General features: G+C 41.6%; 39 protein-coding genes (1 of these 39 running past the window's edge). 15 read left to right on the forward strand and 24 right to left on the reverse strand.

Annotated features, from left to right (window positions below; all coding sequences use genetic code 11):
* The 6 genes from metI to E0E36_RS26530 form a co-directional block, all read right to left on the reverse strand.
* The coding region (gene metI / locus E0E36_RS26505; RefSeq protein WP_130858441.1) for a methionine ABC transporter permease MetI at positions 1 to 502 on the reverse strand (502 nt) is incomplete at its 3' end.
* A complete protein-coding gene (locus E0E36_RS26510) occupies positions 495 to 1,529 on the reverse strand; it encodes a methionine ABC transporter ATP-binding protein (protein ID WP_130858442.1) in 1,035 nt (344 codons plus the stop codon). The genes E0E36_RS26510 and metI, both read right to left, overlap by 8 nt.
* A gap of 137 nt (positions 1,530 to 1,666) precedes the next feature.
* Positions 1,667 to 4,105, reverse strand: a complete 2,439-nt coding sequence (locus E0E36_RS26515) for a serine hydrolase (RefSeq protein ID WP_130858443.1) — start codon at positions 4,103 to 4,105, stop codon at positions 1,667 to 1,669.
* Positions 4,102 to 6,207, reverse strand: a complete 2,106-nt coding sequence (locus E0E36_RS26520; RefSeq protein WP_130858444.1) for a S9 family peptidase — start codon at positions 6,205 to 6,207, stop codon at positions 4,102 to 4,104. Before E0E36_RS26520 ends, E0E36_RS26515 begins: the two co-directional genes overlap by 4 nt.
* Before the next feature lie 31 nt (positions 6,208 to 6,238).
* Positions 6,239 to 7,651: a SusD/RagB family nutrient-binding outer membrane lipoprotein gene (locus E0E36_RS26525; protein ID WP_130858445.1), complete on the reverse strand. Its 1,413-nt coding sequence runs from the start codon at positions 7,649 to 7,651 to the stop codon at positions 6,239 to 6,241.
* A 10-nt stretch (positions 7,652 to 7,661) separates the two neighbouring features.
* The gene (locus E0E36_RS26530; protein ID WP_130858446.1) at positions 7,662 to 10,814 is read right to left on the reverse strand and encodes a SusC/RagA family TonB-linked outer membrane protein; all 3,153 of its coding nucleotides are present in this window, start codon (positions 10,812 to 10,814) and stop codon (positions 7,662 to 7,664) included.
* A 281-nt stretch (positions 10,815 to 11,095) separates the two neighbouring features.
* On the opposite strand from E0E36_RS26530, the gene E0E36_RS26535 reads away from it, so the two are divergent.
* Complete coding sequence (locus E0E36_RS26535; RefSeq protein ID WP_130858447.1) at positions 11,096 to 12,721, forward strand: dihydroxyacetone kinase subunit DhaK; 1,626 nt, start codon at positions 11,096 to 11,098, stop codon at positions 12,719 to 12,721.
* A 70-nt stretch (positions 12,722 to 12,791) separates the two neighbouring features.
* Complete coding sequence (locus E0E36_RS26540; RefSeq protein ID WP_130858448.1) at positions 12,792 to 13,034, forward strand: hypothetical protein; 243 nt, start codon at positions 12,792 to 12,794, stop codon at positions 13,032 to 13,034.
* Between the two features lie 32 nt (positions 13,035 to 13,066).
* Here the strand turns inward: E0E36_RS26540 and E0E36_RS26545 are convergent, their stop codons facing one another.
* On the reverse strand, positions 13,067 to 13,768 hold the full coding sequence (locus tag E0E36_RS26545; protein ID WP_130858449.1) for a hypothetical protein: 702 nt from the start codon (positions 13,766 to 13,768) through the stop codon (positions 13,067 to 13,069).
* A gap of 367 nt (positions 13,769 to 14,135) precedes the next feature.
* Between E0E36_RS26545 and E0E36_RS26550 the strand changes: the two genes are divergently transcribed.
* The 3 genes from E0E36_RS26550 (at position 14,136) to E0E36_RS26560 (ending at position 17,945) form a co-directional block, all read left to right on the forward strand.
* Positions 14,136 to 15,413: an NAD(P)/FAD-dependent oxidoreductase gene (locus E0E36_RS26550; protein WP_130858450.1), complete on the forward strand. Its 1,278-nt coding sequence runs from the start codon at positions 14,136 to 14,138 to the stop codon at positions 15,411 to 15,413.
* A gap of 124 nt (positions 15,414 to 15,537) precedes the next feature.
* Complete coding sequence (locus tag E0E36_RS26555; RefSeq protein WP_130858451.1) at positions 15,538 to 17,508, forward strand: M1 family metallopeptidase; 1,971 nt, start codon at positions 15,538 to 15,540, stop codon at positions 17,506 to 17,508.
* Between the two features lie 11 nt (positions 17,509 to 17,519).
* Positions 17,520 to 17,945, forward strand: a complete 426-nt coding sequence (locus tag E0E36_RS26560) for an acyl-CoA thioesterase (RefSeq protein WP_130858452.1) — start codon at positions 17,520 to 17,522, stop codon at positions 17,943 to 17,945.
* Between the two features lie 74 nt (positions 17,946 to 18,019).
* Here E0E36_RS26560 and E0E36_RS26565 read toward each other — a convergent pair whose 3' ends face one another.
* Positions 18,020 to 18,889 carry an SDR family oxidoreductase gene (locus E0E36_RS26565; RefSeq protein ID WP_130858453.1) on the reverse strand — a complete coding sequence of 290 codons (870 nt, stop codon included), beginning with the start codon at positions 18,887 to 18,889 and terminating at the stop codon, positions 18,020 to 18,022.
* Positions 18,890 to 19,208: 319 nt separating this feature from the next.
* Here E0E36_RS26565 and E0E36_RS26570 point away from each other — a divergent pair, with 319 nt between their 5' ends.
* On the forward strand, positions 19,209 to 20,462 hold the full coding sequence (locus E0E36_RS26570) for a BamA/TamA family outer membrane protein (protein ID WP_130858454.1): 1,254 nt from the start codon (positions 19,209 to 19,211) through the stop codon (positions 20,460 to 20,462).
* An 80-nt stretch (positions 20,463 to 20,542) separates the two neighbouring features.
* Here the strand turns inward: E0E36_RS26570 and E0E36_RS26575 are convergent, their stop codons facing one another.
* From E0E36_RS26575 to E0E36_RS26585, 3 genes are all read right to left on the reverse strand, one after another.
* The gene (locus E0E36_RS26575) at positions 20,543 to 20,758 is read right to left on the reverse strand and encodes a DUF2905 domain-containing protein (RefSeq protein ID WP_013667779.1); all 216 of its coding nucleotides are present in this window, start codon (positions 20,756 to 20,758) and stop codon (positions 20,543 to 20,545) included.
* Positions 20,759 to 20,774: 16 nt separating this feature from the next.
* Positions 20,775 to 22,028 carry an MFS transporter gene (locus E0E36_RS26580; protein WP_130858455.1) on the reverse strand — a complete coding sequence of 418 codons (1,254 nt, stop codon included), beginning with the start codon at positions 22,026 to 22,028 and terminating at the stop codon, positions 20,775 to 20,777.
* Between the two features lie 239 nt (positions 22,029 to 22,267).
* On the reverse strand, positions 22,268 to 23,761 hold the full coding sequence (locus E0E36_RS26585; RefSeq protein WP_130858456.1) for a gluconokinase: 1,494 nt from the start codon (positions 23,759 to 23,761) through the stop codon (positions 22,268 to 22,270).
* Between the two features lie 469 nt (positions 23,762 to 24,230).
* Here E0E36_RS26585 and E0E36_RS26590 point away from each other — a divergent pair, with 469 nt between their 5' ends.
* Both E0E36_RS26590 and E0E36_RS26595 read left to right on the forward strand, forming a co-directional pair.
* Entirely contained in the window at positions 24,231 to 24,425 is a 195-nt protein-coding gene (locus E0E36_RS26590; protein ID WP_013667783.1) for a hypothetical protein, read from the forward strand.
* A gap of 155 nt (positions 24,426 to 24,580) precedes the next feature.
* Positions 24,581 to 25,051 carry an LIC11966 family surface protein gene (locus E0E36_RS26595; RefSeq protein ID WP_130858457.1) on the forward strand — a complete coding sequence of 157 codons (471 nt, stop codon included), beginning with the start codon at positions 24,581 to 24,583 and terminating at the stop codon, positions 25,049 to 25,051.
* A 119-nt stretch (positions 25,052 to 25,170) separates the two neighbouring features.
* Here the strand turns inward: E0E36_RS26595 and E0E36_RS26600 are convergent, their stop codons facing one another.
* Positions 25,171 to 26,535, reverse strand: a complete 1,365-nt coding sequence (locus E0E36_RS26600; RefSeq protein WP_130858458.1) for a sulfatase-like hydrolase/transferase — start codon at positions 26,533 to 26,535, stop codon at positions 25,171 to 25,173.
* 200 nt (positions 26,536 to 26,735) lie between these two features.
* Between E0E36_RS26600 and E0E36_RS26605 the strand changes: the two genes are divergently transcribed.
* The 3 genes from E0E36_RS26605 (at position 26,736) to E0E36_RS26615 (ending at position 31,311) form a co-directional block, all read left to right on the forward strand.
* Positions 26,736 to 27,770 (forward strand): LLM class flavin-dependent oxidoreductase, encoded by a 1,035-nt coding sequence (locus E0E36_RS26605; protein WP_130858459.1) that lies wholly within the window; start codon positions 26,736 to 26,738, stop codon positions 27,768 to 27,770.
* Positions 27,771 to 28,024: 254 nt separating this feature from the next.
* Positions 28,025 to 28,957 carry an endonuclease/exonuclease/phosphatase family protein gene (locus E0E36_RS26610; RefSeq protein WP_130858460.1) on the forward strand — a complete coding sequence of 311 codons (933 nt, stop codon included), beginning with the start codon at positions 28,025 to 28,027 and terminating at the stop codon, positions 28,955 to 28,957.
* A gap of 41 nt (positions 28,958 to 28,998) precedes the next feature.
* Positions 28,999 to 31,311, forward strand: a complete 2,313-nt coding sequence (locus E0E36_RS26615) for a GH92 family glycosyl hydrolase (protein WP_130858461.1) — start codon at positions 28,999 to 29,001, stop codon at positions 31,309 to 31,311.
* Positions 31,312 to 31,361: 50 nt separating this feature from the next.
* On the opposite strand, the gene E0E36_RS26620 is transcribed toward E0E36_RS26615, so the two are convergent.
* From E0E36_RS26620 to E0E36_RS26630, 3 genes are read right to left on the reverse strand one after another with little or no spacing between them, the layout of a single operon-like run.
* Positions 31,362 to 31,721: a hypothetical protein gene (locus E0E36_RS26620; RefSeq protein WP_013667789.1), complete on the reverse strand. Its 360-nt coding sequence runs from the start codon at positions 31,719 to 31,721 to the stop codon at positions 31,362 to 31,364.
* A 46-nt stretch (positions 31,722 to 31,767) separates the two neighbouring features.
* A complete protein-coding gene (locus E0E36_RS26625; RefSeq protein ID WP_130858462.1) occupies positions 31,768 to 32,196 on the reverse strand; it encodes a nuclear transport factor 2 family protein in 429 nt (142 codons plus the stop codon).
* Between the two features lie 5 nt (positions 32,197 to 32,201).
* Positions 32,202 to 32,603, reverse strand: a complete 402-nt coding sequence (locus E0E36_RS26630; protein ID WP_130858463.1) for a hypothetical protein — start codon at positions 32,601 to 32,603, stop codon at positions 32,202 to 32,204.
* Positions 32,604 to 32,677: 74 nt separating this feature from the next.
* On the opposite strand from E0E36_RS26630, the gene E0E36_RS26635 reads away from it, so the two are divergent.
* Positions 32,678 to 33,652 carry an AraC family transcriptional regulator gene (locus E0E36_RS26635; protein ID WP_130858464.1) on the forward strand — a complete coding sequence of 325 codons (975 nt, stop codon included), beginning with the start codon at positions 32,678 to 32,680 and terminating at the stop codon, positions 33,650 to 33,652.
* A 121-nt stretch (positions 33,653 to 33,773) separates the two neighbouring features.
* Positions 33,774 to 36,053 carry a GH92 family glycosyl hydrolase gene (locus E0E36_RS26640; RefSeq protein WP_130858465.1) on the forward strand — a complete coding sequence of 760 codons (2,280 nt, stop codon included), beginning with the start codon at positions 33,774 to 33,776 and terminating at the stop codon, positions 36,051 to 36,053.
* Positions 36,054 to 36,171: 118 nt separating this feature from the next.
* Here E0E36_RS26640 and galB read toward each other — a convergent pair whose 3' ends face one another.
* From galB to E0E36_RS26660, 4 genes are read right to left on the reverse strand one after another with little or no spacing between them, the layout of a single operon-like run.
* A complete protein-coding gene (gene galB, locus E0E36_RS26645; RefSeq protein WP_130858466.1) occupies positions 36,172 to 38,607 on the reverse strand; it encodes a beta-galactosidase GalB in 2,436 nt (811 codons plus the stop codon).
* Between the two features lie 11 nt (positions 38,608 to 38,618).
* Positions 38,619 to 41,159, reverse strand: coding sequence for a glycoside hydrolase 5 family protein (locus tag E0E36_RS26650; RefSeq protein WP_130858467.1), 2,541 nt, complete (start codon positions 41,157 to 41,159; stop codon positions 38,619 to 38,621).
* A gap of 1 nt (position 41,160) precedes the next feature.
* The gene (locus E0E36_RS26655; protein ID WP_130858468.1) at positions 41,161 to 42,660 is read right to left on the reverse strand and encodes a RagB/SusD family nutrient uptake outer membrane protein; all 1,500 of its coding nucleotides are present in this window, start codon (positions 42,658 to 42,660) and stop codon (positions 41,161 to 41,163) included.
* 18 nt (positions 42,661 to 42,678) lie between these two features.
* Positions 42,679 to 45,780: a SusC/RagA family TonB-linked outer membrane protein gene (locus E0E36_RS26660; RefSeq protein WP_207303819.1), complete on the reverse strand. Its 3,102-nt coding sequence runs from the start codon at positions 45,778 to 45,780 to the stop codon at positions 42,679 to 42,681.
* Positions 45,781 to 46,038: 258 nt separating this feature from the next.
* On the opposite strand from E0E36_RS26660, the gene E0E36_RS26665 reads away from it, so the two are divergent.
* Complete coding sequence (locus tag E0E36_RS26665; protein WP_130858469.1) at positions 46,039 to 50,172, forward strand: hybrid sensor histidine kinase/response regulator transcription factor; 4,134 nt, start codon at positions 46,039 to 46,041, stop codon at positions 50,170 to 50,172.
* Between the two features lie 88 nt (positions 50,173 to 50,260).
* Here the strand turns inward: E0E36_RS26665 and E0E36_RS26670 are convergent, their stop codons facing one another.
* Positions 50,261 to 50,704 carry a YybH family protein gene (locus tag E0E36_RS26670; protein WP_013667795.1) on the reverse strand — a complete coding sequence of 148 codons (444 nt, stop codon included), beginning with the start codon at positions 50,702 to 50,704 and terminating at the stop codon, positions 50,261 to 50,263.
* Between the two features lie 419 nt (positions 50,705 to 51,123).
* On the opposite strand from E0E36_RS26670, the gene E0E36_RS26675 reads away from it, so the two are divergent.
* On the forward strand, positions 51,124 to 52,362 hold the full coding sequence (locus E0E36_RS26675; protein WP_207303820.1) for a YaiO family outer membrane beta-barrel protein: 1,239 nt from the start codon (positions 51,124 to 51,126) through the stop codon (positions 52,360 to 52,362).
* On the opposite strand, the gene E0E36_RS26680 is transcribed toward E0E36_RS26675, so the two are convergent.
* From E0E36_RS26680 to E0E36_RS26695, 4 genes are all read right to left on the reverse strand, one after another.
* Positions 52,359 to 55,703 carry a sulfatase-like hydrolase/transferase gene (locus E0E36_RS26680; RefSeq protein ID WP_207303821.1) on the reverse strand — a complete coding sequence of 1,115 codons (3,345 nt, stop codon included), beginning with the start codon at positions 55,701 to 55,703 and terminating at the stop codon, positions 52,359 to 52,361. The genes E0E36_RS26675 and E0E36_RS26680 overlap by 4 nt on opposite strands.
* Before the next feature lie 119 nt (positions 55,704 to 55,822).
* Positions 55,823 to 56,899 carry a hypothetical protein gene (locus tag E0E36_RS26685; protein ID WP_130858472.1) on the reverse strand — a complete coding sequence of 359 codons (1,077 nt, stop codon included), beginning with the start codon at positions 56,897 to 56,899 and terminating at the stop codon, positions 55,823 to 55,825.
* A gap of 19 nt (positions 56,900 to 56,918) precedes the next feature.
* Positions 56,919 to 57,281 carry a response regulator transcription factor gene (locus E0E36_RS26690; protein ID WP_130858473.1) on the reverse strand — a complete coding sequence of 121 codons (363 nt, stop codon included), beginning with the start codon at positions 57,279 to 57,281 and terminating at the stop codon, positions 56,919 to 56,921.
* Positions 57,282 to 57,288: 7 nt separating this feature from the next.
* Positions 57,289 to 57,671, reverse strand: partial view of a PAS domain S-box protein gene (locus tag E0E36_RS26695; RefSeq protein WP_130858474.1) — the end only. The gene runs 3,523 nt beyond the window's last position; 383 of the gene's 3,906 nt are visible here — the last part of the coding sequence; its start codon lies off the right edge, out of view — the gene reads right to left on this strand; it ends in the stop codon at positions 57,289 to 57,291.

The following is a 57,671-nucleotide window of genomic DNA, read 5'->3' on the forward strand; positions in this document are numbered from 1 at the left end:
CCACAGCCCCACCCATAGCTGAATAACCAACTAAGGTAATAAGCGTCATGCTTGCACTGTTTATAATGGCGGGAAGGGGTTCGGGGAATAATACTTTACGAACAACCTGAATAGGCTTAGCTCCCATGGCTCTTGCTGCTTCAACCAGTCCGTGCGGCACTTCCAACAAGCAGTTCTCAATCATTCTGGCAATAAAGGGCGCAGCACCGATACTTAAGGGCACTAGGGCGGCCCCAACTCCGATGGATGTACCTACTACCAAACGGGTGAAAGGAATCATCCAAACGATAAGAATAATAAAGGGAATCGAACGAAAGACGTTTACAACTACCGCGATAACTCTATTTAACTTTCTGTTAGCCAACATCTGTTCTTCGCGTGTCATAAACAATAAAACACCCGTCGGCAAACCCAAACAGAAACCAAAAAAACCCGATACAAAGGTCATAACGATTGTTTCCCAGGTTCCTTTTAATAGCATCAGCAGCATTGCGTCAGACATAACCTATGACCTCCACCTCTAATTTTTTGTCTTTAAAATAATTAATCACATTTGTTATCGCATCGATACTACCACTGATTTTCAATAACATAACACCGACTTGCATATCTCCTAGCGTATCCATTTTCGCATTCAATACTTCATAATCAATGCCAAATAACTTGACAATGGAAGAAAGCAAAGGCTGATCAGTGCTAGCTCCATTAAAACGCACTTTTAACAATAAATCCTTGCCGTTATCTTCAGAAACCTGTACTAAACGATTCAGATACTCGTGTGCGATATCTACGTGAAGGGAAGAATTTATAAATTGCTGCGTTAAATCAGTCTTTGCATTTGAAAATATTTCTCGTACACTGCCCCGCTCTATTACTCTCCCTTCCGATAAAACAGCAACATCATCACAAATTGCCTTCACTACATCCATTTCATGGGTGATTAGGACAATCGTTATATTTAATCGTTTATTGATATCTTTTAACAAGTTTAAAATGGATCGAGTTGTCGCCGGATCGAGCGCACTGGTTGCTTCATCGCAAAGCAAAACAGCAGGATCGCTCGCTAATGCTCTGGCTATGGCTACACGCTGTTTTTGCCCACCCGATAAGCTAGCGGGATATTCGTCACTTTTACTCTCCAAACCAACTAAATCCAACAGTTCTTTAACTTTTAATTGAATATGTTCTTTTGATGTGCCAATTAACTCAAGGGGAAAAGCGATATTTTCGAAAACTGTTCGCGAGGACAATAAATTAAAATGCTGAAATATCATACCGATCTTTCGTCTGACATCGATGAGTTTACCTGGTGACAATGTCATAAGATCCACATCATTAATCAGCACTTGACCTTGGGTAGGTCTTTCAAGTAAATTAATACATCTTATGAGCGTGCTTTTCCCAGCACCCGATGAACCAATAATTCCATATATACGACCTTCCGGAATTTTCAAGTTGACCTCGGTAAGCGCCTTAATATCGATGTTTTTCTTCCGAAAAACTTTGCTTATATCCTTTAGTTCAATCATATATTTACCGTCCGTAAAGCCGACGATGTCCTGATGTATTATTGATATATCAAAACCAAATTACAGCCTCAACAAGAATAGAGAGGCAAAGGTAGAATAAAAGTTAAAAATCTACAACTCTAATAGACTATTAAGGTTTATTCGGTTGTATCCTTATTACATACATAATGATAAAAAACACCTGATATCTCAGCCAGGTATTGTTGCGCCAACTTTTCATCGACTCCCATAGAAAGTAATATGAGTACATATTTCCTTCCGTCCGGTAAAAAAACGATACCTGAATCATGGCACACCTTGTTGATTGAGCCGGTTTTATTAGCCACTTTGACGTCCGCTGGCAACTCTGCAGGGATTATGCCTCGAAAATGCTGCTTCATCAGTATATCGAGCATTTGTTCGCTCGATCTGCTGTTAATCATTTCGCCTCTTGCCAGTTGTACGAACAAGAGTGATAGATCATAGGCGCTTACCATATTGTTCATTCCATGTGCAAAGGCTTTACTATCTTCCACACCTCGAAGAATTTTCATTTCCTTCGCTCCTAAACGTTCCATTGTCTTCATCACATTCTTTGCCCCCACTAGATCTATTACAATGTTAGTCGCAAGGTTACTACTCTGTGTTATCATTCGCAAAAGCAAATCGGCAAGCGCCGCCTTCTTTCCTATTAATGAATAAAGTCCTTGTTCACTGTCGTCCCGTGCGTCAATTGCATAACTACTACCATCATAAATGCTTTTGAATTCGTTATAAACTTCAACAGAGTCCGACAGCGCTAACTTACCGCGTTCTATTTGCCTAAATGTCTCCGCCAATACAGGTGTCTTCATTGTACTGGCAGCATGAAACAATTGGTGTTCATTATAGAAAAAGGTATCGTTATCCGATAAATCTTTAAATGCTATCGCGAAAGTTCCGGGATTTCCTTTTTGAAGAACTTTCTCTATTTTTCTCTTTAACATTAAGGTATCATTTATGGCGTTTTTATCAGGTTTGAGAATTACCGACTCCCAGTCGTTATCTGCATCAGTAAAGGTCGATATGAAGTTCGCCTCACGGATTGATTTGTCGGGATTCAAAGAAAAGGATAACATGGGCGCTGAACTTCGATCCCGGTTGTCAAAAGCTAGATTAAAGATATCTCCATGAAAGTGCCATAACGATGCATTTAATTGCGGTGAATTTAAGAATCGTATTTTTAACGAATCATGTTCGGCTTTAATACGAACCTTTCCCAATAACTTATTGGTATATACACCGGTATAGGCTTCTAAAGGTAAACTTAACTTTAACGTGGAGTCGGGACGCAGCTGTTTCTCTATAGAATCTTGTTTAATGCTCGCGTTATCTGCTTCTTTTTTATAGCCGGCGATCCAATCAAAGGACTGTGTTTGTAAATAATAATCTAGCAAGTGATTAATGATGGACCAATAGGCTCCCGACGATAATTGATTAGTCAATACAACAATGCCCAAACGTTTCTGTGGTACCATTGCGATTTGTGAAACAAAACCCGTCAAAAGTCCACCATGCCCGATTACCTCATACCCTCTATAGTCGTATTTTCTGAAACCTAAAGCGTATCCATAGAAATTTTTCTGTGCAGGCTGAAGCCAAGCAGGCTCCTTCGATATCGGCATAGGTCTTACGATCTTCCAAAGCTCCTGCGTCGCGTTCGATGCAAACAAGCGTCCTCCGTTTAATGTTAATCCCGAGTCCAATTGCGCGGCTACCCATTTCGTCATATCAACGGCACAGGATGCTATCCCTCCCGCTGGGTTTCCTGCATCGCCAATATTCTGATCAAAAAAACTGGCAACTACCTTCAATTGGCCTTTTCGTTTCACATGTGCATAAGCAACGTTTTTTTGCTGTTTAAGCATGGAAAACCGGCTTATGCTGTGTTGCATACCTACAACATCGAAAATTCTCTTTTTAATAAAATCTTCCCAAGTTATACCCGACACCTTTTCAATCACTTCACCAGCTGCTATATAGAGAATATTATCATAGGCATATACAGACCGAAAGTCATGTTGAAGGGGTACGTCCGCCAACTTCCGTAATAATTCTTGTCGACTAAAGGTAGAGGGTGGAAACAACAACAAATCATTGGCATATGCGGGTAATCCGCTGTGGTGCACCAATAGATCACGTATCGTTAAATGACTTGTAACATAAGCATCATTCAGTTGAAACCAGGGCAAGTACTTGATTACTCGATCTTCCCATTTTAACTTTCCCTCCTCTACCAATAAGGCTAGAGCCGTTGCCGTAAAGGCTTTACTATTGGAAGCAATACTAAAAAGTGTTTCTTCTGTCACAGGTGCGGCTTCGCCTAACCTCCTCACACCGTAGCCTTTAGTCAGTATGATTTTTCCATCTTTTACAATACCGACGCTTAGCCCCGGCACATCAAAAGTCTTCAGCACCTGATGCACATAGTTGTCAAAGCCTTGGGGTAGAGATAAATCCTGCGCAAGTACCAAGCTGGCCGGAAGCAAGAAACAAAGGAAACTATAAATGAATACCTGTAATCTCAGATACTGAATCTTAAAAATAAAAATTTTCACTTCTCTGTTTTTATTAACGTTTTTTCAAAAAAATCAGCGACTGCGCGGTCAACCTTTAATTGGTTATGATAGCGCATCCAATGATGTGTCTCGTCAGGAATCATAATCGTTTCCAAGTGAATCGATTTCCTCTTTAAACGCTCAATTAAATCAATACTTTGGTGAAAGTCGACATTGCCATCGTCATCACCGTGTATAATTAATGTAGGCGATTTCCAATGATCAACCCACGAAACGGGTGATGACTCCTTAGTTAACTGCATAGCTAGATCCAAGTCAGGCGCCGGTTCAGTCGCACGGAGGTTAATCCGTTCCATGTAATTATGTACACCATGAATATCGACACCTGCCGCAAAAAGGTCTGCATTTTTGCCGAGGGCCAAGGCAGTAAGGTATCCACCATAAGAACCTCCATAGACGCCTATGCGTTGTGCATCTACATCTTTGCGCTTTGCAAGCCATTCACCGGCCGATTGGATGTCTTGATATTCCGATGCGCCAAATCGTCCTGCATTAGCCGGTTTGTGAAACTCGAAACCATAACCGATACCCAGACGGTAATTAACTGCCAATACAACGAAACCCTTGCTCACCAAGTATTGATTCAAGGCATAAGTGTTGGCATAATAATCACCATAGTGCCATCCTGCTAGCATTTGTCGTTGCGGACCGCCGTGAATGAACAGGATGGCCGGATGCCGTTTAACTTTATTCTTAGGCTCAAACAGTTGCCCGTATACGGTTTTTCCATCTATCGATTTCCAACTTACCGACTTTGGCTTTATTAAGGAAGCATCACGAAGTGATTGGGGGATTAACTTTTCTCCAATGAGCTTTACGGAGGCATTGACTTGAAATGGCATCACTGCCGGTGTCGGAGCTAGTTGTTCGGTTGATTTAACAAATACTACGTGCCCGCCATCTCCCGTAAGCTGTGGAAAAGCCTCAATCCCTGTTCCTTTTGTTAACGCTTCCATTTGACTGTGACTAACGGACACTCGATACAGGTGACGTCGGTCGATATCATCGTTATTTTCACCTGTATTAGCACTGAATAGCAGCCACTTTCTATCAGCACTTAAATGTACGTGCTCCACCATAAAGTTCCCTGGTGTAAGCAATGAGGCTTCGCCACCTGCTGATGAAATGCTATATAAATGTGGCCAGCCGTCATGATAAGATAAAAACACAATACGTTCTTTATCCGCCCAATGCAAATTAAAACCTCCATCTGTAGTTGGAACTGAACCACTTAGGCTATGGGGAGAAGACCATATTTTCGTACTGCGACCATCATCCAAATCGCAGCGCCAAATCGTCCAAGGCCTCGCTTTTTGTACCGTTAACGAGTCTGAGGCACCACCAATGGCTGCTGTCCTTACGAAAACAACCGCAGTGCCATCAGGCGCCCATCGAGGGGATAAATCCCGACTAAAATCCGGTGCTAACCATTGAATGGGTGTTTTTATATCATGAAATACGCCAATGAGTGAATGATCATCCCGATCGGAGACAAAAACAACTTTAGAACCATCCGGCGAAAATTGGGCCCCGCCATTTTTACCACGAGCAAAGAATAAAGGCTTCGCTTCTTGCCCACCATTAATGGGAACCGTCCAAAGCTGTCCATCTTGCTCAAATAAAACCTCCTTGCTATCCGGTGCAATGATGGGATAATCTCCTTCTCCTAAACATATTGGATCTCCGCCTTCAAAGGGTATGCTCCAAACTTCTACTTTTGGCTTAATAGGGAGAGATGAAGGATTTCTTGGCTCACTCTCGTCAAAGGCACCATGATCACCGCCTTTTACATAAACTACCCATCTCCCATCGTTCGAAATTTTAAGACCACTCAGTTCTTGCCCATCGTCTGCTAAGAAGTTGGTTAACCGACGCAATTCAAAAGTTGGTCCTTCAGCAACCCATATGTTTCGCTTCCCTTGCTCATTGATTGCCAATCCTATTTTACTTCCCGTACCACCCGTTACTAAGGAAGAAGGAAAGGGATAGGATGTAAGTGTTTCTAAACTCAATTCCTGCGACTTACAAAAGAAGCAACCAATAACAAAAAGACAACCAAGAATATTCTTTTTAAGGTGCATATTTTATTGTTCTAAAACTAAGCGATAGCTATTAAGGTTGATCCCACCAAAGTGGGGTATCTAAGGGCTCATCTGCCGGCACATTACTACTATTTCGGCCACGTTCATCAGCGGGATAAGCAACTCGTCTAATAAAATTATTTAGATAAGCGTTCAATGGCAACCTAAAATCTTTATATTGATAGTCATTTCTTCGCATATCATTCCAAGCTTCGGGATTCAAATAGGTAACAACGTATTTTTCTTTGAAGATCAGTTCCAAACTTAGGTTAGCTGCTCCAACTGCTACCGTTCTATTTTGCAGGTACGCATCCCTATCAGAAACAGCCACGCCCAGTTTGTCCATATGGGCTTGGATGCCTGCTAAATAAGCCTCGTAAGCACGATTATTGTTTCCAACACGTAATGCAGCCTCTGCTTCAACAAATTTAAGTTCTGCGTAAGTCATAATAACCAACGGAGCTGCTTCTGCGGTAAGAGGTGAATTGGTACTGATATAACATTCATCGTGGACTGTATTCGGACCTCCAACATTGCCCTGACCATTGCGAGTTCCAACGTAGTTGCCATTAATAGTCTTATCAGTAATTTTAGCGATGCGCGGATCTTCGAAACCATAGGTAGCCCCATTCAGATGATTAACAAAATTATCTGATAACCAACCACCTAATAGATTATTAGCATTATTTCTAGCAATCTGCGCCCATGGATTTATACCTAGAAAAGTATTCATGCTAGACTCGTCATCCGTTGATTGATAAGAGCTATCCAATGCGGCGAGAACAGCCGTTGGATCATAGCTCGACTTTTTGGACAGCTTATTCAGCAAGCGTGCTCTCAATCCGTAGGCAGTTTTAATCCATGCGCTTACATCTCCGTGGTGCATTAAATCCGAGGTTTCATCCAATTCGCTTGTAACGCCGGTTTTTCGTAGGTCTGCTATTCCTCGGTCAATCAGTTGAAGGGACTCGCTGTACAGTGCATCCTCACTGTCATAAGCCGGCGTTAATATATCATTAGCATAAAAGGCTTGTGAGAAAGGGGCTCTTCCCCAAACATCGGCTACCAAACCTAGCTGATAAGCCATCAATATTCTACCTGCTCCTGCATGGTGAAACGCATCTGTTGAATCGGCCTTTTGGATCATATCATATAGATCGGCCATTGCGTAATAAACGTCATTCCATTCTTCTGAATCATCCGTTACTTGATAGGTGTCAGCTGCCCCACTAGCTGAGGGATTTGCCAGATATTGCGTATAATAGCTTGTAATCAGACCAAACTGTTGCATATTCAACGCTGCTTTTTGCGTCGCTGTTGTCAACATGGCATTGATTGGTGGATCTTGCACCAAATTGGGATTTTCGTTCAGATCAAAATAATCCTTGCAACTTGAACATAAAATAATTCCCAGTAGCGCTATATATATAAATTTTGCCTTCATAATCGTATGTTTAAAAACCAACATTTAAAGTAAACAAAAAGCTTCTAACGGATGGATAAGTCATTCCCGCAAAAGCATCCACATTAGAACCGCTATTTGTTGTTGTGCTCTCCGGGTCGAAACCCGAGTAATCTGTCCATAAAGCCAAGTTGTTTCCGGTGACCGACAACTGAACGCTTTTTACAAAACTATTTTGCAACCACTTTTGTGGAAATCGATATCCTAACGAAACCGAACGAAGGCGTACCCATGAAGCGTCTTCTACAAAGTTCTCGGATACACCGCGGTGGATGATTCTATAATAGCCATCGCCATAATTAAGTCCCGTGGCAGGGTCAACACCCTGACCGAGCCATACCTCCTTTGTATTTGGTGTGCCGTCTGCCAATACACCCTCAAAAACCATATGGTCATTTCTATTTTCCGTGTACTTGGCCATGCCAAAGGCTGAGTAAAAATTCGCTAATTGATTATATCGCTCCTGACCCACTCGGGCGTCAATAAGAAAGGATAAAGACAGATCTTTATAATTAAAGGTATTGCTCCATCCTCCTAACCAATCCGGCTGCACATTTCCTAACTTCTTCTTATTAGCAACCGCATCCAGTATTGGAAAACCGTTATCCCCTATTAAAAGTGGTCTGTTCGGATCAATTTCATCCGATTGATCCAAACCTTGCGCTATTTCGTCCGGTGTATAATAACGTCTTAATACCCGACCATATAAGTCGCCATAGGCTTCTCCGGGGATCAGCCACATGTATACGTTGGAACTCAAATAACCAAATTCATTTCCCGCCTCTATTTGCGTTAAATCTTCCCGAAGCGATAAAACTTTATTTCTGTTCATTGAAAAATTCAAGCGCGTATCCCAACTGAAATCATCGAACTGAACAGGTCTTGCATTAACAGAGAGCTCTATCCCCTGATTGCGCATACTGCCCGCATTAACCGCGGCGTTCACATAACCGATACTTGAAGATACCGGAATCTTAATAATTTGATCTTTGCTTACAGAATGATAATAATTAAAATCGAAACTTAATCTGTTTTGTAAGAAAGCCATGCTTAAACCGGTTTCCCAGGTGTCTGTAAATTCCGGCTTCAACAGTGGGTCACCTAATAAGTTTGGTCGCGTAAACCCACTATACCCTGTGGGGAGACCGCGGTAGATTGCTAAGCCACGACTGGTTGAATATGGGTCAGCGTCCTTACCGATCCTAGCATAGGAGAAACGGAACTTGGCATTATCAATGCCGTCAGGCAATTTCAGATGATCAGAGAACACATAACTAAGTGTGGCAGATGGATAAAAGAAGGAGTTCCGTGGATTTACCAAGGAGGAAGTGATATCATTTCTACCGGTTAGTGTTAAATATAGATAGTTTTTATAGTTAAAGGAAAGTTCACCAAAAATACCCATGAGCCTGTATTTCTCTTCATAAGTGTCAGCCTGAATTGTTTTGGCGTTTGGTAATGAAAACCAATCATATACACTTAAATTAGATCCCTCTGTATTTTCCCGCCTGATATAACGATCGTATAAATCGTGTCCCAACCGTAAAGTCGCACCGAAATCATCTGAAAACTGGTGATCAGCGCTTGCAATGAAAGTGCTATTGATGGAACGGAAGTTTTGATTATAAACCCGCATGAAACCTAGCCCGGGATTCGCATCGGTTCCGTTTTCTTCCACCAATCGCTCACCTACCAAATCTCTAAACCCTAGGGCCGTGCCCAAACGATTATCACGATAAGTATCTATTCCGGCCCGATAAGAAAGGTTTAACCACTCAATTGGTTTATAGGAGAAGTTGACATTTCCTATAAATCGTAAAACGTCATCTTTAAAACGATTGGTTTCGGCTACGTATCGAGGGTTGGTCGTTGTTCCGTAAGAACGCATCGTGCCATTGTCTTCTAAATAGTCATTCACGTCATGACGGGGCGACCAATAAATTAATTGCTCAATGTACCTACCGGCATTACCCCGATAACCACCCGAATTATTAACACTCATGTTGACACCGCCATTGAACTTTTCGCTTAATTTAAAGGTCGTATTCAATCGGGCCTGGTAATTCTTGAAATCTGTCGCCGGTAATACCCCTTCTTGATTTAGCTGGGACAAGGAAGATAGGAAAGTAATCTTTTCTGAGCCACCCGACAATGTCAACGTATTTTTAAACTGAGAACCTGTCCTAAACGCATCTTTAACATGGTCATATAACTGGGCAGGATGCGTTGGATCAATAGCGCGTGCGTCGGCTACCGTTGGTCCCCAAGACGGCCAGAAAGACGCTGGATCATACTCTCCTTGCCACCCCTGCGTATAGGTGTTTTGCAACTCGGGGAAACGCGCAACGTTTTCAAAACCGGCTGTTCCTTGATAGTCAATTTTCAAACTACCGGACTTACCTGACTTCGTGGTAATAACGACCACGCCATTGGCACCCCGTAAACCATATAAAGCGGTAGCGGCGCCTCCTCGTAAGATATTAATGGTTTCTATATCATCGGGATTGACGTCAACCGCTCTATTGCTCAATCCTCTACCTTCTGCTCCTTCGCCTTGAACGGATGTACTGTTATCCATTAATACGCCATCGATCACAAATAAGGGCTGATTATCCCGTGCAGGATCCAATGAGTTGATACCCCGTATCTGGATCCTTGCTCCCTGCCCGGGTGCTCCACCGGTACTACTGATGGTAACTCCCGCAACCTTACCTTGTAAAGCATTTACCATATTAGGTTGCTTATTATAGTTGAGCTCTTCAGCTGTCACTTTTTGCGCAGTATATCCTAACGAACGCTCATCTCTTCGAATACCTAAAGCAGTCACCACCACTTCGTCTAATCCGGAGGCGATGGGTTTTAAACGGGCATCAACACGTGTTTCAGCGCCGACAGTAAGTTCTAATGGTTCCATGCCTATGTAAGAAAACACAAGGATACTTCCGCGGGTGGCAACTAGCTCATAAATACCTTGTGCGTTGGTTTGTGTTCGCCGTTCGGTGCCCTTGATGGTTACCGTTACACCGGATAAACTTTCTCCCGTGTTTATATCAATAACCCTACCCTGAATGGTCTTTTCTTGTGCATAGGCATAGCTTGAACTCAGCACAAAAAGAAACAACAGAAATTGTCTTAATTTTTTCATATCATTTTGTTTAGTTAATTAGGTGGCAAACAACTTAAATAAACATGAAGTTCAAACTCTTCATACATCGAAAAGCGAACAGCTATAAAAAACTAATCCCTTGATTTAATACGTTTATAATGGTAAGGCCAATTTAAAAAGAAATCTTTGGATTATGCGTTTTTTGTAGTATTTTTTTTCGAAAACGAAAAATAACGCATAAAACTTCTTCAGTTTTACAATCTTACCAATAAATGAACATCTAAGAGAAATTCTTCATTAACTTGCCAAAAAAATCGATCATGAAATTCTTTATCAATAAAGTGGATCAAATCGTAAATGAAGCGATAGACGGACTCTTAACTAATCCTAATTTGGTTAAATTGGATAGTTTCCCAGAAGTACGTGTTGTACTACGCAAAGATTGGGACAAGTCAAAAGTTGCAGTCATCTCCGGTGGCGGATCCGGGCATGAACCTGCCCACGCCGGCTTTGTAGGAAAAGGGATGCTAACAGCCGCCGTTTGCGGAGACATATTTGCCTCTCCATCCGTTGATGCCGTTTTATCAGCCATCTTAGCTACGGCTGGTTCTAAAGGGTGTCTACTTATTATAAAGAATTATACAGGCGATCGGCTCAATTTCGGCCTAGCTGCGGAACAAGCACGAGCACTTGGTCTTCAGGTCGAGATTGTAACCGTTGATGATGATATTGCACTTGGCACCGATGTAAAAAGAAGAGGTCTGGCGGGGACATTATTCGTTCATAAAATAGCAGGGTATCTAGCCGAGGAAGGCAAGTCGCTGCAGGAAATTGTAGAGGCAGCACACCATGTGATTGATAACACGATATCCATCGGGCTATCACTTACCGAATGTCAACATTTAGGGCAAGAACCTACCATGCGATTAAATGACAATGAAGTTGAACTAGGCTTGGGTATACATGGAGAACCCGGAATAGAAGTTATTCCTTACGCACAAGCTGATAAGCTCATGGAGCTGGTGGTCGACAAATTAGCACAGCACTTACCTGAAGAGAACGGAAAATACGCCATGATTTTCAACAACATGGGAAGTGTAAGTCCAATAGAAATGAACTTATTGCTCAATAGTTTTCGTAAAACACATTTGGCCGATAAGGTTGAATATGTTGTTGGCCCGGCGGCACTGATGTCGTCTATTAACATGAGCGGCTTCTCCGTTTCGCTGCTCGCGTTAAATAACGACCTTGAAAGGGCGTTAATAGCACCTGTTAATCTCGCTACTTGGCAAATACAGACGTTTTCGAAACCGAACGTTGTACCACACCCGATGCTTCCTAAAACCATTCCGTACGAAGCATCAAGCAATAGTCGTGTACAACAATTTATAGAATGCATTGCTGAACTTTTGATTTTGTCGGAAGCGGAAATCAATAAATTGGATATACAAGTTGGCGATGGGGATGCGGGCTCTACTTTTGCAATTGCCGGACGGCGCTTGTTATCGTCCATTCATGCACTACCTTTAAATGAGCCTGAAAAATTATTGTCAAGTATAGGTCGTATCTTATCAAGGGAAACCGGTGGTTCCAGTGGTGTTCTTTTATCCATCCTGTTTACCGCCGCCGGAAATGAATTTTCAACCTTACAAGACATGGGGCAAGCGCTTCTGCAAGGATTAAAGAAAATGAACACATACGGCGGGGCTCAAGTAGGTGATCGCACCATGGTGGATGCACTGCAACCCGCTTTTGAAGCATTGGCTCAACAAAAGGATCTTCAGGAAGTAGCGAAGCAAGCTCGAAAAGGTGCCGATGGAACAAAGAATATAACCAAGACCAAATTCGGCCGCTCCGCATATCTGTCCGAAGCTGTATTAAAAAGTGTACCGGACCCGGGCGCAGAAATTGTCGCGCGTATATTTGAACGTATTGCTTCTTTATAAAACAGCGAAGCGCTATCAAAGGGTTTATATCGGCGAGGCAATTGTATTTTAATTTAAGTATGTTTGCAGCATGGAGCAAGCATTAACACACGAGTTACTGAATAAATTAAAGGAGGACGGCTTCACCGTTCTTTTCGCGCCCGGACAGCATCATCAGCAATCTTATGTATTTATACCCATCGGAGTGGATGTTGATGAATTCCAACGTTTAACAGCGCTTCCCGATTATCAGCAAGATGCTTTTTTTACGCTGGAAGAAGCATTACTTATGGAGGAAAGCGAGTTATTTAAGCATAAAGTAATTACTAGTTAGCGGCACTTTTCTTATTGTTAAATACAGTAACTTTAATCAGCATCAACAAAGGCATCTCCCCCAATAAATAACATATTCATAGAAGGCCTTGCCGGACTACCTGAAGCACCTACTGCAAACGAGCGACGTACTTCCCGACCGTCATTATAACGAAGAGTCAACGTATGTTTATCAATAGTATAAGTGCCGGCATTTTTACTTTTTTTCCAGGCAGCGGAGCTCGGTGTACTGATGCCTGAATTAGTTCCTTCTTCGAAGTACTGATTATCTAGAAAGCTAATCTTATTAATGATCAGTGCATGGGTACCGTTGCCATAGTCTCCGCCGCTCGTCCGCTTATATACGTTTTTTAATGGTAGGCTCTTATGATATGCATAAGCTGGGAACCAATTTCCTGAGCCTAATTTGTAGTCAACAGTTTTTCCTTTATAATTAGTGAGGTAATAGACACCGTTCTTTAATTGCCACTTGCCCCAAGCTTTCGGCTTTTGCTGTTTGGAAGTACCAATCTCCACTTCATCGAGCGGCTCTTCACCTACCTCAAAATAATCGCCGTTTTTAAATAGCACAAGGGGTTCAAAGGTAATGGACACCGGATAGCCGCTAATCGCTCTAAAAAACCAACCTTCAATTGCCAACGGTCCTTGCCTTATATCTTTTTCTTTTTGTTGGCTGTTAGTAATTGGGATGACGCCAATCGTAAAAAAAACAAAAATCAACAATCTCTTTTTCATAAGATATTTCTTTTCAATAGTTCTCACTAACTCCAAGACTGGTTCAAATATAATGAGCTGCCTGAAAAGAAAACATCCTAAAAAACCATGATATTGTTATAGCTATTCTTAGCCACTTATAAAGACACCGTGCGATAAAGCTTGTAGTTTCATGTTTATCCGTAAAAATGTATTCCTTCCTGTTACCTAAATTAGTCATTACAACTTAATAATTACGAATAAGAGCCGAAGACGATTCTTTTCTATGCCAAACAATATGTACTTTGTACCAGTTAAATAGGTGACCTGCACGTGCTGGATCAGAAATTCAAAAAATTAACCTAGGATTCAGGACCTGGTATTGTTAAAACAAAAAACAATAACATATATGAAAATAGTAGTTGTTGGCGGTGGATTTGCCGGCATTAATTTCATAAAATCCATCGAATCGGATAAAAGATTCGAAATCACTTTGGTGGATAAAAATAATTATCACTTTTTCCCTCCGCTCCTCTATCAAGTCGCTTCCGCATTTATTGAACCGTCCAATATTAGCTACCCCTTTCGCCGAATGTTTCAGAAAAAAGATAATTTGCGTTTTCACATGGGTAGTTTAATTCAAGTGAATGTATCGGAAAACACAATCGATACAGATACAGGAACTTTATCATATGATTACCTTGTTCTCGCATTAGGTACAGAGACAAACTATTTCGGCATGGAGTCGGTAAAAAACGACTCGCTACCCATGAAAACAATAGACGAAGCCCTTCATTTACGCAACCATATTCTCTTAAATATGGAGAAAGTAGTCAGAATGCAGGACACCGCTCGGCGAGATGGCTTACTTAATATTGTTGTGGCGGGAGGTGGGCCTACCGGTGTTGAGTTTGCGGGAATGTTGGCTGAATTAGGCGGTTATATAGCGGCAAAAGAATATCCTGAGATCAAAGATTTTAGATCGCATATTTACCTTGTCAATTCCGGGCCTGTATTACTGGGCCCTATGAGTAAAACTGCCCAACAAGAAGCGGAGAAAGTTTTAACCAAGTTAGGTGTTAATGTGATTTTAAATGCGGCAGTAAAGGATTACCTCAATGGGCGTGTCATCTTGTCGAATGGAAGGACAATTGAGACGGAAGCGCTTATCTGGGCTACGGGAGTTATAGCACGAGAAGTTCCCGGATTACCATCGCAGGTTATAACCCGGGGACGGCGGATTATAGTCGACGCTTTTAATAAAGTAGTAGATACTGCCAATATTTTTGCCATTGGCGATATATGCTATCAAACAACGGACCCCCATTTTCCTGAGGGCCACCCACAGCTTGCTCAAGTGGCTATACAACAGGGAAAATTACTGGCAAAGAATTTATCCCGGGCAGTTAGCGGTCAAGAACAAAAATCTTTTCACTATAAAGATAAGGGAAGCATGGCCATCATTTCCAAATACAAAGCAGTAGCTGATCTTCCAAAGTTTTCTTTTAAAGGATTTTTTGCCTGGGTGCTTTGGTTATTTATCCATATAATCCCCTTAATAGGGTTTAGAAATAAGATGAAGCTGATATTCAGCTGGATGTGGTCTTTTATTACCAATGATCCTACCCTACGTTTAATATTTCGGCCAGGCTCGCATCAAAAGAAGAGAGATAAAGACGATTTTTAATTGGTTTCAGAACGAAACAGCATTTATCTTAAATAAACGTCCGCCAGATTAGCTATTTTTACACTGGCAAATCCCGGACAACAGCAATTTAATAGAATTTTCCATCCTTTACATTCGTTCTTCAATGAAAACCACAAAAATCTTAACGCTTTTTTTCTCATTATTTATAGCGATGGAGTTTAGCGTGATAGACGCCTTTGCTCAATTTTATCCCGAAAAAATCTTTGCACCGGACTTCTATACCTATAAAGGAGACGAATACAGAAGTGCCAGTGGCAAACCTGGCCCTAAATATTGGCAAAATCAGGCAGATTACCGTATACAGGCATCTTTTGACACACTTAACTATAATTTGGAGGGAATAGTGGAAATCCGCTATCAGAATAACAGCCCAGATAAACTAGACCAACTTTGGCTTCAGCTGGACCAAAACAATACCTTGGCTAGTACACGAGGGAATCGAATACAAGCACCGATCGCAGCTGTAGATGCGCGTAAAGGCTATCTAATCAGCTCGGTTAAAATAGAAAGGAACGGGGAATGGGTAGATGCAAGTTATCTAATTGAAGACACCCGCATGCAGATCCGACTGGCAGCTCACCCACTAAAGTCGGGTGAACAACTCAAGCTTTCCATCAAATATGCTTATACTTTACAGAAACAGGGCGGTGGAGGGCGTTCCGGCTATCTAGATACTAAAAACGGTAAGATTTTTGAATTTTCTTATTGGTATCCGCGCTTATGTGTCTATGATGATTATTATGGCTGGAATACGCTACCTTTTATGGGTAGCGGAGAAATGTATCTCGATTATGGAAATATTGATTTTTCGATAACCGCACCCGCCGGTGCCTTGGTCGTTGCTACAGGCGATCTAATCAATAAAGAAGAAGTTTTAACAGAGAAAACATTAGCCCGGCTTGCCAAAGCTCAAGAATCGGACGCAACGGTCATGATACGCTCAGCATCAGAATTAAAAGAAGGCTTAACAAAAAACAAACGTGGCACGGTAACCTGGCATTTTAATATGAAAAATACGCGCGACGTAGCCTGGGCGTTATCCTCTGCTTTTATTTGGGACGCAGCGCGCATTAATCTACCGGATGGTAAAACAGCCTTGGCACAGTCGGTATATCCTATTGAATCTACAACCGACTCGATTGCTTGGCCAAGGTCAACGGAAATGATCAAAGCTTCAGTGGAACACTATTCAAAAAAATGGTTTGCATTTCCATATCCGGTAGCTACCAGCGTCGCTGGGCCTGTTGGCGGCATGGAGTTTCCCGGCATGGCTTTTAATGGTTATCAAGCGAAACCCTATATCATGTATCTTTTGGCATCACACGAAATAGGACATACTTGGTTTCCAATGATCGTAGGATCTAATGAGCGTCGTTATCCTTTTATGGATGAAGGATTCAATACTTTTCTTAATATTTTGGCGCAGGAAGAATTTAATGATGGGGAATTTGCTCCCAAAAGAGACGGTGAGTATGCACCGGGAGGTGGACATCCGGCGGATGAAATTGTTAAAGTGATTGCGGAAAGCGGAGAAGCTAATACGCTAATGACGCCTCCCGACGCCATGGATCGTAAATATGTGCATCCTCTCGCCTATTTCAAATCTGCTTTTGGTTTGGTTTTACTTAGGGATGTCATTCTCGGACCGGAAAGATTCGACTACGCATTCCGACAATATATTCATAATTGGGCTTATAAACATCCACAACCGGCAGACTTCTTCCGTTCGATAGAAAACGGTGCAGGAGAAGACCTATCCTGGTTTTGGAGGGCTTGGTATTATCATAATTGGCAGTTAGATCAAGCCATTAAAGGGGTGAGCTATGTAAATGGAGAACCAAAAAACGGAGTAATTATCACGGTGGAAAACAAACAACAAATGGCTATGCCTATTTTGGCACGCATTAAAGAAAGTAATGGTACAGTTCACAATTTCACCGTTCCTGTAGAAATTTGGCAACGGGGAGCTGATGCTACGTTTAATGTGAGCACGCAATCAAAAATAATAAGTGTTGAATTAGATCCCGAGCATAAAATTCCGGACATCGACCGATCAAATAATAGTTGGAAATAAATTAGAGGACAATGGAATTTTTAAATTTAAGGTGGGCAGATCTCGATCCTAATTTTCATTTGAGACATAGTGTTTATTATGACCTTGCAGCCCAGGAAAGAATTGCAATTTTAGATCGTTACGGCATAAATGCTGCTGTTATGATCGATCAACATTTTGGGCCGGTACTATTTAAAGAGGAGTGCGTATTTAAACGGGAAATCCGATTATCTTCCCGTATATATATTGACACAAAAGTTCTGAAAATGAAACGCGACGCTTCTTTTTGGGTAATTCAACACAGCTTTATAGCGGAAACGGATACATTACACGCCCTTCTTAAAGTGGAAGGAAGTTGGATGGATACCATCAAACGAAAATTAGCACGCCCTGTCCCTCCAATCGTACTTGAAGGTATGGAAAACTTCCCTAAAACAGCAGATTTTGAATACATCTAAACTTGTAGATGTACGCTTAGCCGCGAAGTCTTTATTTGCTAAAGATTTCGCGACTAGGCGTTAGAAAGTACGCATTAGAAAAAAGAAGCGTAATCTTGAGCAAAAGTTCGAAAATTCCGGGGCGATCTGCCTGTTATTGTTTTTACCGCAGCACTTACTCCTGCGGCCTCTCCCCTAGCGTAATGAGCATAATCTTCTATTAGCCCCGCCGCCTGCCATTGAGGAAACCCGAAGCGAATTAGCTCTTGATACATTTCATCGGGTCCTACATTTATAAATCGGATGGGCCGACCCAATTCTTCTGAAAAACAAGCAGCTATTTCCTCATGCGTGATTGCCTCTGGGCCTGTAAGATCGTAAATCCGATTTTCGTGTCCTTTACCAGTCAGCACTTCGCCAGCCACCCTAGCAATATCGCGGATATCAATTAAACTTATACGAGCATTGCCAATGGGCGCAAAAAACAATCCTTGTTCGGAAATAAGCTTTCTAAAACCTAATAGCCCCTGCATATATAAATTAGGTCGTAAAAAAGTATAAGGTATGCCACTGGCCGCTATTTTCTGCTCAACCACAGCATGATATCTTAAAAAACGCACAGGGGAAACCGGATCTGCTGCAAATTGGGACAATTTAACCAAGTGTTCAACACCTTCCTCTTTCGCCGCTTTCACTAAATTTAACTGCAAGAATTCGGCCTGTTCAGAGGAATCTGTTAGCAGAAATACTTTTTTTATCCCTTCTAATGCTTTTTTGAGACTATTCATATTGGCAAGATCTCCGTGAACAATCTCCGCCCCTTTATATTGAATTAAGCTTGTTTGTTTTGCGCCTTCCCTTGTTAGCGCTTTAAATGAGACATTTTTTTCAGCTAAATAAGCGGTTAATTGTGTGCCTACCGCGCCCGTTGCGCCGACTATTAAAATAGATGCTTTGCTTGTCATAACGTTATATTTATATCGCAAAATTCGGCTTGATGAACCATTCAAAATTGTAAGAAAACGAAATGTTTATTTTACCAATGTTGCTTTATCGATAGAAATATTACACGAATCATCTAAACATAAAATAATCATTTCGTGTTATGGATATTGCTCGGGCGAAAAGCAATTGAAATTTTTGGATTGAAAATTGTTTACGTTCGTTCTGAACATGTTTAAAACAAAGAAGAATATTTTGAAATTTAACAGCTCGTTTAATTCCCGGAAGTCGCTTCTTCGTAAGCACCAAACGTTTAAAAAACACTTAAAGACATGGCTAAGCATGTTCTGTTTGTTAAATGTATATGTATTTAGCTACGGACAAGATACAACTGCAGTGAGAATAGATGAACCTAAGCAGAAAGCTGATTCAACTTTTTATCAATATGATATCAGTGATTTAATAAGGAACATTATCCATCCTAAGAGAAAACCTGATTCGCTTAAGAAGAAATCAGGTATTACCCCTATGCCTAATATAGCTTACAATCCAAGTATTGGAGCCCAGATTGGAATTAAGGCAGTGGCAGGAAAAGTTTTAGGAAACGACCCCAACACGTTGATGTCGGTTGCTGCTACTTCAGCTTCGATTACTACAAAAGGCATCATTTACTTTTACTTAAGTCATAACGTTTACACACCCGGGAATAAATGGAATTTACAAGGAAGCTTAGTAGCTGCAAGAACCGTATCACCCGACTTTGGGATTGGAATTGGGCACGCGGGCGGTGACACTGACGAAGACCGGGTATTGACCAATCCCGAACGTAGAGGCTATACGCAACATGCACAATACTATAACTTCCGAGAAAAAATCTACAAACAGATTCAGGAAAACCTATTTCTCGGAGCAGGTGTATCTTTTGATATCCGTAGGAAAATTGTAGACAGACAAATAGATCAGGGACTTACTCCTTATCATATCTATAACGAGCGATATGGTTTTAAGCAAGAAGACTATATGGCGAATGGCTTCCTGTTCAATGTACAATATACTACCCGCGATAATCAAAATCGTGCGTATAAAGGTATTTATTCCGACGTTGGCATCCGCGTTAATCAAACATGGATAGGAAGTAGCCAAAGTGCTGTACAGATTACGACCGATTTTCGCAAATATTGGAGCTTGTCGAAACGCAACCCTGAACATGTTATCGCATTCTGGAATTGGGGCTCTTATCTCGTCAGTGGAGCCCTACCTTATTTGGAGCTACCTGGTACAGGTAAAGACCCAAGTTTCCGGAGTGGCCGGGGTTATACCGTTTCATATTTTAAGGGTCCATTGTATTTTTATTCGGAAGTTGAATATCGTTTCCCCATTACACGAAACAAGTTCCTGAGTGGTGTTACTTTTTTCCATGTACAAACTGCGAATGACGATCTAGGCACTAAGCTATTCCAGCGTTGGCAACCAGGGGGAGGAGCAGGACTTCGTGTACTCTTCAACAAAGCGACCCGCACCAATCTTTGCCTCGATTATGCTTTTGGTCGATATGGCGCCCGTGGTTTTTTCCTCGGACTGAACGAAGCCTTTTAGCAAATTCTCAAGTCAGTCCAAGGAAATATACCTATTCCGATAGGCAGAAAAAAGTTAGGCAGCTGCATTCGATGTATCGGTTATTCCAAAAATTTCCGATACATCCAAATCAACAAACTTATAAAAACAGATAAGATGACCATGCTGGTAATGGGCATAAAAAAAGTGAATCCCGGTTTTTCTATGCGAATATCCCCAGGGAGCTTTCCGAACCAATTCAGATTAGAATTGGTAAAGTACATAATACAGCCTATAACTACCAAAAGACTTCCTATGTAGATTACTACCTTAGCCATACTTTTTTTAAATTTGTTAATTTATTTCATCCTGTTCAACTTCCGATCGTTCTTTCCGGCGTCCAAGTGCCATCAACGGAGATACCGTAAAAGAAATCAAACCTATTAATACAATTGCTCCGCCTAATATAAAAAACGTGCGGCCGATTCCAATATAATCAGCTATAAACCCCGTGCTCAACAAACCGATGACGGAGGGTAATATCGCAATACTATAGAACATGGAAAATACCCTTCCCATCATAGCGGGATCAATTTCCTCTTGAATAATCGTCGTAAAACTCGCGTTATAAATAGAGGCGGCGACACCGCCAATGGCGGTTAAAATTGCAAAGAAAATAAAAACGTTCATCGGTAACATACCGGAAATAGCTAAAGAAAGGCCCAACAGTATGTGCATGTAGTTAATTAAAATAACTTTACTGGCATTGGGTTTAAAAACCCCTAATAACCCGCCTCCCACTAACATTCCTATTCCCCATACGACTTCAATTAAGCTCATTTCAAATTTGCCACCTCCAAAATGCTGTAATGTCAACAACGGAAAAAGGACGGCTACCGGCATAATGCAAAACGTGGCTAAAATGGAAAAAAGAAACAAATAAGATAGTCCTCTATTCTTTGTAACGGCACGGACCCCAATCACGATATCCCGTCCTACTTGTTCAATACTTGCTTTATCTAATATTTGTTGAGCTGGATTTGGAATACGTATAAACAGTAACGACAAAATTGCAATAAAAGCGCCAACAACATCGAGTAAAAGAACATGACCAATATCTAAAAGACCGATGGCAAATGCGCCCAATGCGGGTCCCGCAATATTGGAAACAGATTGGATAATTTGATTAATACCCGCTATACGTAATAGCTGCGATTCAGGTGCCAACAAAGGCACAGACGCTTGCATGGCTGGCATATGAAAAGCAGACCCAGCCGAGCGGAGTCCCAACAACAAATAGATATATATTAACTCAAAATGACCTGCATAAAAAAGTAAGGACATAGCGATGGTGCAAATGCTTATAAAGCCGTCTGCAAAAATCATCGTCTTTTTTCGGTCCCACCGATCGATGAAGACACCGGCAAAGGGCCCTATAAGAGCTTGTGGCAAAAGACCGGCAATAGCCGCATAAGCTAACACCTCTGCGGAGCCCGTTTCTATGCTCAACCAAATGATAACCGCAAAATTAACTGCTGAACTACTTAATAAGGATATAAATTGACCCGTCCAGATAACGAGAAACTTTCTTTTCCAAGAGATTTCCATAAAAAAATGATTAATACCTCAAGAACCTATTGAACTCAAGGATGTTAAACAGAATCTAAAATAAAAGTAATGTTCCAGGAGATGTCCTGAAATAAGATAAGTGTTAAAGAAGTGCTCTTATTAAGCCCTATCTCTATACATAACAATTCTAACGGAAAAAATTAGCCTCATCGGTTATAATTTTAATTGAGAGCAAAATTAACTAAATGCTCCTTATCTCGCAAGTATACTGAACTACGTTAAAATTCGTCTTTTAATTTGATATACAATCGCTCGAAAATTTTAAAATTATTCATATAAGCCTCATGGTCCGCTTGTTTTGGCAAAAAAGAAGAAATGGTTACATCTTGATCATTATAAATAGAAAAGCCATCGATTAATTGTAATGCATTCATACCAACAATGGTCGCTCCCATCGCTGAACTTTCAATGGTCTTTCGAACAAATACTTGTTTGTTGAATATATCTGCAAGCATTTGTACCCAATCACTTGATCGGGCAAAACCGCCGCTCACGAAAATGCAACGGAAAGAACCGGAGGCCTCCTCCAAAGCCCGCGCCACACTGTACAAGCCAAAGAGTACACCTTCCATCATGGCTCTAATAAAATGGGCTTGTTTATGATGCTTTTGAACACCAAAGAAGACGCCTTTTGCATTTGCGTCCCAATGGGGAGCACGTTCGCCTGTCAAATAAGGCAGGAAAACCAAACCATTGGATCCGGGGCTTATCGCAGCGGCTTGTTGAGTCAATAAGGGAATTGTTTCCTCCAACGCTTGTCCATTTGAAGACACAAAACCTTCCTGATACCACTGCAGAATATTGGCGCCGTTATTCACTGCCCCACCCAGCACATAGGTTTCAGGTGATATTACGTAGCTGAAAATCCGTTCCTTTTCATCCCGTGCCGGTTTGTCTGATACCACGCGTATAGCCCCACTGGTTCCAATCGTAACAGAGGCAACGCCTGCATCCATGGCTTGTGCACCTATATTGGCTAAACAGCCATCACTTCCACCTACAATAAAGGGAGTATCGATCGGAAGCCTCATAAAATCGGCATAGTGCGCGTTTAGGCCTCTTGAAATATGCGTAATCGGCACTAATGAAGATAAACGCTCGGCAGAAAGATCTAGTAACGACAATGCAGGATTATACCATTGCTGCTTAGCCGTTTCCAATAATCCCGTGGCAGAAGCTATGGATACGTCAACGATATAGGTTCCAAATAATTTAAAGAATACGTATTCCTTAATAGAGATAAATTTATATGCCGCCTTAAAAATATCAACCTGGTTTTCTTTCATCCACCCAAGCTTGCAAAGTGGCGACATGGGATGAATAGGTGTACCTGTCTTCAAATATATATCGTGGCCTAAAGATGTGCCCTTTAATTGCGTCGCAAATGCTTCACTCCTGGTGTCCGCCCAGATAATACAATTGGTTAGCGGCCTTCCCGCTGAGTCTACGGCCATAAGGCCATGCATCGCACTACTGAAACTGATACCGCGTAATGCCGTCGCTGCCTGATTTCCATTCATAACTTGACGCACTGCGGCGATACAGTTGATGACGGCTTCGAACAGGACTTCGGGATCTTGTTCACTATAAGTGGGTAAAGGAGAAATAACCGGATAGGACATGCGGTGTTCGGTTATCACCTGCCCTTGTAAATTAAAAGCCAAAGCCTTTGTACTCGTAGTTCCAATATCCACGGCTATAATATATTCCATATGAAGTAAGCTCCTCAGCTTTAAAATGATTTTATCTCTCCATTAAGAAGAGAAAATTGTAAAATATAAATATAGTGGTTAGTCCTTTATTCGAAGAGTTTTATAGCAGAAAATATTACACATAATGGATTTTCCGAAATTGCGTGCTCTTTACATTGCAATATTCAGCAATCTCTTATTTCCTCCCGGAAATAAGAAGCATATTTTTCTCATCGGACAATCAAAAAATTACGTATATCACAACAGCAGCAGTCTGTCAAGTATTTACTTAGAACTAACGTTGCGAGAAACACAAAATCACTTCAATAACAGAGAAAAAAAACTATTTATCGCCAACTACACTTCTTTTCGATAAAAACAAGCAAACAAAAAACCATGAAAACACCGAAACATCGCCAGATTCTCACATTAGCTAAATAAAATTTCATATCTTTATTTTTTCCTGCATTCAAACATCGTTTTTTCGCATATGACAAGATTTATCAAAATAATGCATCCAACAGGATTGACTGAATGGATACATATTGATCAGATTTTTTCGTTTTATCCCTTAGAAAACCCCACACCCACACAACAAACCATACTAAACTTAGTCAATGGAAATAAAGTAACCATTTCACAAACAGTGGATGAAGTATTAAAGCAGTTAAAAGATCTTCGATAAAATTCGGTCGCTGGTCTGAGAGAAGAATAGCAACAAGCTGACCATCTCGCTTTAAGCTCATTGCTTCCTTAAAAACCCCTAAAAACAGCGATTTACACGTACTAAATGCGAAATTATCTTTGCTCTAAAAAAGTATTTATCTTAAAAGAATTTCCATGAAAAAAGTATTTATCGGTTTATCTATGATCTTATGTTTACTGACCGCTTATAATTGCAGTCAACCAAAAGATCCTGCGGCGTATAACAATGAATTAATGACCGTAATTAATGACAACGAAAAGCATATTAACGACATGAACGCTGCCATGACTGCTGCCGATTACAGCAAAGCATCAGAGGTAAGAAAAGCTTGGGAAACAAGTTTAAGTGAGCAGATTGCAAAAGTAGAAAAAGCGGGCGATTTTAATGGTGACGAAGTGCTTCAAAAAGGGATATTAAGCGGCTTGAAAGCTTATCAAAAAATTGTAACCGACGATTATCCGAAGCTAATTGATATACGCGCCAATAAAAAAGAAGACCCTCAAACCGAACAACAATTGCTAGAAAATATTAATAACGCCTTCGAAACCGCTGCCAATGACGTCAACAAAGCTTCGAACGATTTCGAAAGTAAATACGCGAAGTAATATTTCTATTGACCCTACACTACCTATTGCTAGAAAAGAAAATCGTACCTGAATATAGGGGCCTGTTTTCCAACACAGAAGACAGCCCCTTCTTCTGCTACCGGCGCGCTACTTAATTTCTATTTGGATGTTGCGTTGAAAGCATCAAACAACTTTTTTAGCTCTTTTGCTTTTTCAGGGAATTCGTCGATAACATTGGTTCGCTCACTCGGGTCATAGGAAACATTAAAAAGTTCTTTAGCTGCAGGATAAGCTTTTCCTGAATTATTATTTATGCCAGCTGGCAACTCCCGATATTTCCAACTACCACTTCTTACTGCTTCCACGTTGCCATGATTAACCAAGTAAATAGGACGGTGTTCAAAATCCAGATCTTTAGCTTTTCCCATGAGCAATGGGGCGATTGATTGCCCATCCAATTCGCGTGCTTTAGGTAATGAGGCATCCGTCAATTCAGCTAAAGTAGGTAATACATCTACGTTGCTAATCGCACTTCGCAGTACGGCTCCTTTTGGTGTGCGTCCTTTCCAGTAAACAATAAACGGCACACGTACCCCGCCCTCATAAGTCTGTGCTTTAGACCCCTTGAACATGCCCGCAGTGCCCACATGCCAATTTTTTGTAACACCGTCGCCACTCATTCTAATAGGATACTCAATCCATGGTCCGTTATCACTGGAAAAAATCAACATGGTATTATCGGCCAATCCTTGCTCTTCCAATGTTTTCCACATCAAAGCCAGCTGCTTATCCAAATCTTCTACAACAGCACCCAAGGCTCCTCCAAAGTGCAACGCTTTCATCCGATCGGCTTCGGCAGCTAAAGCGACCGGTAAGTGAGGCATATTATGGGCGTAGTATAGAAAAAAGGGTTGATCTTTCCTTTGTTCTTTAATAAAACGGATAACTTCTTCGCTGTAAATCCGACTTAAATTAGAATCGGCGGGACCTTGTATCGCAGGCTTTCGGTTTCGAAAAATTTTAATTGTCGTATCTGTTTTCACGTAGGGATCGCGATAATCATGGCTATACAACATGCCAAAAAATGAATCAAAGCCCTGCCCCGTTGGATAGTTGAAATCATGCTTATCTCCTAGGTGCCATTTTCCTACTAAAGCGGTGCGATACCCCACTTCTTTTAACATTTCGGCAATGGTTATTTCTTCGTCCGGCAGCCCTAATGTTGATCCAGGGCCTATCGGATCCGGAAGATTATAACGAGAAGCATAACGTCCGGTCAATAAGGATGCACGTGAAGGCGTACAGGAAGGACTCGTCACCATGAAATCGGTAGCACGAACCCCATTAGCAGCCATTGAATCCAAAAAAGGGGTCGATATGCTAGGGCTACCATAACAACCTAAATCGGAGTACCCCATATCATCGGCCAATACAAGAATAATATTGGGACGCTCTTGCGCGCTTCCGGAACCGAACAGGTAAAAACAATATAAGGCTGTAAGAATTATTTTTTTTATCCACATAGGCTGTAAAATTATAGATTCAGTCGTTAAGACCCAATCATTTTTGCAAGAATCTATAAACTTATTATCCTACATCAAGAACAGACAATAAACGAGTTCTTACCTTTGATTACAATTAACAGTAAAGCCCTTAATGACGGCAATACCTTACAAAGGGTACCCTTAAGGCGATTACTTTTAGGAAATTACGAAAAATTACTATGGAATTAGGTTTAAGCATGTTTGGCGATTTATCGTATAATCACGATACAAAGACCTTTCAATCCGCTCAGGAGCGGATTAAAGAAATACTGGAAGAAATAAAATTGGCAGATGAAGTCGGACTAGATGTTTTCGGCATTGGCGAGCACCACCGCCCTGATTTCGCTGTTTCCAGTCCGGAGATTATACTGGCTGCGGCAGCTGGTATGACTAAACAGATTAAACTGACCAGTTCGGTAACGGTACTCAGTTCAACGGATCCTGTCCGCACCTATCAGAATTTTTCCAGTGTGGATTTGATATCAAACGGTCGGGCCGAAATTACAGTCGGACGAGGTAGTTTCACCGAATCCTTCCCTCTGTTTGGATATAACCTAGGCGATTACAATGGTCTGTTTGCGGAAAAATTAGATCTCTTACTTGCTATTAATAAAAACGAAGTGATTACTTGGAAAGGCCGATTCCGCGCACCTTTGGAAGAACAACAGGTACTACCCCGCGCTACCGGAAAGGGCTTGGATATTTGGGTTGCCGTTGGAGGTACTCCTCAATCGGTCATGAGAGCAGGTCGGTTAGGACTGCCATTAATCATCGCCATTATCGGTGGCATGCCGATACAATTTAAACCTTTTTTTGAATTGTATAAACAGGAATACATAAAGGCTGGTCATGATCCGGCAAAAATGCGGATCGCTACGCATTCACATGGACTGATTGGCACGCATGGTCAAGAGCTAGCCGATCGTTATTTCCCTTTATATGCTGAGCAAATGAATCGCATCGGGAAAGACCGCGGCTGGGCACCGTATACAAAAGAGCAGTTTGAAGGTGGCCGAAGCCGTGATGGTGCCCTTTTTATCGGCGATGTCAATCAGGTGGTGGATAAAATACTTTATCACCAGGAACTTTTTGGCTTGACCCGCTTTCTGCTACATGCCGATGTGGGTGCCCCTCCGCATAAAGAATTGATGACAACCATTGAATTGTTAGGTACCAAAGTAGCGCCGGCAGTGCGAAAAGCGCTGGGTAAATAAAACTTACTCAGGCTAAAGATCGTTTACGTAAGCTGAAACAATGCCTGAAAAATTCCGATTGTGCTTAAACAACATGTAAAGACAAAAATACATAGTAAACTTTATTTTCGCGCCAAAAAGCTTAGTTTTGTAGGAGCCATTGACTTAGTATAACCAGGTAGCCGTTCCCGTCTTTCTCCATTTTCAAATTCGGTAACTAAAACACTGATTACGCTAAATCAATTTAGCTTTATTAAAACTAAAACAAACGATCAATGTATTTACTAAAGAAAAAAAGCTTGCTTTTGCTAATCTGTCTTAGCTTACTCTCCTCTTCTCTATTTGCACAACGTTTTTACGTGGCTACTTATAATATTCGAAATGATAATAACAAAGAGGATGCTGCACGTGGCGATGGCTGGAAACAACGTTATCCCATTATCGCCGACTTAATTCGGTTTCATGAATTTGATATCTTTGGCACACAGGAAGGCTTATATCATCAACTGGAAGACCTGAAAAGCAGCTTACCTAATTATAACTATACCGGTGTAGGACGTGATGACGGAAAGCAGGCAGGCGAATACTCCGCGATATTTTATAATATGGAAAAATTTGATTTGCTAGATCACGGAGATTTTTGGCTTTCCACGCAAACAGACTATCCTAATAAGGGCTGGGACGCTGTTCTTCCTCGGATTTGTAGCTGGGCCAAGCTGCAAGTAAAAGCAAATGGGAAAACGCTCTACTTTTTTAACGTGCATTTTGATCATGTGGGTACGACTGCCAGAAAGGAAAGTGCGAAACTTATTCTGAGTAAGGTCAAAGAATTGGCAGGAAATCACACCGCCATTCTTACCGGCGACTTTAACGTCGATCAGCATAGCGACAGTTATCAAGTATTGGAGCAATCTCATATTTTACAAGATGCTTTTGAGGCGGCTCCTTTCAGATACGTAACGAACGGCACTTTCAATAACTTCAATCCAAATAGTAAAACGGACAGTCGCATCGATCACATTTTCTTAACAACAGACTTTAAAGTTCATAAATATGGCATTCTGACCGACACTTATCGCTCGATGCTACAAAATCCGCAAGATGCCTATCAATCGGGTAATTTCCCTAAAGAAGTGCGGTTAACAGATCATCGTGCACGTGTACCTTCAGATCATTTTCCGGTCATGATCAGTCTTGACATGCCTTAATCTTCTCCTCTACTATTTGTGCTATCTGAAAAAACTAAAAAATGAAATTGAAAGCCCACTTTAAAACGACTTTTATTGTTACAGCCCTGCTCTTTACGCGCACATTCATTATGGGCCAAGAAAACACTGATCCTGTTTCATATGTGAACACATTGGTTGGTACGCAATCCAAATTCGAGCTCTCTACCGGCAATACCTATCCCGCCATTGCTCTGCCCTGGGGCATGAACTTTTGGGTTCCGCAAACCGGTAAAATGGGCGATGGATGGGTTTACACCTATACAGCTGACAAGATAAAGGGTTTTAAACAGACTCATCAACCAAGTCCTTGGATGAACGACTATGGACAATTCTCCTTGATGCCATTAACGGACAAACCGGTATTCGACGAAGACGAGCGTGCCAGTTGGTTTTCCCATAAAGCGGAGATCGCAAAGCCTTATTATTATAAGGTGTATTTAGCGGATCACGATGTGGTCACCGAAATTACGCCGACCGAAAGGGCGGCCATGTTTCGGTTCACATTCCCTGAAACGAAAAACGCCTATGTAACTATCGACGCTTTTGATAAAGGCTCTTATGTTAAGGTTATACCCGAGGAACGCAAAATAATCGGGTACACCACACGCAACAGTGGCGGAGTGCCCGACAACTTCAAAAATTATTTCGTTATTGTTTTCGATAAGGATTTTACTTATCAGGCAACGGTTGATCAAAAGCGCATTCAAGAGAAACCTTTGGAAGTACAAGCAGATCATAGCGGGGCTATTATTGGTTTTGCTACCGCTAAAGGCGAACAAGTACATGCACGGGTTGCTTCCTCTTTCATAAGCTTTGAACAGGCGGCTATCAACCTGAAAGAACTGGGTGCCGACAATTTTGATCAACTTGCATCAAGGGGAAAAGAGGTATGGAACAAAACGCTCGGTAAGATTGAAATTGCCGATGAAAACATCAATAACCTACGTACTTTTTACTCTTGTCTGTACCGTTCGGTTCTCTTCCCAAGGAGCTTTTATGAAATAAACGCCGAAGGGAAAATCGTTCATTATAGTCCATACAATGGAAAGGTTTTGCCAGGCTATATGTTTACGGATACCGGATTTTGGGACACCTTCCGTTCTTTATTTCCATTCCTTAATCTCTTATATCCTTCAATGAATGTGAAAATGCAAGAAGGGTTGGTAAATGCCTATAAAGAGAGTGGTTTCTTACCCGAATGGGCCAGTCCGGGACACCGCGACATTATGGTAGGCAACAACTCCGCTTCTGTAGTAGCAGATGCCTATATTAAAGGTCTAAAGGGTTATGACATCGAAACCCTATGGGAGGCATTAAAACATGGCGCTAATAACGTGCACCCCACAGTCTCCGCATCCGGACGTAAAGGTTATCAAGAATACAATCAATACGGCTATATCCCCAATGATCTAGACATTAATCAGAACGTTGCCCGTACCCTGGAATATGCGTATGACGACTGGGCAATCTATACCTTAGGAAAAAAACTTAACAAGCCGCAAAAAGAAATAGCCATCTATGCAAAAAGGGCCATGAATTATAAAAATGTGTTCGACATTCACTACAAGCTGATGCGTGGCCGAAAAGCGGATGGCAGCTTTTCCGGCGCATTTAAGGGCACTGATTGGAGCCGAGATTTTACGGAAGGAAATAGTTGGCATTACAGCTGGTCGGTCTTCCATGACCCGCAGGGCTTGATTGACCTAATGGGCGGTAATGGCGCTTTTACCAAAATGCTCGACTCGGTTTTTATTATTCCAGGTGCTGAAGGTATGAAAAGCCGCTCCATGATACATGAAATGCGGGAAATGCAAGTGATGAATATGGGGCAGTATGCTCATGGAAACCAACCGATTCAGCATATGATCTACTTATATAACTATGCAGCTGAGCCATGGAAAACACAGTATTGGGCTCGGGAGGTTATGGATAAGCTTTATGCCGCTGGTCCGGACGGCTATTGTGGAGATGAAGACAATGGTCAGACTTCCGCTTGGTATGTCTTCTCAGCGCTCGGATTTTATCCGGTATGTCCTGGAACCGACCAATATGTTATTGGCTCACCTTTATTTAAGGTGGTTAAACTGCATTTAGAGAATGGTAAGCAAGTAACCATTAAGGCACCTAGGAACAGCAGCGATCACCGCTACATTAATCGCGTTGAATTGAACGGTAAAGCTTATGGTAAGAATTATTTTCTACACAGTGATTTACAGGGTGGAGCGAATATTGTCTATCAAATGGAAAAAACACCCAACAAAGAAAGAGGTATAGCACCAACCAACGCACCTTATTCTTTCAGTAAGGAAATAGAAAAGACCTTAGAGAAATAAGAAACATCAAAGGAAGTCTCCTAGGTAGGCTTCCTTTGATGTTTTGTTTCCTATCGCTCCAATTCTAGCTCATCTGGATCTATTTGTCCCCTATGAGACACAACCTCCTTATGTAAGTGGTATTTTAATTGACCTTTTACATGCATTGTGTTCACCTTTGCCAGCTCGTGAAGTTTTACCAAAACATCATTGCTGTATTGCTTTGCGTCATCAATAGATAAGGAAGGATTGAACTCGATCAACTTATTGGCGATGTCTTCCACAGTCCCCTCCATCATATACCCTAAGGTATAAATTACCTGATCCACCACAGGTGCATTTGAATCAAAATTAGCAGGTATTTTCAATGGTTCTGCCATATCTTTATAGTCATCAAAAGATAAGGATACTGTCTTGCTTGATTTTTCCATAGCTGTTCATATTATTATAATATAACCCATAATGCTGAATAGTGTTTTAGTTACTGCCACCAAGCGCCTCTGATACAGCATAACTATCTTCCAGTAGGCGGTATTGACTTATCAACCCTTCTTGTACTCTTATCAGAATAGAGAAAAGTGAATCAACGACCTGATCAGTAGGCAGCATTTTCGTAGAGAATTCGCCTACAACAATCGCTACTTCATCGTCAACAAACAGATACTGAATCGAGGCTGTCAGTGGTTTCGTATTCGACCATAGATCCTCGAAAAACATACGTATCTCTGACTTGGCACTCCTTTTACCCAACCAGCTAGCACGACTAAAATTACCGGGAATATACCAATCCACCGATTCAGCAAACAGTCTCATGATTTTCGTTAAATCTCTATTGGCCAAAGCCTCCATGTAATTGTATACCACATCTCTTGTTTGCGCGCTTTGAGCAGTTGCTATCGTTTTCATATGTTTTATGTATTAACTAATTTTTTTGTATTTGATGAGCCCTCTCGGAGATAGCGATGCTGCAAATATGCCATGAGTGCTACCCAAATAGCTACCAGACTAACTGCTAGATTCCCAACAGGCGACAGACGAAAGGCATCGGTTATCAAAATCAGGACACTGACTAATACCCAAATGATATCAAGTGTAATAACGAGCTTTACACCTTGTGGCTTTGCTTGACTTCGACGGCTCGCGTAGTAAACCAAGCAGGCAAAAGCTACTAAAAAGGCACCCACTGCAACGAGCGGAATCCCATTTGATACTTTAAAAAGCTCAGCAATATTTTCGGATAAAACAATTAATAACAAACCCGTTGCACCTGAGCTTAGTGCATTCACAAACATTACTTTTTTTAATCTTTCCATAGCTGTTTTTTTTTATCAAAATTATCTTTCATTGCTAAGGAAAAATTGATATTTTGCGACAATCTGAAAACAACATGCAAATCCTCGCGGTACATCTACAGGCTTTTATTAATTACTTATCTATCCGTCAGCATGGAAAAAACCTGCTAGATAACGATCGTTTACCAACCTCGCTATCTACCCATCTGCATGATGGACATACCGTTATTTCGACCGATTTGTTCTATGATATCCTTGATCAGGTAAGACTGCAATTACAAGATGAGTATCTTGGACTGCGCGTTGGTAGTTTCCTTAACTTAAACGCATTAGGCCTCATTTATCAGATATCTTTGCAAGCAACCAGTGTAGAAGAAGGACTGTATTATTTACGCAACTTTGTCGACGCCACTTTACCCATTGTCCAACTAGACAGCAGACTTTCTCAAGGAAGATATACGATTCAGCTTTCCATTAAAGATGGCCCGAATCATCTTAGCCAGATCGTACTGGAGTGTGTACAAACGATTATTATGAAAGAGCTTCGGATGATGTGCGTAGAAGGTATCGAGATTCAGGCGCGCTCGCCCTATTACGACAGCCACTATCCGGAAGACTTCACCTATGGGAAACACCACGAAATCGAATTCGAGAACATCGTGTTAAAGTCGACAATCAGAAGCTATCGTAAGCATTGTTTAGATTACCTGGTTCCTCAATACTTACAATTCATTGAGCGAATCAAAATGGATGACGAGACCTTTGCCAATAAAGTAAAAATTGCGGCACTGAATCTAGCTACACCAGCCCTTCCCAAGTTAGAACAGGTTGCAGAAAATTTTAATCTCAGCCCGCGTACATTTCAGCGCATTTTAGCAAAAGAGCAATTAAGCTTCCGGATGCTGACAGATAGTTTAAATAAAGAACTTGCTTTGCTTTTATTACGACACGATGGCTATGCCATCGCTGACATTGGCTACCTACTAGGCTATGCTGAACCCGCCTCTTTCTTGCACAGTTTTAAAAAATGGTATGGACAAGCACCCGGTGCCATTAAACGGCAACTATAAAAATCTCTTTAATTACTGCTAAAACATATTAGTAATTTCAAAAACAAAATACTAAGCTTATATTTACGGCAAATAAGTTTATACCTTTTGGCTTAAGGTACATAGTCAACACTTTACAATCATGAAACGACCAACTATTTTAACCATTTTACTTTCAGTGGTATTTGCGACTAAACTTTTTGCGCAAACAGCAAAAGATCCGGTCGACTATATTAATCCTTATATCGGAAATATCAGTCATCTGCTTGTTCCAACTTATCCGACGGTCCATTTACCTAACAGTCTTTTGCGTATCTATCCGGAGCGCGAAAATTTCACGGGAAACGTACTGAGGGGCTTACCGCTTATTGTAACCAGTCATCGGGGAAGTTCCGCGTTTAATTTAAGTCCTTTTCAAGGAGTGGTAAAAGATATCAAGCATGTACTTCCCTTGAGCTACGACAATGAAGTAATCAAACCTTATTTCTATAGTGTAGACCTTGATGAACAGAATGTTGCGGTACAATATGCTCCTTCGCATCAATCCGGTATTTATGAGCTTCATTTCAATCACCCGGAGAAAGACACCTATTTGATTTTCAACACCCGAAATGGTGAACTATCTCATGACAACCGGCATATCAGTGGATACCAGAATTTAGATAAACAGACCAAGGTATATATCTACTTGGAAACGGATGTGCAGCCTATTGTTATTGGAACAAATCAAGGTGATAAGGTCGGCACAAACGATAAAAGCACAAAGGGCGAAGATGCCTATTTTATCGTACAATATCCTAAAGGCACCACTAAAATAAAGCTACGTTATGGTGTATCCTTTATCAGTACGGAGCAGGCAAAAAGAAATCTTCGTAGGGAGATTAGGGATTTTGATTTAGCGACGATTTCAAAAAGGGGGCGCGACATTTGGAATCAGACATTGAACAAAATAAAAGTTACCGGCACCGATGAGGATGCAAAAACTGTCTTCTATACGTCTTTGTATCGGACTTACGAAAGGATGATCTGCCTTTCTGAAGATGGAAAATATTTCAGTGCTTACGATGGTAAAGTCCATGACGACAAAGGCAGACCCTTTTACACCGACGATTGGATCTGGGACACCTATCGGGCGACCCACCCACTTCGCATATTGATTGAGCCGGAAATGGAGGCAAACATGATTAATTCCTATATTGTTATGACGCAACAAATGCCGCGCGCGTGGATGCCTAATTTTCCCGAGGTTACGGGGGATAGTCGTAGGATGAACTCCAATCATGCAGTGGCGATGGTTGCAGACGCATATAATAAAGGGCTTCGGAATTTTAATTTGGAAGAAGCTTATCGGGTAGCCAAAGCAGCCATCACAGAGAAAACCTTAGCTCCCTGGTCGGCTAAACCAGCAGGCGTACTGGATCAATTCTATAAAGACCACGGCTATTTTCCTTCCTTGGCACCAGGCGAAAAGGAAACCGTACCGGAAGTGCACAGTTGGGAACGCAGGCAGCCCATTGCGGTGACACTCGGCACAGTATATGATGAATGGTGTTTATCGCAAATAGCTAGCAAGCTTGGAAAAACGGATGAAGCCAAATACTTTTCGGAAAGAAGCCTAAACTATCGCAAAGTCTTTAATCCTGAAACAAAATTTTTCCATCCAAAAGATACCTTTGGGGTTTTTATACCTCATATGGATTACCGATTTCCTCCCGGTATTGGTGGCCGCGATGCTTATGATGAAAATACCGGTTATGTTTATCGCTTCGACGTACCTCATAACATTGGTGATCTCGTACAATTAATCGGCGGAAAACAGGCATTTATTGATGCCTTGGAAGATATGTTCAGTACGCCGCTGGGTAAAGGAAGACCCGATTTTTACCATATTTATGCGGATCATAGTGGAAATGTTGGTCAATTTTCAATGGGTAATGAACCCGCCATGCATATCCCCTATCTATACAATTATGCGGGACAACCCTGGCGTTCGCAAAAACGGGTGCGTACATTACTTCAGCAATGGTTCCGCAACGATTTGATGGGCATCCCAGGTGATGAGGATGGTGGAGGCCTTACTTCTTTCGTCGTGTTCTCCCAATTGGGCTTTTATCCCATCACCGCCGGTTTACCCATGTATGTCATCGGAAGTCCAACCTTCGAAAGTGCCACGCTGGACATCGGTGATGGTAAGATATTCAGTGTGGTTTGCGAGAATTATTCACCTGACAACAAATACATCCAGTCAGCAAAACTCAATGGCGTATCCTGGAACAAATCCTGGTTTAGCCATGAAGATTTGATGAAAGGCGGTAAACTTGAACTGGTTATGGGGAAACATCCCAACAAAACCTGGGCCACCGGAGATGACGCCATTCCGCCATCGTTTAAGATGAATGATAAATTAAAAATTAAAAAGTAAAAAAGCTTGCCTCTCGTAGTGATGGCCTACCTGTTGAAAGGCAGGCCATCATTATCACATTAACCACTTCTCTACTCAACGTTTCAACCACTCAACCATCAGCTAATCATCACATTAGCTACTCAACTTCCAAGGCCATCCTTTCACTTTTCAACTGAGCTCCGCTTACCTTCACACGAATTGCCCCCTTCTTCTCCGCAGCTTGTACAATAAAGACCAGCTTTCCATTAAACGTTTTCATTTGCGGGATATGAAAAGGCTCTAAAGACGTTGCGTCTCCATTACAGACGGCCTTAAAGCTACCTGAACCTTCTACCGTAAAAGACAAGGGAACAGCGGCATCCGGGCAGAGATTACCCTCGCTGTCAATCACTTCAACCGTTATAAAAGACAGATCTACTCCATCAGCAATCAATTGATTTCTATCGGCACTTAATCTTAAACCGGTAGGCTTTCCCGCAGTATGTACTTCCCTTTCCTGAGCTATGGCACCGTTTTCATTATAGGCTACTACTTTTAACGTACCTGGTTGGTATACCACCTTGTTCCAACGCAATCGATAACGGTCTAATTTGCTCGCTGGATTTTTCTTGATTCTTCCCTGGCTGACGCCATTCACAAAGAGTTCCGCTTCAGGGAAATCTGTATAGCAATACACGGGGATGATATCGCCTTCCTTGCCTGGCCAAGTCCAATGTGGTAATAGATGCAGGGTGTGCGCTTCTTGATTCCATTTACTACGGTAAAGATAGTAGCGATCTTTTGGTAATCCCGCTAAATCGCAAATTCCGAAATAAGAACTTCTGGAAGGCCAAACCTGATCATAAGGTGTCGGTTCTCCCAGATAATCAAACCCCGTCCATACAAACTCTCCTATTACCCAAGGTTTATCATCTTGCAGTTCCCAATCCTCTTCCGGTAAATTCGACCAACTGCAGCTCTCCAGATCATATGATGAGCTTTGGGCATCCGGATAGGTTTTTTGTTGATAAGGTTGTACCGGATATTTATAAACACCACGCGAACTGACTGTTGAAGCTGTTTCGGAACCCAAAATAAAACCTTGAGGTAGCTTATCGTAAGCAGTTTGATAACGGTGGGTGCGGTAGTTCAATCCCGGCACATCTAAGAGTGCCGCAAAATTGTTGGCAATTGCATTATCTACACGATCCATCCCTATGGTAACAGGCCGTGTCGGGTCTTCGCGATGGCAAATATCCTGCAGGCGCTTAGCTATTCGATTACCTCCGTCCATGCTTTGTTCGGGCACTTCATTGCCAATGCTCCACATCACAATGGACGGATGATTGCGGTGACAGCGAATCAAATTTACTAAATCGCGCTCTGCCCATTGGTCAAAGAAACGATTATAACCGTTTTTACATTTTGCAGCTTTCCACTCGTCAAAGCTCTCGGCCATCACCATCAATCCCAGTTCATCACAAAGCTCCATTTGCCAGGGTGAGGGCATGTTATGAGCCGTGCGAATGGCGTCCGCGCCCATTTCTTTCATAATTAAAAGTTGCCGTTTCAAAGCCGCTTTATTAATGGCGGCACCCAAAGGGCCTAAATCATGGTGCAAGCAAACGCCCTTAATCTTTCTAGATTTTCCGTTTAACATAAAACCACCGTGAGCGTTGACCTTTACCTCACGAATACCGAAGCGAACGGAATCCACATCCACTAATCGATCACCATCATAAAGTTCGATCTTTGCTAAGTACAAAGCTGGGCGCTCGGGCGACCACAATGCAGGTCGCTCCAATATTAGATTTTCCTCTATCGGAATTCCACGCCAAACTAAATTCGCCTCCTTTGTGAGAAGTACATGGCTTTTCTGATCGAGAACGGTTGTTACTGCCCGCAATTTCTTGTTTTGGTGCGCATTCAGTTCTGCCTTTATACTAATTTGTGCTAAACTGTCGGATACCACTGGCGTGGTAACCGATAGGCCCCAGGGCACCACCGCAGTTTCATTTGTAAATAATAGCCGAACAGGCCGATATAAACCTGCTCCCGGATACCAACGCGAAGATTCCGGTTGATTTTCCAACCGAACGGCTAACACATTTTCGCCTTCAACCCCTAAAAAAGGAGTGATATCGAAATGAAAAGAGTTATAGCCATAGGGCCAAAATCCCACTTCCTTTCCGTTGATATAGACCCGTGCTTCGCTCATAGCTCCGTCGAATATAATGCTTGCACGGCGGCCGGCTAAAGATTCTTTCGGCAACGTCGTCCGGTACCATCCTACTCCTATGTAGGGAAGTGCGCCGGTGCGGCCCGTTTTTTCGCTAGGTATCGTTTCACCATTTTGCGTAATGGCTACCGTTTGTTTATCGATTTCTTTATCAAACGGACCAGTGATAGCCCAATCGTGCGGAATATTTATTTTTTGCCAATTTTGATCGTTAAAATCAGGTTGTTCGGCTCCTTTTATATCGCCTCGCTGAAAAGACCATCCTTTATTTAAATAAATTTCTTTTCGTACCTGAGCCGACAACAGGCTGACTGCCATCGTCGCCCATAGGGTAACCGCCATACGCTTCTTCATGAATAAAATCGTTACTCTAACCAAATAGCCTCTAAGTATAATCCCAGCGACTTGTTCAACAATAAGTTATCTCTTTCGATATAGATTTGCAATTTATCTATTTTTTGGATATCGAGCATCTTTTCCAAACTACTTAAAAACCATTGCGGCAAAAATCCAGGATACGGGCGAGGTAAAAGAAAGGTCTTTCCCTGCTGAAGTAAATCGAGTGGAATCCGAATCAGTGAATCGGTTGATTTCAGTGTTATCTCTTTCGAGAAACATTGCCCATCGGAGTCAATTAAGCCGATACTGATCGGTAATGCGGCAATCCCTTCCATTCCTCCTCTGATTATCAATTCCCTTGCTCCAAACACATTCGTTAGTCGGGCAGGCTGAATAGGAAGTTGTAAAGCAAACCCGGGTAATGCGTCTGCGTCCCGTAAGGTTACGTTTAAGACGAATGCACTCGACCTAGGCCGAATAACGTAATCATGACGAATCGACGGATGATGTGATGGAAAAGTAAACACTCGGCGATCATTTTCCGGTCGATACAATAGAGACCAATTACCTTGCTGTAAAATATCGTATGTCCACCATGCTGATGAAAAATCGTCCCAAGCCTTTGGCTCTCCCTTATAATTATCAGGAAAGCGCTGGCGAGTACTTCCATTTTTTATCCATACGCGATAGTTGAGTCGGCCTGCCCTTCGCCACGCTGTAGGGATCGGAGCAGCAAACAATCCTGGCTTTATGCGTAGCATAGGAACCTGCTGTGCAAAGCTGCCCCATCTTTCCATATCCATAAGCAGGCTGTCACCAACTACTTCACCAGCAACATAAACATGTATTAAACTATCCGATCTCAATGTTGGTGGAGCCGGCTTAACGAACAAACCAGTGTATACTGGTTTTGGAGCGGCAAATTCGCGTAGCGATAGAGTTCCCATGGTTGTCGACCGATCTTCTAGCTCAACTCCTTTTCTTGTTAGGAGATAAGTTCCAGGACCAAGGACGACAGTGCCGTGCTTAGCTACTTCCGAAACCGTATTTCCTTCATTCAATCCATGTATCTGAAAATCAGCTCCCAGATCGGTTAAATTAATTTTTAGTTGATGAAAGTTCCAAGTTACCCGATTGACCTCTTTTTTCAAAGAGGGAGTTTCAAATGGATCGGAAAGTGCTATTACATCAGGCATCAGTTCCAAACGCCAGACACCATTTTCAAGCTTATCCAAAAAATAAGCCCCCGTTCCGGGAAAGTCGATTACCGGCGAAGAGCCAACGCCTGCAAGATGTCTCAAGGAGGTTGGATCGACGGGTCGCTCTTCCGTTGTCGTGGTATAATAAAAAGCCGTGTCGGTGTTCATTAAACTCAGTTGTTTCAAATAATCTAGCTTAAATGGACCAAAAGAGGCGCTTTGAGGATACTTACCATAATGACCACCCGAAGGTAAACTTCTAAATACGTACCCCGCTATTAACAAGCTAATGGCTTTCGCTGGTGTATATGCCAGGTTTAAATAATGGGTTTGATATTCGGTATTTGCATAAGCAATGGCTAGCGGATCGTAAGCAAACTGTGTGGCCCATTGAAAGCCCGCCTCGCGGAAACTACGGGCCATAGCAGGAAACAAAATCGGCTGGACCTGGTCCGCGGCATCGAACTCATAAACCATTTTTGGCTTTTTTAGAAATCCCGGGATTGTATCGAAAGGAATTGTATAACGATCGACATGTGGCAAAAAATTCCCTTGAAGGCTACCTCCCGCCACCAAACCCACGGGATACCATTGAAAGCTAAAACCATCGGCGGCTGAACGGGCAACTGCAGCTGCTTTACTCGGGTTTTGACTTATATTATAAAAAATCGGTTTCTTCCAACCCGTCTTTTTTATCACCTGTTTTAAGGTATTAATGTAGGTAGTAATTTGTTGTTCGTCTCCACCGTGATCTGGTTCATTATTGATTTCAGCAGCCACTATATTAGGGTCTTCTCCATAGGTCAAACCCGTATACGGATTTTTATGGGAGAAAAACTGTTGCAAATAGCGCTCTTGCGCTTTAATAGCTTCTTTATTCGTTGTGGAAGCCGCTTTTCCGTAATAGGCAGAAAAACCGGGAAGCTTTTCGTCCCGTTCAGGATAACCATTTCCCCAAAAAGCGATGGGCGTAATGAGCGCATAAATCCCCCTACGTTTTAGTTCGGCCAAGAGAAAATCAAATAATCGCAAGTGCTCATTTGCCATTAAATTACCTTCCCGATCGCTGATTTCAACGTCCCATACATGTACGCGAAAGGCATTGAGACCCAGACGTGATAAGTGGTAAACGTCTTGCCGAATAGCTGCCTCCAAATCGATCCCAAGCTGTTTATGAGCTCGGTAAGCATGTGCAAAAGGTGTTGTATAGTTAACTCCGAAAAAGCGAGCCTCCTTTCCCGAGGTCTTCCAACGCATTATTCCTTGCTTATCCACGACCAAAACACTCGTGTTGTCATGTGACTGGCCCTTTGCAGACGATATCAACAACAGAACCATTGCGATATGGAAATATTTCTTAACATTCATATCAATAGCCGGTTGTTTGCGTTAAAGTTCCTCCACTTACATCTAAGGCATATTGCGGCACAGGAAAGAGCTCGCCACTCGGTGTTTTCCCTACTTCCTGTAGTGAAGACACCCATTTACCATGTCGGATAAGATCCATCTTACGTACGCCTTCCAAGTACAGGTCCCAAGCTCGTTCCTGCAAGATCGCATCATTTAGTTGTGCTTGGTTTAAATCATTAGACAAAGGCTCTAATCCCGCGTGCTTGGCGCGCACTTCATTTACTAAATTGAAGGCTTCAGCAGTAGGACCTTGCTGCTGATTAATGGCTTCTGCTAGCATTAATAATACATCGGCGTAACGTAACAAGGGGATATCATTGCCCTGTACATCGGCACCGGGACTCGACTCGTCCGGATATTTTTTTAGTACCGGCCCGCGCATATTGCTGCGATTTCTCTCCCTTCCATCTTTGGCCGTATAAGAAGGAACCATTAATGTCCGCCGCTTATCAGCCGGATCAAAAGAATCATAGAATTGCCAAGTCGGACAAAACACCCCATTCGGATTAGCCCACCCGCCACTTATTTTCGTACTTTGAAAATCGCCCGGCAAGCAATACATAGCGTAGGCATTAAAATTACCACCAAAGTTGCCACTGGTAGGAGCCGTCGGGTCAACACTGATGGCATAAATTGTTTCATTGTTCCGTTCGGTACCTTCACGGAATAGGCTGGCATAGTCGTCCACCAGTGCATAACCCATCCCCATCATTTCTCGTCCTACTGCTTCAGCTCGCTGCCAGTTTTTTTCGTTTAAATAAAGTCGCATAAGGTACCCCATGGCTAAGCCCTTATTGAAGCGCCCGTATTCAGTTGGACTTTGTACCAAATGATCGGCCGCGAACTGCAAATCACTTTCAATGCTTGCAACAAAAGCTTCTCTCGATAACCTCGTTAAATCTTTTTCAGCTTCGGTATTAATTTTCTCCGGATCGAGAATGACCGGTAAAGGGCCATACATATGCAAGAGGTAATACATAGCCATTCCACGTCCCATACGTGCCTCTGCGCTGAAGCGGTTTTTAGCCTCTTCACTTATTGAGGACGTGGCGATATCCTTTAATACTTGCGTCATACCGGTTACATACCGGACCTTTTCAAAATGGCTGGTTTTGTCTTGCGTCCGTAAGAAAGTAAAATTGGCGCGACTGAAAAACTCCCAAAACCCACCCCACTCTGAAAAGGTGTTAAAGAGATCGGTAGATAAATCAAACATTGCCAAATGCCCATATTCCGGACTGAAAAACATGTTCTGGTAAGCAACATCGTTATAACCCCATTTAGAACCAAAGGGTTTATAGGCTTGCAGCGTATAAAGGTTAAAGTCGGCTTCCGTGCGCGGAAAGTTATCAGGTGAAAGCACCCCGGTAATAACCGGGTCAAAATTCTTTTTACAGGCACTAAGGGATATAACCAAAAGTAGCAGGCTGTAAAGGGTATATTTATTGAAGGTTGTCATATTATTTCTATTTTTACATTAAAAACTTGCTCTTAGCCCCAGAGAGATGGTCCGCGCCATGGGATAAGGTGCCGGCCCTCCTTTAATAGATACCGCCTGCACCTCAGGATCAACTCCATCAAAACCGGTGATGATAAAGGCGTTCTGTACATCGGCGTATACGCGAAGCGAATTCATTAATTTACTGATGGCACCTGTTCGGAAGGTATACCCCAGCGTAATATTACGACAGCGTAGGAAGTCGCGCTTAGCCAATCGGGTATCTACACCGGGATCTAAACCTAATGCCGCCTCATTAAAAGCAGCCCCAGGTTGCGTACCGCTTGGGTTGGAAGTACTCCAAGCGTCTTTGATACGCGTGGTTCCGCCTTGTTGATTACCCAACAGATTGACTGGATCGCCCCATAATGTGGTATAGTCATATCCCCAGGCTCCGAATTGTCCGTAAAGAAAGATCCCTAAGTCGAAATTTTTATACGTAAAATTGTTACCAAATCCGACAATCAATTTTGGAATTCCCGAATAACTGACCACATCATCAAAATTTAAGGCACCATCACCATTACTATCCACAAAAATCGGAGAACCGGGCTTTTGTGCATTCTGTGGCTGCCAGGCGGGTACTTCTTGTCCAATTTGCAAAATACCAGCTGTTGGATACACATAAATAATATTGCTGCCCACAGGATCGGTAACGCCTGCATAAGGAGGCGGAGGTTCGTTGGCAAAACGTTCCACCCAACGATTTTGGTAATGTGTTAGGTTCACCACCGAGTTCCAAGTGAAGTTATCACTACTTAGGTTTACCGTGTTTAAGCTAAAATCGAAACCAGTGCGCCTTTGATGCCCGCCATTGACAGGCGAGGTTGAGATAATCGATAATTGAGGCGTCGTAGCGTTGGTTAACAAACGAGTTTTGTTCTCGATAAAGTAATCGAAAGAGCCGTTGATTCTATCCCTGAATAAGCCAAAATCAAAACCGGCATTGAATGTTTTGGTAATAGGCCATTGCAAATTGGGATTCGTAAACGCATTTACGCGGTAAGGAATATACCTTACCGAGCCATTTTCAAATGCAATCGCCGTAGCATCTGGTCCATAAGCGCCGTAAGCTACACTTCCCGGACGCTCACCGGCGGTACCGTAGCTGGTGCGTAATTTGAGCAAACTGATTGCCTCTATCTTTTTTATGAAAGGTTCATTGGAGAATTTATAAGCGAGGGAGGCCGAAGGAAAATTTTGATATTTCTTATCCGGAAAGAACTTATCAGCCCCGTCTCTACGTAAAGAAAGTGACAACACAAAACGATCAGTTAGTTCCACATTACTACGGATAAAAAACGATCGCAACTTATTTTTACCCCGATAAGATCCAATAGTGGGTATGCCAGTCGCAGTGGCCAAGTTATCGGTATTAATCACATCGGGCATATCAAATGCTTCCACGTTAAAACCCGAGAAATCTTCCAGATACTGGCCTACACCGGTCACTGCGTCGATTGCCAACCATTCGTTTAGACGCTTGCGATAAGAAACCGTCGCTTCCATTGTTTGATTTTGCCTACGTGTCTCTGCTAAAGATGCACGCGATCGATAAAGTTGACCCCAGAACACGTTAGAAGGGATAAAGAAATTGCGGAGGGAATTTTCGTCATTATTACCGTAGAGCACCTTCGCTGTCAACTCATTTGGGATCAGTGTAAAATCGAGTGATGTATTGATTGTTAAACCATTAAATTTCGTTTGGTTTTTAATCGTCAATAGGGATACAGGATTACCGGTCACTGCAAAAATGGAATAATTACCATCGGCGTCGTAAATAGGAACCGTTGACGGATAACCTAATGCCGCTTGCAGAGCATTGAAACCTTGCGTACCGGCTCCGCCCGTCTGCCATCCTGCTTGAGGGTTGGCATACTCATTTCTATTGGCATTGACATTAGTATTTAAGCTCAGCCATTTACTAAGCGCAAAAGTAACATTCAACCGGCCGGACCATCGTGTTAAATCGGAATTCTTTACGGTGCCCGTTTGCTTATAGTAATTGGCGGAGGTGTAGTAAGTCACTTTTTCTGTCCCTCCGTTAAGACTTAATTGATGATTATCCACGTTACCATTCCGCAGCACCTGATCAAGCCATCGCGTACCTTCTCCTGCACCATTGATTTGTTCTTGTGTAAAACGGGGCGAATAGGCCCTCAGGTCCGGCGTACCTTGTCCAAAGGGTTCCATATTATTGTCTGACAAATACTTATCAACGCTCAGCTGATTATGATACACCATATAGTCCCTTGCATTCAAAGGCTCCAAGTATTTCATGTTATTGACAAAGGAATGGTTGGCATCATAGCTAATATTCATACGCCCAGCCTTGCCTTTTTTCGTAGTAATGTACATGACCCCATTAGCGGCAGAAACACCATAAATAGCCGCACTGGCATCTTTCAGAATTTCAATCGATTCAATGTCGTTGGGATTCAGACCCGCTAATGGACCGCGATCAACGCCTTGAATCTCTACTGACCCGTTATCCGGTTCCAGCGCATTATTCGGAAACACAACACCGTCCACCACAATAAGGGGTGTTCCCTTTCCGCGGATGGAGACATTAATATTACCGCCAGGTTGTGAACTCTGTTGATTTACCTGCAGACCCGCTGCCCGGCCAAATAACAGTTCCGGAACAGAGCTATTAGCTGCTGTCGGAATTTTCTTCGGATCGATTTTCGAGACGGAAGTGGTTAGATTTTCTTTTGTCGTGGTGCCATACCCGACCACTACCACTTCATCCAACGCGTTCTCTTCTTCTACTAAGGTCAGATTAATCACGTTTCCTGTCACCTTGATACGCTGTTCTTGATAACCCACCGCCTTTATCAGTAGGCTAGCATTGGAAGGCACGCTCAGGCTGTATCGTCCCTCTGCATCGGTAGAGGTGCCAACGGCGGAACCTTGTACAAGAACCGATACCCCGGGAATCGGTTGGCCATCGCTTTGCGCGATGATTTTGCCACTCACTTGTATGTTTTGCTGCGCATGCATCTCGGAGACGAGCATACACAGTGCAAAAAGAAAGCAAGTGAAGTTCTTTAGTTTAAATTGATCATTAAACATCTTCATAGCATGTTTTAATTGGTTAAAATCTTTGTTTGGTTAGTCACATCGCTGCAAATGAAGGGTATTCGACGATTTCTTTTTGTTTCAATCGTACATACTTTTGGTTCGAACATGCATAATAGCATGATACAATTTGTGCGTCGGCTCCTTTAAGCCGACCGCACATTTATTGATGCAAGTCACAGTAAGAAAAGTGTGATACGCTATAGCCAATACCGAAATTATTTCCTTAGATTCGTAATAATAACCAGCACCTAATCAATGCAGACTGTTCAATTATATCAACGGATTTCGTGGTACGTCCTCTTTATACTATTCTTCTACTGCATGATTGGTAATCCCTATTACCTAAAGGCTAAAGACGGCCTCCACTTTCAACACATTAATCACTTCCAAGGACTTTCCAATAATACCGTTGAATGTATATTTCAGGACACTAGGGGCTTCATGTGGTTCGGCACTCGAGATGGGCTCAATCGCTATGATGGATATGAAGTGATTTCTTATCGCAACATACCCAACAACCCGCATTCGCTTAGTGACAATTACATTACTTGCATCTATGAAGATAAAACCGGTGGCTTATGGATAGGGACTTTAAACGGTTTGAACTATTACGACCGCGCAAAGAATCAATTTAAACGTTTTAAAAGTAGTGACAATAGAGAGTATGCTATTAGTTGCAATCGCATTAGCGCCATAACGGAAGTAGGCGGTGCCTTATGGATTGGCACATTTGGAGGAGGATTGAATCGTTTGGACAAGCGGACTGGACATTTTATTACATACCGCCAAGTAGCACATAAAGCAAGTCTTGTTGACGACTTTATCCGTTGTTTTTACGTCGATCAAAAGCAACGTCTGTGGATCGGAACGCAGCGGGGGCTCAGCTTATTGGAGCCAAAAAAAGGCATTTTCTGTCAGATCCCGCACGATAAAGGGCTGGATATTTTAGCCATCGTGGAAGATGCTAACCATCAAATCTTACTGGGTACCAATAACGAAGGAGTTTATTCATTTAATACACAGCTTCTTCGCTACGAAGAGCGCCGATATCACGAGGGCATCAACGGTGGCATCACCAGCGACCTGATCCGGGCCTTACTGCTAGATCAACAGCGTCGACTTTGGGTTGGCAGTATTAACGGTGGACTAAGTCAATATAACCCTCAAACGGAAGAGTGGAGCCATTATACTGCCGAGCCGGATAATCCCAACAGCCTTTCGCAGCGCACAATCTCAGCTCTTTTTGAAGACCGTCAAGGAAACCTTTGGATCGGCACCCATCGAGGCGGGGTTAACTTATACAGTCCGCATGCTAAGAAATTTGAACTTTTCAGAAGAACCGCCCATAGGGAAAGTCTTGGCTATAACGACGTCACCGCCTTTTGCGAAGATAGTAAAGGGCGTATTTGGGTTGGAACGGACGGAGGCGGCCTCGACTTATTCAATCCTAAAACGAAGAAGTTTACCCATTATCGTCATGATCCGAAAAATTCACAAAGTCTAGCTTCTAACGCGGTCCTTCATATCATGGAAGACCGCAATGGACGATTATGGGTAAGTACTTGGGGTGGCGGAATTCATCTTTTTAATCCTGAAAAGGGTACTTTCAAACGTTACCTGCACGACGAAAATAACAGGGCTTCCATCACTTCCAATTTTGTGCATGAAATTTTCGAAGATGCTCGAGGACAATTTTGGGTGGCTACCTATTACGGTGGACTTAACCGCTTTGATCCGGAGAAAGGTACATTTTCGCGCTTCACGTATGGAAACAATCTACAGAACGTATTCAAAGGCAACAATGTCGTGGCCATTGAAGAAGATAAGCATGGCCAATTATGGTTTGGAACGGATGATGGCGGCTTAAATTGCTATCAGCCTGAATCAGGAAGAATTATACATTACCTGGATAACTGGGAAAAGAATCCTTATGTACGCATTATCCATGAAGATCGTAAAGGCCGACTGTGGTTAGGACTCGATAAACTGTATCTTTTTGACGAAAATAAAAAACAATTCCTACCCAATCCTGCATCTTCTGACTTATCGCAAGGATACATTAAGGGCATACTCGAAGACGAACAAGGCAATTTATGGCTGTCAACCACCAATGGACTAGTAAAATATCACCCGGAAAACCAAAATTACAGACGGTACAATATGAACGATGGTTTGCAGGATTTAGAGTTTGAGGCAGGAGCTTACTTAAAAACCCGCGAGGGTTCATTTCTATTTGGCGGTATTAATGGCTTCAATCGATTTGTTCCGGATAAATTGGCAGAAAATAGGGTAAAACCTCCGCTGTATTTTACTTCATTCGAACTATTTAATAAGAAAGTAGAGGTAGGCGAAAAAGGATCACCCCTGCCTGTCGATATCAGTGTTGTTGACCTTATTTCGTTAAGGCATCAACAATCCAGTTTTTCAGTTACGTTTTCTGCTCTTAATTATATAGCTTCTGCCAACAATCAGTATGCGTACAAATTAGAAGGTTTTGACAGCGATTGGATTCGTACGAATGATCGCAAAGCGGTTTATACGAATCTCAATCCGGGGAAATATATACTTCGCGTCAAAGCATCTAACAATGATGGTGTATGGAACGAAAACGAGAAAAAGTTATTCATCGAAATAAAACCACCCTTTTGGGCCACCTGGTGGTTCCGAGCTTGCGGCTTGGCGTTTTTAGCTGTGCTCCTCTTTCAGTATATTAGGATAACTCGAGAAAAACATAGGCAACGGTTGGAAGACCAAAAGAAGGAAGAATTGCACCAGTTGCAGTTGCAGTTTTTCACCAATATATCCCATGAGTTTCGCACGCCCCTTTCTTTAATTCTGGGACCGATTGAAAATCTATTGCATGAGGAAAAAAGTGCCGGAAAAAAACTGCAGGTTTATCAGCTTATTCATCGCAACGCTAAACGATTGATGGGTTTAATTAATGAATTGATGGATTTCCGTCAAGTAGAAACCGGTGGGTTTAAATTGAATGTACGAGCGGGTGATATGAGTGAGCACGTACGCCGGATAGCCGAAGATTTCACTCTTATCGCCAAACAAAACCAAATCACCTTCACGGTACAGCTGCCAGATGACGATGATTTAACATGGTTTGACCCAACCATGCTGGATAAAATTATGCTTAACATTCTCAATAATGCCTTCAAATACACGCGTACAGAAGGCAACATTCACGTTAAGTTATTGAAAAGTATAAATGAGCATCATCCGGCCTATCCGCATCAATTACGTATCCCACCCATTTATCCTGCTAAAGCGTATCGATATTTTGTGGTGAAAGATAACGGTATAGGCATTTCCGAAAGTTCACTGCAGCATCTATTTAAACGATATTATCGCATCGCCGATTACCATATTGGCTCAGGTGTAGGATTAGCCTTTGTTAAGAGTTTGACCTTGCTACATAAAGGTTATATCGAAGTTAGCAGTGAAACCGACCAAGGAGTTGAATTTATGGTTGCAATTCCATGTGATCGGGAAGATTATCAAGAACATGAAATTAATCATCAAGCGGCTGCATCCTCAACTGATATAGTTATTCAAACGACGTCTGCCGTACAAAACAAGAAAAAGAGTAAACGCCCTATACGAACTGCTGAGGAAAAGGCCCCGCATATTTTACTGGTGGAAGACCATGATGAATTACGTTCCTTTATCAAAGATCAATTAGGTTCCAGCTATCAGATTTGGGAGGCTACCAATGGCATAGAAGCTCTCGACTTTTTGCAGGAACGTTTGCCGGATCTGATCATAAGCGATGTGATGATGCCAAAAATGAATGGGGTTCAGTTATGTAAACGACTTAAATCGAATCCGGAAACACAATCAATTCCTTTCCTCATACTTACTGCCAAACAAGACGAGGATGCTCACCTTGCCGGCGTAGAAGCCGGGGCTGACTACTACTTTTCGAAACCTTTGAATATGGCTTTTTTACAGCAAACCATCCGTAATATTTTTATGCAGCGTGCAAGTATCAAAAGACGCTTGGCAAAAAACAGCCAGCTCGTTGCGCTCGAAAAGGCACATAGACAAAAAGACCGCGCTTTTACACAGAAAATTGTAAAAATTATTGAAAACAATTTATCCAATCCCGCGCTGGATATTATCTTTCTTTGTAAAGAAACCGGCATGAGTCGCACCAAACTTTATCAGGAAATTAAAATGATTCACAATCAATCGATAGGTGATTTTATTCGTTCTATACGAATGAAGCAGGCTGCTCACTTGATGGTGTACGATAATCTACCGATTGCAGAAGTTATGTTCCGGGTCGGAATACAAACTCAATCCTATTTTACCAAAGCTTTCAAAAACGAGTTTGGTAAAACGCCTACGCAATATTTAAAAGATTTAGAAAAGAAGTAAAATCGGCCGAGTGTCGGAATCTGTCGTTACGGATCAATCACGATTAGATACCATGTATCTTGCAGCCAAACAGCTACTTATTTCGCCACTATTTTCTTTTCATCAACCATTTACTAAACCATCCCATTTTTTGAATGCGGCAATTATGAAAGGCGGTCATTTTCCATTTCCCAGAGGGATCACGCACCCATACAGACGTATTAATCGATAAACGATTGGGTGCCACTTTCTTCTGCCATCTAAATTTAATGGCTCCTCTAGCTATAACGACAACAGTCTTTTCATTGAGAAAACGAATATCGGTAATATCCCCTTCCAACTTAGCTCCTTTGAACATAAAATTGTTCATCAGCTCTTTGTGGGCCCGTACATAGGCGGCCCTTCCTTTAAGATGCATCCCGTTAAACGTTATATAATCGCAATCCTCGGTGAGATGCTCGCCTGCAGCCTTGAAATCTAAGGTTTCAAACGCCTGGTAAATCGAGCGGTTGGCTTCCTGAATAGCTTTTACATCCATCGAATGTTGATTCATATGACTGGCTTTTAAATTATGTAAAATAGTATCGGTTTTCATCATATATCGCTCAGGTCAATTATTAGCGTAAAAATAGATAGCGTCAACGCAAATGGCCACTGTTTTTCCGTTAACCATTGCAAATCATCGGTAAACAACCAGATTCAATCGGTTAACCGAACAAGTTACTTTTCACATTAGCTAATAAAAAGACGCAAGGGTATTAAAATGGTTGCATTGGTGAACAACAGTTTTGCTTTTATTTTCAATATCCACTAGTATTAATTATTTATAGACCTAAACAAAGAACTTAAAAATGATGTTACAATAAATAGATGTTCTAGTCTGGTATTTTCATGAAGAGAATTTCATAAAGAAATATCAATTAGAATGCTTATGTTTATTATTCATAAAACAATAAACTAAAAATAAGTTTCATGCACTGTATGAGGGTCCATCTTTTAGTATCAATCCTTTTGATGCCATTTTTTGCCTTTGCTCAAACGAAAACATCTGACGATCTCTTCACCGAAGCAAGGAATGCAGCTTTCGAGCAAAAAAATTATGAGAAGGCTAAACAATTGGCAAAAAGGGCGTTAGCTCAATCGCCCGATTATACGGATGTTGCCATTTTCTTAGGTCGGGTATATACTTGGACCGATCAACCGGACAGCGCAAGAAACGTATTTGAAAACATCCTTTTGCGAGGCGTAACATCGGAAGATCTTTTTTTGGCTTACGCCTCGCTTGAGTACTGGAACGATAATAATCATAAAGCGCTAAACCTAGTTAATCAAGGTTTAACCATAAACGCTTCTTCTGAAGATTTGTTATTACTAAAATCCCGTATATTATATGCTGAAACAAATTATCGAGAGGCCGAGCAAGTGATTGGTAATCTATTGAATATCAACAACCAAAATACTGAAGCCCGAGCATTGGCGGCACGGATTTCAGACAACAGTGCATTAAATGCGATAGGTATTGTCTATAATTTTGTCCATTTTAATAAACAATTTGATGATCCCTGGCATTTGGCCGGTATCAGCTATAAAAGACAAACGAAATTCGGATCGGTTATAGCCAAACTGAATTATGCAAACCGTTTCAAAACCAATGGTTTTCAATATGAACTAGAAGCTTATCCCAGAATTTCAAAAATGTTCTACATGTATCTAAATGCGGGATACTCGGGCGATGTCGGAGTATTTCCCAAATATCGTACGGGCGCCTCACTTTACGCCAATTTACCGAAAAGCTTTGAGGCCGAGATTGGTTATAGACAACTTTATTTTACTGACGCCACTTGGATGTATACCGCATCGGTAGGAAAATATTTTAGAAACTTTTGGTTTAATTTTCGTACCTATCTTACTCCTGATAATGAAGACATATCGCAATCTTATACATTCACCACCCGTTATTATATCGGGGGAGCGAACGACTATTTCGGTGCCGCTATCGGCACGGGTATATCACCGGACGATAAAAATACAAACGTCCTTTTGGAGGAAGCCTATAAACTACGTACCAACAAAATAATGCTTGAATACAATTTCTCAGTGAAAAACCTCCATATATTTAATGTGAACGCAAGCTTTTTCAGGCAAGAATACCAGCCTACCATCAAAGGGAACCAGCTAGATATCGGTATCTCCTATCAAAAGCGGTTTTAATGATTTGGAAGTGGGCCGCTAATGAAACGCAATAGTGAATCTGGAAGCAACGAGTTGTTCTTTATGAATCGATCGTTTTTCTCTTTATATCGATGAAAGGCCGCACGCAATTCATCCCGAATACGACTGTCCTGAACAACTTCCTCATCCAGCCCCTCCGTAAACATGTATAAAGACTCTTCGTTTAGATGATATTTACCCATAACAAAATCGATTAATTGTGATTTCGTCTGCATTAGTGGCAAGCTCTGTTCACTTACCATAGTTGACAAGGTATCCAAACCGTTCCCTAACCAGGTAACATTTTCGGGAATCTGTATGGAATATTGCTTATTTAGAAAACGGAGTAGTGAAGGCGTTATATCTAAATGACTAACAATGTTGGTCAGTTTTGCAGTGCGTTTCAACAGCGGCGAATATATAATTAACGGAACATGATAACGATCTATTTTTGTACGCATAGGTATCTCGGGCATTCTGTGATCGCCGGTGATAATAAAAATAGTTTGATTGTAATCGTTCCTTTGTCGATAGGCCATAAAAAACGATCTTAATGCATCGTCTGCATTCAACACACTTGTGAGTTGTAAAGCATATCGCCTTAATTCAATACGCTGTTGCGGATTAGAGGTAATATCAGCAAGTCGTTCGTCGAATCGTTTTGCAAAAAAATCCGGGTTATTGATAAGAAAAGGATTATGTGTTGAAACGGATAGAAGCACGCTTACTTGTGGTTGCTTATCATTCTCATTCCGGCTTTTTAAAAAATGGTTAAATAGCGATTGATCATCATATCCCCAGCTGAAATCATTTGAAGCAGGTAATTTTTTATAGCTAGGCGGAAACGTTTTCCCATCATTCAATTCGGATAAATCATTTTTCTTCAAAAAGATGTCCATATGATCAAACGAGGCATCCCCTCCATAATAAAATGAGCTGTGGTATCCATTTTTCTGTAGTACGTTCAACAATGAATAATGTAAGGGCATTTGTTCGCCCAGCTCCAAAAAGCCATGTTCTCCAAATGGTAACGATGCCAATACCGATGGTAGAGCGGCAAAAGTTCTCCCACCTGCGCTTAGGCAATTTTCCCAGTAAAGCCCCTGTTTAGCAAGGGAATCCAAGAATGGCGTAAAGTTGCCTAAATAAGCCCCCTCGTTAACGAATGCCCGACCAAATCCTTCCATTAAAAGAATAATAATATTAGGTTTTTTCTCGCTTTTGCGAAAAAAGGGACTTAGTACATCTTCCGTTTCGTCTACTCTTAAGAAAGGGTAGTTCAGTGGATCTAAATAGTAGTATTCCTTAACGGAAACTTCCATATCTCCTACCGATGTCTGTTCATTATTAAATTGTAAAAGGCCACCAGGAAAATAATTTAGGTAGCTTTGTCTATAAAAATAGTTCGATTTATTGGTTACGAGGCTCTTTTCAAAATCGCTAGTCGACCAATGGTCTCTAAATAATTTATCCGAATTGACTAAAAACGACCCTATTCCCGCGACAAAAAAGAAACCGATAAATGCCATAGACCACATCTTTCTCAACTTTATCCAACTAAAACATGCAATACCGACAAAGATGACAATAAGTAGCTTTAGAACATTGACAACATTGATTGCGCCGGATGAACCGATTGTTTGTTTAATTTCAGACGATGAGTAACTATAAATATCAGCACCTAATGGAACAAGCGATACAAGAAAATATTGAACAAGAATAGTTTGTACTAAAAGGATAAGTACAAAAATGCCGGCCGTTACAATTAAGGCCCATTTCGAGGAGATAAAACGAAGGATGTAAAAAACTATAAAACCAAAGAAGCTTGCCGAAAGCCAAAATAAAAATTGATTGAAAAGCATTTGCGCAAAAAGTACACCACCATTTGATAATGGACCAAATTGCTGTGTATAAACGATAAATTCAATGAAGCTAGCGATCAATAACAGCCCTAAAAAAACAATAGATAAATTAATATAAGGGGATACCAGCATGTTAAAACGTTGGGATGACGTTTCAGCTGCTGATGAGTGTTGAGACGCCTGCTTGGCATTAAAACCCCGTCGCGTCATATCTCCCCAGGCTTTTTTCTTGAGTAAATAATCACGGAGTCCCCGGACTGCAGATAATACCACAAAAGGATGGAACAAGAAAGGTTCTAGAATAGCTGTTAACACTAATTTTACGACATCGGTATTCCTTCTATAAACACGATAGGTTACAGTATCAACCAAGATGGCGTAAATAGAGTAGAGAACGCCGAACACCATGACGAAACCGAGCAAAATAAAGAAAGCGGGCCAATCAACTAATCCCAGTATGAGGAAAACAAAAAAACCTATAAACCCTATAAATTCTATTATCGGCCCTAAAAATTCAAATAAAAACCAATATGGATAACTAATTAAACCCGTAATGCCATATTTCGGATTAAAAAATAATTTCTTATGTTTCCATAAGGTCTCAATTGTGCCACGCATCCATCTATTACGTTGACGACTAAGAATCTTAAAACTATCCGGTGCTTCCGTCCAGCATAAAGGGTCAGGTATATTAACAACACGGTACGCTTCATTCTGTTCTTCCATATAGCGCCTCATTCGGACAACCAACTCCATATCTTCTCCAACTGTGCCATGATCATAGCCACCTGCCTTGAGTATGATTTCTTTATCGAATGCCCCGAATGCACCCGATATTAGCAACAAGCCATTTGCACGACTCCAGGCAAGTCTTCCCAGCAAAAAAGCCCGAATATACTCCAATGCTTGGGAACGAGCTAACCAACTTTTTGGCAGCTTTACTTCAACAAGCTTACCATTTTCTATCCTACAATCGTTAGCCAATCGGATAATACCACCACAAGCAATTGTCCGTTTATCTGTTTCTTCCATGAAAGGTTTCGCCAGCTTCAAGATAGCATCCTGCTCTAAGATGCAATCTACATCTATACATACTGCATAGTCGTTACTTGCGATATTTATCCCCACATTTAAAGCATCTGCTTTTCCACCATTCTCTTTATCAACGACTAATAGCTTCTTAAATGCGGGATTCTTACTTTTGTACACTCCCTTAACTTCCTTCGTTGGCAATACATAATCGACGTAAAAATCTGCCTTAAAAAGTTCATACGCATCAATCAATTTTTGCAAAGAGTTATCTTTGCTTCCATCATTGATAATAATAATTTCCAGGTTGACATAATGAATGGAAAGAAGGGAACGTACATTTTCTACAATAGTGGCTGATTCATTGTACGCCGGAGCCAATAAACTAAAGCTTGGAGCGTTAGTAGAAGTAGCTAAGAGACGATAGTCCGTAAAGCTATTTTTACGCATATGCTTTATAATCGCACCCAATGAAAAAAGCCCTATCCATAAATACACTAAACATAATAATATGGCATAAAGTAGGATTCCAAACGTAAAGAATTCATAAAAAAACAACTGCCAGTTCATTAATAATGTCCTTCCATAGCTTGGTTAATAATTGTTTTAGCTGGTTCATCGAGTTGCTTCTTGGTCTCTTCCAGGACAGCAACTCCTTTTGCGGAACAGTTTAAAATAGCTCGGGCTGCACCTAATCTAACTTTACTGTTGTCATTATTATAGAATTCATGTAATAAAAAATTTAGTTCATTTATGCCTGCAATATTCTCTAAGACACGAATAGCCCGCATTTTGTATGCGTCAGATGCGTTATCATAAACCTCAATGACAGCAGCCGCTGTATTTTCTTGAGAAATACGTTCTAGCGTTTTCAGCGACTGCATTTGTACTTTTATTGAAGATGCCGAAATTTTTAATAAGACGCTTTCATGGAGTTCAAGTAATTGAAATTTTGCAATAAGCTTCAATGCAAATATAACAACGCTCTGATTATCCGAATTTAACCAACACTGAACATGATGTGCTGCATTAAGTGGTAATTGCCCGATCGCACTTAGCAGCTTAAGCTGCTGCCAATCTGAAATTGGATTTTGCAAATCATCTAAGAAAGCCAACCCTTGGAACCCCTTCAACCTAACTAAGCCGTACTGTGCTTCTAATCTAATAATGTCCTTATAATGATTTACCAAACTTACAATTTCGGGTTCCGCTTCCGAGATTTGCATGGCACTTAATTCTTGTATAGCGGAAGCCACAATATGCGCATGCCTGCTGGACAACCTTGCTGTACTGTCTTTGTCTAACCTCAGTTGTTTATAAACTACCTTTAAATTGGACGCTGCAATACCTGAAAGACTTTTTTCCGCATTCACTAAACTTCTTGCTAAGTATTTTCTAAATCTTCGATTAGTTAAATGGTCATTTAGCGCCGAGGGTGGCTGCAATGGAATATCAGCGGATGCTGCCTCATATATTACGATGGCTATTAGCTGTTGCCAAGATTTCCTTAAATCTGCAGCACGGTTTTTTTCAATCAAAAAAAACAAAATGACAATAAAAACCAGGAAGAGAAGACTTACCATCACGAGAGTTGCCCAAAAGAAATCAATAATGGGTAAGCCAAGAAGTGTTTCGTTCAACTGCATAATTAATACAGAATTCTATTTAGCGTCCAACGGTAAAACGTTTAATACGAAGAATAAGCTCTCCTGGACTAAACGGTTTGACAATAAAATCATCAGCACCCAACTTAAAAGCGTCCAAAACAACTTCTTCTTGGCCTAATCCCGAAAGAATAATAATGGGTATCGCTTTTTCTTTTATGGCGCGAACGGCAGTCACTATTTCTAAACCCGAAACATAAGGCATCATAATATCCGTGATAACCAGATCGGGGAGTGTTTCCTTTATTTTCTCAAGGGCATCCTTTCCATCGATGGCAGAAATTATTTGATGGTTTTCCTTTGACAGCCTGAATTCAAGAGTTTTCCGTATTAACTCGTCATCTTCTGCAATTAAAATAATCATTCAGCTACTAGTTAAAAGGTGTAATTCCAATTATTTTCTTTACTATTTTTATTTCTTCAAAAATCTTGCGCAACAAGTCTTGCCGAGTAATTTCTACTATACTGTCAGCCCTTTCAAGTTCCTCGGCAAGTTCATTCAGAAGAAGCAAACCGGCCGTTCTTGAGGTTCCTAGCAATTTATGCCCTATCTTTTTTAAAGACTGAAGATCTTGTTCTTCTTGAGCTTGTTCTATTTTCTTGACGGTACCTTCTAACTCAGATATGGTCAATTTTATGAATTCCCTTTTAAACATTTCATCGCCAGCGGCGTAGTCGTCCATCATATGATAATCGACGTGTAAATCGACCGTTATCTCATCTGTTTTTTCCTTAAAAAGCCAGGTCTTGATCT

The sequence above is a fragment of the Olivibacter jilunii genome (assembly GCF_900607235.1).
Taxonomy (GTDB): domain Bacteria; phylum Bacteroidota; class Bacteroidia; order Sphingobacteriales; family Sphingobacteriaceae; genus Olivibacter; species Olivibacter oleidegradans.

Excerpts from the sequence above, each read along its gene's own strand:
- E0E36_RS26510 (WP_130858442.1), bottom strand. The coding sequence starts at position 1,529 with ATGATTGAACTAAAGGATATAAGCAAAGTTTTTCGGAAGAAAAACATC.
- E0E36_RS26520 (WP_130858444.1), bottom strand. The coding sequence starts at position 6,207 with ATGCACCTTAAAAAGAATATTCTTGGTTGTCTTTTTGTTATTGGTTGC.
- E0E36_RS26525 (WP_130858445.1), bottom strand. The coding sequence starts at position 7,651 with ATGAAGGCAAAATTTATATATATAGCGCTACTGGGAATTATTTTATGT.
- E0E36_RS26530 (WP_130858446.1), bottom strand. The coding sequence starts at position 10,814 with ATGAAAAAATTAAGACAATTTCTGTTGTTTCTTTTTGTGCTGAGTTCA.
- E0E36_RS26535 (WP_130858447.1), top strand. The coding sequence starts at position 11,096 with ATGAAATTCTTTATCAATAAAGTGGATCAAATCGTAAATGAAGCGATA.
- E0E36_RS26540 (WP_130858448.1), top strand. The coding sequence starts at position 12,792 with ATGGAGCAAGCATTAACACACGAGTTACTGAATAAATTAAAGGAGGAC.
- E0E36_RS26545 (WP_130858449.1), bottom strand. The coding sequence starts at position 13,768 with ATGAAAAAGAGATTGTTGATTTTTGTTTTTTTTACGATTGGCGTCATC.
- E0E36_RS26550 (WP_130858450.1), top strand. The coding sequence starts at position 14,136 with ATGAAAATAGTAGTTGTTGGCGGTGGATTTGCCGGCATTAATTTCATA.
- E0E36_RS26555 (WP_130858451.1), top strand. The coding sequence starts at position 15,538 with ATGAAAACCACAAAAATCTTAACGCTTTTTTTCTCATTATTTATAGCG.
- E0E36_RS26560 (WP_130858452.1), top strand. The coding sequence starts at position 17,520 with ATGGAATTTTTAAATTTAAGGTGGGCAGATCTCGATCCTAATTTTCAT.
- E0E36_RS26565 (WP_130858453.1), bottom strand. The coding sequence starts at position 18,889 with ATGACAAGCAAAGCATCTATTTTAATAGTCGGCGCAACGGGCGCGGTA.
- E0E36_RS26570 (WP_130858454.1), top strand. The coding sequence starts at position 19,209 with ATGTTCTGTTTGTTAAATGTATATGTATTTAGCTACGGACAAGATACA.
- E0E36_RS26575 (WP_013667779.1), bottom strand. The coding sequence starts at position 20,758 with ATGGCTAAGGTAGTAATCTACATAGGAAGTCTTTTGGTAGTTATAGGC.
- E0E36_RS26580 (WP_130858455.1), bottom strand. The coding sequence starts at position 22,028 with ATGGAAATCTCTTGGAAAAGAAAGTTTCTCGTTATCTGGACGGGTCAA.
- E0E36_RS26585 (WP_130858456.1), bottom strand. The coding sequence starts at position 23,761 with ATGGAATATATTATAGCCGTGGATATTGGAACTACGAGTACAAAGGCT.
- E0E36_RS26590 (WP_013667783.1), top strand. The coding sequence starts at position 24,231 with ATGACAAGATTTATCAAAATAATGCATCCAACAGGATTGACTGAATGG.
- E0E36_RS26595 (WP_130858457.1), top strand. The coding sequence starts at position 24,581 with ATGAAAAAAGTATTTATCGGTTTATCTATGATCTTATGTTTACTGACC.
- E0E36_RS26600 (WP_130858458.1), bottom strand. The coding sequence starts at position 26,535 with ATGTGGATAAAAAAAATAATTCTTACAGCCTTATATTGTTTTTACCTG.
- E0E36_RS26605 (WP_130858459.1), top strand. The coding sequence starts at position 26,736 with ATGGAATTAGGTTTAAGCATGTTTGGCGATTTATCGTATAATCACGAT.
- E0E36_RS26610 (WP_130858460.1), top strand. The coding sequence starts at position 28,025 with ATGTATTTACTAAAGAAAAAAAGCTTGCTTTTGCTAATCTGTCTTAGC.
- E0E36_RS26615 (WP_130858461.1), top strand. The coding sequence starts at position 28,999 with ATGAAATTGAAAGCCCACTTTAAAACGACTTTTATTGTTACAGCCCTG.
- E0E36_RS26620 (WP_013667789.1), bottom strand. The coding sequence starts at position 31,721 with ATGGAAAAATCAAGCAAGACAGTATCCTTATCTTTTGATGACTATAAA.
- E0E36_RS26625 (WP_130858462.1), bottom strand. The coding sequence starts at position 32,196 with ATGAAAACGATAGCAACTGCTCAAAGCGCGCAAACAAGAGATGTGGTA.
- E0E36_RS26630 (WP_130858463.1), bottom strand. The coding sequence starts at position 32,603 with ATGGAAAGATTAAAAAAAGTAATGTTTGTGAATGCACTAAGCTCAGGT.
- E0E36_RS26635 (WP_130858464.1), top strand. The coding sequence starts at position 32,678 with ATGCAAATCCTCGCGGTACATCTACAGGCTTTTATTAATTACTTATCT.
- E0E36_RS26640 (WP_130858465.1), top strand. The coding sequence starts at position 33,774 with ATGAAACGACCAACTATTTTAACCATTTTACTTTCAGTGGTATTTGCG.
- galB (WP_130858466.1), bottom strand. The coding sequence starts at position 38,607 with ATGAAGAAGCGTATGGCGGTTACCCTATGGGCGACGATGGCAGTCAGC.
- E0E36_RS26650 (WP_130858467.1), bottom strand. The coding sequence starts at position 41,159 with ATGAATGTTAAGAAATATTTCCATATCGCAATGGTTCTGTTGTTGATA.
- E0E36_RS26655 (WP_130858468.1), bottom strand. The coding sequence starts at position 42,660 with ATGACAACCTTCAATAAATATACCCTTTACAGCCTGCTACTTTTGGTT.
- E0E36_RS26660 (WP_207303819.1), bottom strand. The coding sequence starts at position 45,780 with ATGAAGATGTTTAATGATCAATTTAAACTAAAGAACTTCACTTGCTTT.
- E0E36_RS26665 (WP_130858469.1), top strand. The coding sequence starts at position 46,039 with ATGCAGACTGTTCAATTATATCAACGGATTTCGTGGTACGTCCTCTTT.
- E0E36_RS26670 (WP_013667795.1), bottom strand. The coding sequence starts at position 50,704 with ATGAATCAACATTCGATGGATGTAAAAGCTATTCAGGAAGCCAACCGC.
- E0E36_RS26675 (WP_207303820.1), top strand. The coding sequence starts at position 51,124 with ATGCACTGTATGAGGGTCCATCTTTTAGTATCAATCCTTTTGATGCCA.
- E0E36_RS26680 (WP_207303821.1), bottom strand. The coding sequence starts at position 55,703 with ATGCGTAAAAATAGCTTTACGGACTATCGTCTCTTAGCTACTTCTACT.
- E0E36_RS26685 (WP_130858472.1), bottom strand. The coding sequence starts at position 56,899 with ATGCAGTTGAACGAAACACTTCTTGGCTTACCCATTATTGATTTCTTT.
- E0E36_RS26690 (WP_130858473.1), bottom strand. The coding sequence starts at position 57,281 with ATGATTATTTTAATTGCAGAAGATGACGAGTTAATACGGAAAACTCTT.